The sequence below is a fragment of the Candidatus Micrarchaeia archaeon genome (assembly GCA_041653315.1).
Classification (GTDB): domain Archaea; phylum Micrarchaeota; class Micrarchaeia; order Anstonellales; family JAHKLY01; genus JAHKLY01.
Map to the genome: position 1 here is coordinate 1 of JBAZFO010000004.1, position 54,358 is coordinate 54,358.

Annotated in this window: 70 protein-coding genes and 1 tRNA gene (1 of these 71 cut by a window edge); 4 read left to right on the top strand and 67 right to left on the bottom strand. The window is 53.7% G+C overall.

Annotated features, from left to right (window positions below; translation table 11 throughout):
- Positions 1-64: 64 nt before the first annotated feature.
- The 28 genes from WC356_01440 to WC356_01575 form a co-directional block, all read right to left on the bottom strand.
- Entirely contained in the window at positions 65-487 is a 423-nt protein-coding gene (locus WC356_01440) for a hypothetical protein (protein ID MFA5381798.1), read from the bottom strand.
- An 81-nt stretch (positions 488-568) separates the two neighbouring features.
- Positions 569-1,819 carry a phage major capsid protein gene (locus tag WC356_01445; protein MFA5381799.1) on the bottom strand — a complete coding sequence of 417 codons (1,251 nt, stop codon included), beginning with the start codon at positions 1,817-1,819 and terminating at the stop codon, positions 569-571.
- 8 nt (positions 1,820-1,827) lie between these two features.
- Positions 1,828-2,949, bottom strand: coding sequence for a hypothetical protein (locus WC356_01450; GenBank protein MFA5381800.1), 1,122 nt, complete (start codon positions 2,947-2,949; stop codon positions 1,828-1,830).
- Positions 2,924-3,199 (bottom strand): hypothetical protein, encoded by a 276-nt coding sequence (locus WC356_01455; GenBank protein MFA5381801.1) that lies wholly within the window; start codon positions 3,197-3,199, stop codon positions 2,924-2,926. Before WC356_01455 ends, WC356_01450 begins: the two co-directional genes overlap by 26 nt.
- Entirely contained in the window at positions 3,192-3,434 is a 243-nt protein-coding gene (locus WC356_01460; protein ID MFA5381802.1) for a hypothetical protein, read from the bottom strand. The genes WC356_01455 and WC356_01460 overlap by 8 nt, the downstream gene beginning before the upstream one ends.
- Positions 3,434-6,634, bottom strand: a complete 3,201-nt coding sequence (locus WC356_01465) for a phage portal protein (protein MFA5381803.1) — start codon at positions 6,632-6,634, stop codon at positions 3,434-3,436. The genes WC356_01460 and WC356_01465 overlap by 1 nt, the downstream gene beginning before the upstream one ends.
- 247 nt (positions 6,635-6,881) lie before the next feature.
- Positions 6,882-7,904, bottom strand: coding sequence for a phosphoadenosine phosphosulfate reductase family protein (locus WC356_01470; protein MFA5381804.1), 1,023 nt, complete (start codon positions 7,902-7,904; stop codon positions 6,882-6,884).
- A gap of 1 nt (position 7,905) precedes the next feature.
- Positions 7,906-8,097 (bottom strand): hypothetical protein, encoded by a 192-nt coding sequence (locus WC356_01475; protein MFA5381805.1) that lies wholly within the window; start codon positions 8,095-8,097, stop codon positions 7,906-7,908.
- On the bottom strand, positions 8,087-8,437 hold the full coding sequence (locus tag WC356_01480) for a hypothetical protein (protein ID MFA5381806.1): 351 nt from the start codon (positions 8,435-8,437) through the stop codon (positions 8,087-8,089). The genes WC356_01475 and WC356_01480 overlap by 11 nt, the downstream gene beginning before the upstream one ends.
- A 111-nt stretch (positions 8,438-8,548) precedes the next feature.
- Positions 8,549-8,764, bottom strand: coding sequence for a hypothetical protein (locus WC356_01485; GenBank protein MFA5381807.1), 216 nt, complete (start codon positions 8,762-8,764; stop codon positions 8,549-8,551).
- Positions 8,765-8,821: 57 nt separating this feature from the next.
- On the bottom strand, positions 8,822-9,004 hold the full coding sequence (locus WC356_01490) for a hypothetical protein (protein ID MFA5381808.1): 183 nt from the start codon (positions 9,002-9,004) through the stop codon (positions 8,822-8,824).
- 214 nt (positions 9,005-9,218) lie between these two features.
- Positions 9,219-9,473: a hypothetical protein gene (locus tag WC356_01495; GenBank protein ID MFA5381809.1), complete on the bottom strand. Its 255-nt coding sequence runs from the start codon at positions 9,471-9,473 to the stop codon at positions 9,219-9,221.
- Positions 9,470-11,341, bottom strand: a complete 1,872-nt coding sequence (locus WC356_01500) for an ATP-binding protein (protein ID MFA5381810.1) — start codon at positions 11,339-11,341, stop codon at positions 9,470-9,472. The genes WC356_01495 and WC356_01500 overlap by 4 nt, the downstream gene beginning before the upstream one ends.
- A gap of 171 nt (positions 11,342-11,512) precedes the next feature.
- Positions 11,513-12,010 carry a hypothetical protein gene (locus WC356_01505; protein ID MFA5381811.1) on the bottom strand — a complete coding sequence of 166 codons (498 nt, stop codon included), beginning with the start codon at positions 12,008-12,010 and terminating at the stop codon, positions 11,513-11,515.
- A gap of 81 nt (positions 12,011-12,091) precedes the next feature.
- Positions 12,092-12,655, bottom strand: a complete 564-nt coding sequence (locus tag WC356_01510; GenBank protein MFA5381812.1) for a hypothetical protein — start codon at positions 12,653-12,655, stop codon at positions 12,092-12,094.
- 321 nt (positions 12,656-12,976) lie between these two features.
- A complete protein-coding gene (locus WC356_01515; GenBank protein ID MFA5381813.1) occupies positions 12,977-13,669 on the bottom strand; it encodes a hypothetical protein in 693 nt (230 codons plus the stop codon).
- 73 nt (positions 13,670-13,742) lie between these two features.
- On the bottom strand, positions 13,743-14,900 hold the full coding sequence (locus WC356_01520) for a PD-(D/E)XK nuclease family protein (GenBank protein MFA5381814.1): 1,158 nt from the start codon (positions 14,898-14,900) through the stop codon (positions 13,743-13,745).
- An 11-nt stretch (positions 14,901-14,911) separates the two neighbouring features.
- A complete protein-coding gene (locus WC356_01525) occupies positions 14,912-15,172 on the bottom strand; it encodes a hypothetical protein (GenBank protein MFA5381815.1) in 261 nt (86 codons plus the stop codon).
- A 5-nt stretch (positions 15,173-15,177) separates the two neighbouring features.
- Positions 15,178-15,381 (bottom strand): hypothetical protein, encoded by a 204-nt coding sequence (locus tag WC356_01530; protein MFA5381816.1) that lies wholly within the window; start codon positions 15,379-15,381, stop codon positions 15,178-15,180.
- A 16-nt stretch (positions 15,382-15,397) separates the two neighbouring features.
- A tRNA-Ile gene (locus WC356_01535) sits at positions 15,398-15,472 on the bottom strand.
- A gap of 9 nt (positions 15,473-15,481) precedes the next feature.
- Positions 15,482-16,927: a hypothetical protein gene (locus WC356_01540; GenBank protein ID MFA5381817.1), complete on the bottom strand. Its 1,446-nt coding sequence runs from the start codon at positions 16,925-16,927 to the stop codon at positions 15,482-15,484.
- Positions 16,928-16,930: 3 nt separating this feature from the next.
- A complete protein-coding gene (locus WC356_01545; GenBank protein MFA5381818.1) occupies positions 16,931-17,506 on the bottom strand; it encodes an HNH endonuclease in 576 nt (191 codons plus the stop codon).
- Positions 17,507-17,630: 124 nt separating this feature from the next.
- Positions 17,631-17,807 (bottom strand): FmdB family zinc ribbon protein, encoded by a 177-nt coding sequence (locus tag WC356_01550; GenBank protein ID MFA5381819.1) that lies wholly within the window; start codon positions 17,805-17,807, stop codon positions 17,631-17,633.
- A gap of 9 nt (positions 17,808-17,816) precedes the next feature.
- Complete coding sequence (locus WC356_01555; GenBank protein ID MFA5381820.1) at positions 17,817-18,098, bottom strand: hypothetical protein; 282 nt, start codon at positions 18,096-18,098, stop codon at positions 17,817-17,819.
- Between the two features lie 170 nt (positions 18,099-18,268).
- Complete coding sequence (locus WC356_01560) at positions 18,269-19,312, bottom strand: site-specific DNA-methyltransferase (protein ID MFA5381821.1); 1,044 nt, start codon at positions 19,310-19,312, stop codon at positions 18,269-18,271.
- 54 nt (positions 19,313-19,366) lie between these two features.
- Positions 19,367-20,056, bottom strand: a complete 690-nt coding sequence (locus WC356_01565) for a hypothetical protein (protein ID MFA5381822.1) — start codon at positions 20,054-20,056, stop codon at positions 19,367-19,369.
- Positions 20,040-20,540, bottom strand: coding sequence for a hypothetical protein (locus WC356_01570; protein ID MFA5381823.1), 501 nt, complete (start codon positions 20,538-20,540; stop codon positions 20,040-20,042). The genes WC356_01565 and WC356_01570 overlap by 17 nt, the downstream gene beginning before the upstream one ends.
- Positions 20,537-22,186, bottom strand: a complete 1,650-nt coding sequence (locus tag WC356_01575; GenBank protein MFA5381824.1) for a helicase-related protein — start codon at positions 22,184-22,186, stop codon at positions 20,537-20,539. The genes WC356_01570 and WC356_01575 overlap by 4 nt, the downstream gene beginning before the upstream one ends.
- An 835-nt stretch (positions 22,187-23,021) precedes the next feature.
- Between WC356_01575 and WC356_01580 the strand changes: the two genes are divergently transcribed.
- Positions 23,022-23,417, top strand: a complete 396-nt coding sequence (locus WC356_01580; protein ID MFA5381825.1) for a hypothetical protein — start codon at positions 23,022-23,024, stop codon at positions 23,415-23,417.
- 11 nt (positions 23,418-23,428) lie between these two features.
- On the opposite strand, the gene WC356_01585 is transcribed toward WC356_01580, so the two are convergent.
- The 18 genes from WC356_01585 to WC356_01670 form a co-directional block, all read right to left on the bottom strand.
- Positions 23,429-24,469 carry a hypothetical protein gene (locus WC356_01585; GenBank protein MFA5381826.1) on the bottom strand — a complete coding sequence of 347 codons (1,041 nt, stop codon included), beginning with the start codon at positions 24,467-24,469 and terminating at the stop codon, positions 23,429-23,431.
- Complete coding sequence (locus WC356_01590) at positions 24,462-24,872, bottom strand: DUF5681 domain-containing protein (protein MFA5381827.1); 411 nt, start codon at positions 24,870-24,872, stop codon at positions 24,462-24,464. The genes WC356_01585 and WC356_01590 overlap by 8 nt, the downstream gene beginning before the upstream one ends.
- 18 nt (positions 24,873-24,890) lie before the next feature.
- Positions 24,891-25,430 carry a hypothetical protein gene (locus WC356_01595; GenBank protein ID MFA5381828.1) on the bottom strand — a complete coding sequence of 180 codons (540 nt, stop codon included), beginning with the start codon at positions 25,428-25,430 and terminating at the stop codon, positions 24,891-24,893.
- Between the two features lie 4 nt (positions 25,431-25,434).
- Positions 25,435-25,719, bottom strand: a complete 285-nt coding sequence (locus tag WC356_01600; protein MFA5381829.1) for a hypothetical protein — start codon at positions 25,717-25,719, stop codon at positions 25,435-25,437.
- 18 nt (positions 25,720-25,737) lie between these two features.
- A complete protein-coding gene (locus WC356_01605) occupies positions 25,738-26,124 on the bottom strand; it encodes a hypothetical protein (GenBank protein MFA5381830.1) in 387 nt (128 codons plus the stop codon).
- 208 nt (positions 26,125-26,332) lie between these two features.
- Positions 26,333-26,899, bottom strand: a complete 567-nt coding sequence (locus WC356_01610) for a hypothetical protein (GenBank protein ID MFA5381831.1) — start codon at positions 26,897-26,899, stop codon at positions 26,333-26,335.
- Between the two features lie 242 nt (positions 26,900-27,141).
- On the bottom strand, positions 27,142-27,714 hold the full coding sequence (locus WC356_01615) for a RusA family crossover junction endodeoxyribonuclease (protein ID MFA5381832.1): 573 nt from the start codon (positions 27,712-27,714) through the stop codon (positions 27,142-27,144).
- Positions 27,711-27,878: a hypothetical protein gene (locus tag WC356_01620; protein ID MFA5381833.1), complete on the bottom strand. Its 168-nt coding sequence runs from the start codon at positions 27,876-27,878 to the stop codon at positions 27,711-27,713. Before WC356_01620 ends, WC356_01615 begins: the two co-directional genes overlap by 4 nt.
- A gap of 6 nt (positions 27,879-27,884) precedes the next feature.
- A complete protein-coding gene (locus WC356_01625) occupies positions 27,885-28,100 on the bottom strand; it encodes a cold-shock protein (protein ID MFA5381834.1) in 216 nt (71 codons plus the stop codon).
- Positions 28,091-28,621 carry an NUMOD4 motif-containing HNH endonuclease gene (locus WC356_01630; GenBank protein MFA5381835.1) on the bottom strand — a complete coding sequence of 177 codons (531 nt, stop codon included), beginning with the start codon at positions 28,619-28,621 and terminating at the stop codon, positions 28,091-28,093. Before WC356_01630 ends, WC356_01625 begins: the two co-directional genes overlap by 10 nt.
- Before the next feature lie 230 nt (positions 28,622-28,851).
- Positions 28,852-29,124: an HU family DNA-binding protein gene (locus tag WC356_01635; protein MFA5381836.1), complete on the bottom strand. Its 273-nt coding sequence runs from the start codon at positions 29,122-29,124 to the stop codon at positions 28,852-28,854.
- A 46-nt stretch (positions 29,125-29,170) separates the two neighbouring features.
- Positions 29,171-29,365 carry a hypothetical protein gene (locus tag WC356_01640; protein MFA5381837.1) on the bottom strand — a complete coding sequence of 65 codons (195 nt, stop codon included), beginning with the start codon at positions 29,363-29,365 and terminating at the stop codon, positions 29,171-29,173.
- On the bottom strand, positions 29,362-29,589 hold the full coding sequence (locus tag WC356_01645) for a hypothetical protein (protein ID MFA5381838.1): 228 nt from the start codon (positions 29,587-29,589) through the stop codon (positions 29,362-29,364). The genes WC356_01640 and WC356_01645 overlap by 4 nt, the downstream gene beginning before the upstream one ends.
- The gene (locus tag WC356_01650) at positions 29,586-30,017 is read right to left on the bottom strand and encodes a hypothetical protein (GenBank protein ID MFA5381839.1); all 432 of its coding nucleotides are present in this window, start codon (positions 30,015-30,017) and stop codon (positions 29,586-29,588) included. The genes WC356_01645 and WC356_01650 overlap by 4 nt, the downstream gene beginning before the upstream one ends.
- A complete protein-coding gene (locus tag WC356_01655) occupies positions 29,978-30,784 on the bottom strand; it encodes a hypothetical protein (protein MFA5381840.1) in 807 nt (268 codons plus the stop codon). The genes WC356_01650 and WC356_01655 overlap by 40 nt, the downstream gene beginning before the upstream one ends.
- 5 nt (positions 30,785-30,789) lie before the next feature.
- The gene (locus WC356_01660; GenBank protein ID MFA5381841.1) at positions 30,790-31,335 is read right to left on the bottom strand and encodes an HNH endonuclease; all 546 of its coding nucleotides are present in this window, start codon (positions 31,333-31,335) and stop codon (positions 30,790-30,792) included.
- Positions 31,335-31,886: a phage regulatory CII family protein gene (locus tag WC356_01665; protein MFA5381842.1), complete on the bottom strand. Its 552-nt coding sequence runs from the start codon at positions 31,884-31,886 to the stop codon at positions 31,335-31,337. The genes WC356_01660 and WC356_01665 overlap by 1 nt, the downstream gene beginning before the upstream one ends.
- Before the next feature lie 330 nt (positions 31,887-32,216).
- Positions 32,217-32,663 carry a helix-turn-helix transcriptional regulator gene (locus WC356_01670; GenBank protein ID MFA5381843.1) on the bottom strand — a complete coding sequence of 149 codons (447 nt, stop codon included), beginning with the start codon at positions 32,661-32,663 and terminating at the stop codon, positions 32,217-32,219.
- A 220-nt stretch (positions 32,664-32,883) separates the two neighbouring features.
- Here WC356_01670 and WC356_01675 point away from each other — a divergent pair, with 220 nt between their 5' ends.
- Both WC356_01675 and WC356_01680 read left to right on the top strand, forming a co-directional pair.
- Positions 32,884-33,642: a S24 family peptidase gene (locus WC356_01675; protein MFA5381844.1), complete on the top strand. Its 759-nt coding sequence runs from the start codon at positions 32,884-32,886 to the stop codon at positions 33,640-33,642.
- Positions 33,643-34,067: 425 nt separating this feature from the next.
- On the top strand, positions 34,068-35,120 hold the full coding sequence (locus tag WC356_01680; GenBank protein MFA5381845.1) for a tyrosine-type recombinase/integrase: 1,053 nt from the start codon (positions 34,068-34,070) through the stop codon (positions 35,118-35,120).
- Positions 35,121-35,475: 355 nt separating this feature from the next.
- Here the strand turns inward: WC356_01680 and WC356_01685 are convergent, their stop codons facing one another.
- From WC356_01685 to WC356_01740, 12 genes are all read right to left on the bottom strand, one after another.
- A complete protein-coding gene (locus tag WC356_01685) occupies positions 35,476-35,745 on the bottom strand; it encodes a hypothetical protein (protein MFA5381846.1) in 270 nt (89 codons plus the stop codon).
- 5 nt (positions 35,746-35,750) lie between these two features.
- Positions 35,751-36,029: a hypothetical protein gene (locus tag WC356_01690; protein MFA5381847.1), complete on the bottom strand. Its 279-nt coding sequence runs from the start codon at positions 36,027-36,029 to the stop codon at positions 35,751-35,753.
- Positions 36,026-37,213, bottom strand: coding sequence for a M15 family metallopeptidase (locus WC356_01695; protein ID MFA5381848.1), 1,188 nt, complete (start codon positions 37,211-37,213; stop codon positions 36,026-36,028). Before WC356_01695 ends, WC356_01690 begins: the two co-directional genes overlap by 4 nt.
- 17 nt (positions 37,214-37,230) lie before the next feature.
- Complete coding sequence (locus WC356_01700) at positions 37,231-37,482, bottom strand: hypothetical protein (protein ID MFA5381849.1); 252 nt, start codon at positions 37,480-37,482, stop codon at positions 37,231-37,233.
- 116 nt (positions 37,483-37,598) lie between these two features.
- Complete coding sequence (locus tag WC356_01705; GenBank protein ID MFA5381850.1) at positions 37,599-39,179, bottom strand: LamG-like jellyroll fold domain-containing protein; 1,581 nt, start codon at positions 39,177-39,179, stop codon at positions 37,599-37,601.
- Between the two features lie 13 nt (positions 39,180-39,192).
- Entirely contained in the window at positions 39,193-39,573 is a 381-nt protein-coding gene (locus tag WC356_01710) for a hypothetical protein (GenBank protein MFA5381851.1), read from the bottom strand.
- A gap of 14 nt (positions 39,574-39,587) precedes the next feature.
- Complete coding sequence (locus WC356_01715) at positions 39,588-40,574, bottom strand: hypothetical protein (GenBank protein ID MFA5381852.1); 987 nt, start codon at positions 40,572-40,574, stop codon at positions 39,588-39,590.
- A gap of 1 nt (position 40,575) precedes the next feature.
- Positions 40,576-41,037 (bottom strand): hypothetical protein, encoded by a 462-nt coding sequence (locus WC356_01720; protein MFA5381853.1) that lies wholly within the window; start codon positions 41,035-41,037, stop codon positions 40,576-40,578.
- Positions 41,038-41,066: 29 nt separating this feature from the next.
- On the bottom strand, positions 41,067-42,485 hold the full coding sequence (locus tag WC356_01725) for a hypothetical protein (GenBank protein ID MFA5381854.1): 1,419 nt from the start codon (positions 42,483-42,485) through the stop codon (positions 41,067-41,069).
- Positions 42,486-42,487: 2 nt separating this feature from the next.
- Complete coding sequence (locus WC356_01730; GenBank protein ID MFA5381855.1) at positions 42,488-42,970, bottom strand: hypothetical protein; 483 nt, start codon at positions 42,968-42,970, stop codon at positions 42,488-42,490.
- A 1-nt stretch (position 42,971) separates the two neighbouring features.
- Positions 42,972-46,790 carry a hypothetical protein gene (locus WC356_01735; protein MFA5381856.1) on the bottom strand — a complete coding sequence of 1,273 codons (3,819 nt, stop codon included), beginning with the start codon at positions 46,788-46,790 and terminating at the stop codon, positions 42,972-42,974.
- Between the two features lie 10 nt (positions 46,791-46,800).
- Complete coding sequence (locus WC356_01740) at positions 46,801-47,226, bottom strand: NlpC/P60 family protein (protein ID MFA5381857.1); 426 nt, start codon at positions 47,224-47,226, stop codon at positions 46,801-46,803.
- 57 nt (positions 47,227-47,283) lie between these two features.
- Between WC356_01740 and WC356_01745 the strand changes: the two genes are divergently transcribed.
- On the top strand, positions 47,284-47,673 hold the full coding sequence (locus WC356_01745; GenBank protein ID MFA5381858.1) for a hypothetical protein: 390 nt from the start codon (positions 47,284-47,286) through the stop codon (positions 47,671-47,673).
- Here WC356_01745 and WC356_01750 read toward each other — a convergent pair.
- The 9 genes from WC356_01750 to WC356_01790 all read right to left on the bottom strand — a co-directional run.
- Positions 47,652-48,134, bottom strand: a complete 483-nt coding sequence (locus WC356_01750; protein ID MFA5381859.1) for a DUF1833 family protein — start codon at positions 48,132-48,134, stop codon at positions 47,652-47,654. The two genes, WC356_01745 and WC356_01750, sit on opposite strands and share 22 nt — an antisense overlap.
- Positions 48,131-48,412 carry a hypothetical protein gene (locus tag WC356_01755; GenBank protein MFA5381860.1) on the bottom strand — a complete coding sequence of 94 codons (282 nt, stop codon included), beginning with the start codon at positions 48,410-48,412 and terminating at the stop codon, positions 48,131-48,133. Before WC356_01755 ends, WC356_01750 begins: the two co-directional genes overlap by 4 nt.
- Before the next feature lie 91 nt (positions 48,413-48,503).
- Positions 48,504-51,494: a hypothetical protein gene (locus tag WC356_01760; GenBank protein MFA5381861.1), complete on the bottom strand. Its 2,991-nt coding sequence runs from the start codon at positions 51,492-51,494 to the stop codon at positions 48,504-48,506.
- A gap of 1 nt (position 51,495) precedes the next feature.
- Positions 51,496-51,747 (bottom strand): hypothetical protein, encoded by a 252-nt coding sequence (locus WC356_01765; protein ID MFA5381862.1) that lies wholly within the window; start codon positions 51,745-51,747, stop codon positions 51,496-51,498.
- Positions 51,748-51,830: 83 nt separating this feature from the next.
- Positions 51,831-52,232, bottom strand: a complete 402-nt coding sequence (locus tag WC356_01770) for a hypothetical protein (GenBank protein ID MFA5381863.1) — start codon at positions 52,230-52,232, stop codon at positions 51,831-51,833.
- Positions 52,233-52,247: 15 nt separating this feature from the next.
- Complete coding sequence (locus tag WC356_01775; protein ID MFA5381864.1) at positions 52,248-53,417, bottom strand: hypothetical protein; 1,170 nt, start codon at positions 53,415-53,417, stop codon at positions 52,248-52,250.
- Positions 53,418-53,430: 13 nt separating this feature from the next.
- On the bottom strand, positions 53,431-53,862 hold the full coding sequence (locus WC356_01780) for a hypothetical protein (protein MFA5381865.1): 432 nt from the start codon (positions 53,860-53,862) through the stop codon (positions 53,431-53,433).
- A gap of 28 nt (positions 53,863-53,890) precedes the next feature.
- The gene (locus WC356_01785) at positions 53,891-54,172 is read right to left on the bottom strand and encodes a hypothetical protein (GenBank protein ID MFA5381866.1); all 282 of its coding nucleotides are present in this window, start codon (positions 54,170-54,172) and stop codon (positions 53,891-53,893) included.
- 23 nt (positions 54,173-54,195) lie between these two features.
- Positions 54,196-54,358: the final stretch of a hypothetical protein gene (locus WC356_01790; protein ID MFA5381867.1), read on the bottom strand. It continues 545 nt past the right edge of the window; only the last 163 of its 708 coding nucleotides appear in the window; the start codon falls outside the window, past its right edge; the stop codon is at positions 54,196-54,198.

The following is a 54,358-nucleotide window of genomic DNA, read 5'->3' on the forward strand; positions in this document are numbered from 1 at the left end:
GATTGAGTAGCCCGCCTTGACCCGGTAAACCGCCTGTGTCGCCTGTTGCTGCATTATCGGCCCCTTAAACGCTGAACTCCACGTCGTTAACCTGAGTCACCGGCAGGATGGCGGCGGCCATGAGGATGATGACGGCAGCGCCTTCCATAACCGCCACTCCGCCCGTATCTAGGACCCGGAGATAGCGTTGCCGTTCCCGCAGGTTCACCCGGCCCACGTAGACGGTGTTGTCGTTGCTTGCGGTAATGGCCGTGAAGGCGGCGTCGGTAACGTCGGCGTAGGCGTCAGCGACGGCGTTGTCTCCCGATTCCTGGACCTTAAAGACGTGGGAGCCAGACCCGGTTACTGCGCCGGCGGCAATAACAATCAGGGCCTCATCGAAGCCCCGACAATCCACTCCGGCACCCTCATTGGCCCCGACCTGGAGAGACTGAGGTAAAAGGCTATGAATCGCCTTGATTTCTTCGTGTGCGGTATATTTCGGCATTTGCGTTTCTCCTTATGCTATATGGTAACGGGGACCGGAACCCTCTCTGGCAGCCTGACCCCCTTTCAGGGTTTATCGGGGTTAGGCCGCGGCGATCCGGGCGGTGTTGCAGAGACAGAAGCTCTCGGCGTGCCGCAGGGCGATGTCCACCTGAGTGATGATCCGCACCCAGGTCTGATCGAAGGCGAAGGAAGTACCGGCCACGTTGGAGCCCAGGATTTCAAACCCCAGCCACTGGCCGATGAGCATTTCCGCCCAATTGCCGAAGAAAATCTCCGTGCAGTTGGTGGAGCCGCCGGTCACCAGGTTAATGGGGAGTTCCGTGGTGTTGGCAAAGGGATAACCCAGGACCGCCTGCAACTGCGCATCGGTCAAGGGCAGCATGGGGTACTCGCCGCCAGTGTCGCCGGAGAAATACGGGTTACGCAACTTCTTGAGCACCCGCTTGATAGCCGGATGGAAGATGAAACCCAGCTTGCCGCGCAGGGCCTTGTCAACCGACAGTTCATACTCCATGTCGGGCCAGGGATTGACAAAGTCGGGGACTGCCCCGGAGCCGGTGCCCAGGGTCACGGTATTGATCCCCGAAGTATTGGCCACCCCCAGGGGCTGGTTCTCGGAACCGATGCCCCGCAGGCCCGCCGTGTCCACTGCCAGGGCCGCGCCCATCGCCAGGTCCTGGCGCACCATGGATTCAGCGTCCGGGCTGGACATGCGCACCAGTTCATTGCTGATTTGCACCATGCCGGTGAGTTTCTTGGGCACCATCTTGAGCTGGCCGACTTCCAGCATGGAGGCGATGATTTCCTTGTTTTCGCCGGTCCAGTAGAAGCTGGCGCCGCCAGTCTGCTTAGCGAAGACCACCGGGGCGCTCACCAGGCCGGAAATGAGCCGGGCACCCATGCGCACACAGACAGCCTCTTCCCTGAACATCTCGATAAACTCCGGCATGGCTTGCATGGGGACCAGATAGCCGCCTTCGCTGTCGGTCCCGGTGCTCATGGCTTTGGTGGTTTTGAAGACCTCCGCCTCCAGGCCGGCACCGAAAGCGTCCCATTCATCCATGGCCTTGCCGGAGCGGATAGCCCGCAATGCCCGGCAGATGGAGAAAGACTTTTTCTCCAGGTCCAGCCCGGGCACATCGGCCCACTTACGGGTCTTGCCCTGGGTTTCGATTTCCTTGAGGCGGGTTTCCAGTTCCCCGTATTTGGTCTGGAGTTCGGGGAACATTTTGAAGGCGTCGAGAATGGTGAGGGGCTTGTCGTCAACACCCTTTACCGTCTCGGCGAGTTTGGCCTGAATATCTGCGAGGAGTTCCTTGATTTTATCCATATCGGCTCCTATGATTTGCACACCGTAAGGTGCAGGTTTTGGGTTAAAGTGCGCAGTTCTTCTATTTCCGCTCCCGCTTCTGCTTCTTCCGCCTCTCCCGCTTGTCTCTCCCCATGAGGCTGTTCGCCGGGGTTCAACGCGAGAGAGTAAATGCTTTCTTTTCCGGTTTTATTTTCGGGTGACGCGTCCTTGCCTTCTTCCGCTGCCGCCGAATCCAGAACCTGTTGGATCATGGCTTGGGCGTTCTTTAAGGCCGTCTTGTTCTTGGCGGAAAGGACGGCCCCGGCTTTGGAAATAATCGAAATGTCGAGTTGCTTGTCGAATTGCTCATGAAATAATTTCAGGGAATCCTTTCTAATCGCCTCAAGCTGCTTTTCATCTAGAACCAGGGACATTGTGAGGGGGACCTGTGCTTTGGTTTCGGCAAGCTCGGCCCCAAGGTCGGCCACCTTTTTGCGGAGGTCCGCAATAAGGTCTTCCCCGGTCTTTTCGTCAACAGGCGCACAGATATGTACCGTCCCCGCCGGAAATTCGGCCCCGCAGGTCCTGCATTTGCAAGTTCCGTATTCCGACAGATCAAGTGCATTGGCCTGATCTTCCGAAATCACCCCCTTCTGCACCGCATTCATCAGGGCGTAGGGGTTCGCTGGCACCGGCACGGCGGAGAGTTCGTAGAGGTCCTGCTTCGTGTATTTGGTGCCCGTCCGGGGCCGATAGCCCTGTTCATCCGGTTCGCCCAAGATCGGCTCCCATTCCATACCCTGGAACCCGACAGAGGTGGCCCGTAAGAAGCCTCCCAGGTAGAGCTTGTAGACCGTCTCCGGCGTCGGGACATGGGAAGGCCAGCCGGCTACGTTGACTTCTTCATCCTTGGGAAAATAGACTTGGAAGGCCAGTACCCCGTCCGCCTTAGCAACCTTCCGGGTCGTACCCACCGGGGGGACGCTGTAATTGTGAGCCCACAGGAACTGAGGATTTTTCAGGTAGTGCTTCAGGTCCCAGCCTTCCACCTCGATGATATCGCCGTAGCGGTCCACGTCCGCCGTGGAGCCGATGAATTCCAAGATCCGATCTTCCGGGTTGCCGACCTGGCGGACCTGAAAATCAAGTGCCTTGTGGGTTAGCTTCATGGCCATCCTCCTTCTCATAAATCGGCGTTAGCCAGGTGACGGGGGTGGAGACTCTCTCGCCTACCTGGCCGAATATGAAGACAAATTCCTTGGTTTCGGGGTCCTGAAACGCATTAACCAGGTCGAGCCCGGCAGGGACGGCATCCTCAACCAGTCGAATCCTGAAGGTTTCCCCGGAAATCGTGATCCCGGCCTTGAACAGGATAGCCAGGATATGAGGGTTGATCTTGACGCCGCAGCGCTCAGACATCCGCAGCCCCCTTCTGGTAGGACCGCCGCACCGCCGGCGTCATGTTGGCCCAATCTTTCGGATATCTGATCTTCATGGCCGGTTGCCGCCGCGGGGCCGGATTGATGGTCAAGGGCGCCTCGCAGGTATGACAGGGGAAATCAGGAAGACAGAAATCGCTCAACTGATTTTCGAGGCAATGAAAGAAGCTCATTTCCACCCCATAGCCCTTGCATAAAAATCGGTCAGCGCTCATTATTCACCCACCACAGGAATGCCCACGCAACGGCAGTTGTGTGAAACAAAACCTTTGGCGATATAGCTTTCATCTTCTTCTACTGCAAAGTTATAAAGACGGCGCGATTTTTTAAGTCCCCATATCTTGACTTCCGTAATCTCAACCGCTACCTGCTCATAAGTTCCGGCATGGTTGAGGGTAAGTAGGTTAAAATATTCCCATTCAGGACCGCCCGGATTACCGTAAAAAACGTGCGCTATCTGATGATCTGGATATTGGGTCAAAATTTCAAGATCGCGGCGACGGTCTTTCTGCTGGTCAGAATGGAAAGCAGCAGAATCGCATTCAATGAACAGTTTGTCTTCCGGACAATAAAAATCTATCCGGCGACGGCCTATGCAGAATTGTTGCTTAAAAGGGAGCCCCTTCTTTTTAAGAAACCTAGCCATACTTCTTTCCAGGCTTGAGCCTTTCCATGAGGCGCGCCCCATTGCCTTGAAGGCCCCAGCTTTTAACATCTCAAGCCGAGAACCCCATTTTTGCTCAATCCCCCTCAACACTTTTTTATGAAAATCGCTTCCTGGGGTTCGGTCAACCGCGGCAAAAAACCCGCCTGGGCCATATTTGCCAAAGGCAACTTCCCGGGCCTTCTTAGTAATTTCATCCGGTTCCCTGACTCCTGCCGCATATTCTCGATTTAGTTGAGCACTGGTTTTTCGACTTATATTTTCCCGGTGGGCCGGGCTACTCCATTGCCCATCGGTAATCTTCTTGCTCAGACAGGAACGGTTGCAGTAGCCAAGCCAATAAGGAATTGGGGCGCCGCAATATTTACAGAAAGCGGCCATGACCATGATCTTGTTACCAGGCTGAATATCGTGGGCATGTTTCCAGGAACCGTCAGCCATTAAAAAGCGGTGGTTTGGCGTAATGGTTATGCCACGCTTGCTTTTTTCCCGGTCTCCTGTCGGAATTAGCCTAATTACTTCGCCCATGTAAGACAGTTGGGGAGAAAGGCGGGTGACTTTTCTAAAGCGGTTTTGGTGAGTCAAAACCATATCCCCGGGGCGAATCTTGCCAATAGATTTCCATCCACTATCCGTAAAGATTGGAATTTGGTGATCAACAAAGCAGCTAATCACTTCCCCCGCCGTGCCCTCCGGGTCGCAAGGATACCGGCAGCCGTTCGGGAAGGTCTGTCCCCGCTTACGCTGCATCCCGGCCTGCGCTGCATGGGTGTCCCGGACCTCGCCGTCCCCCGCCGTGCCCCACTCGATGTTTTCAACCTTGAGCTTGTCCATGGCCGCATCACGGGCCGCGGCCATGCACTGGCCCGTTTCGGTCCTGGCGATGGTCAGGCTCCGGGATTCAGTGAAATTGAAGACCTCGCGAACGCGCTCCTGCAACTGCCCCGCCGACTCGGTATTTGCCAGCCCCTCAGAGATAGTCTCCCGGAGCTTTTCCCGGGTCAGGTCGTTGATCTGCACGACCTTGATGAGCTTGTCCTGCAATACCTCCAGGGCGGCGCTGTCCTGAATGACGAACTCGCCAGCATCAACGCCCAGCTCGGCGTAAATATCGCTCCCGGCTTCCTGTCCGGCGTTCAGGTAGAGCGGCCAGATTTTAGCCCTGAGCTTGCCGTTTGCCTCTGTCAGGTTAAACAGGAGGTCGTCGGGGTCCATCGGAGTTTCCCGTACAAGGCCCTTGTCGCCCAGCTTGTCGGAGATGAGCTTGAGCTGGAGCTTGCGCTGATCATAGAAATAGCTTTTGATCTTCCCCCGGAATTTCTCTTCTATGGCGGTGCGCAGCTTGTTGTACTTCTGCCAGTAGCTCTTGGCGTCGCGCCGGGCCGGGGCCGGGAGGGCCTTGCGGGGTAAGTCCTGGACTGACAATACCTGTGCTTTCTGAGGTTCGGCGGCCGGGGCCGGGGCCTGAATTGAACCGGCCGGCTGCAAGTTGAAAGGGAGGTAACCAACATTGCCGCCGTCGATCTCCGGGAGGCCCATGTCCAGATGCTCGTTAATCACGTTGGCCGGGTAGCCCATAGCGAACAACTTTTGAGCCTGGCCCAGGAGTATGTCCCGATCTTCCTGTAGGGCCGGGATGGATTTGCGGTCGAACTCCGGCCAGACCCCCCCCGTGATGGTATGGCAAAGCTGGCCCCATAACCCCATTTCAATCAGGGTCATGTACGGGTCGAGGGTTGTCTCCCAAAAGCGTTTCCGGGCCACCTTATCCTTGGCGTAGGACCCGGTATCATCCTCGATGCCAAGCTCGCCTTTGGGGACCTTGTAGATGCCGCCCAATATTTCATCCCGGTTGAGCTTGCGTCCCTCCAGGAAGAGCATGTCAGATTGGGATATACCGGTCTGTTTATAGGTGATCCCGCCTTCCAGGAGGGCTATCTCATGGGCCTTATCGACGCCCTGGTGCCGGTCGTTCCATTGAGCCAGGAGACGGTCGAACTCCTCTTGTATGAGGTTTTCTTTACTCTCCAGGACCCCGCCCGGCTGTGCCCCGTTGACGAAAAAGTTCCGGTTGTATTTGGCGGCGTAGTAATCCTGTTCAAGGCTCAGTCGGGCAACCTCAAGAGGGGAGAGCCCCCGGTAATCATCGTAGGGATTGAACCGCTTGATATGGACAACCTCATGGGGCAGTAGCGGGAGCGGCTTCGTCTTACCACGATAAATCCAGCCCCGGATCAGGCCGCCCTCGCCGGGAACGTGCTGAAAGCGGCCCGGATGAAAGGTCCAGATTTCCTTGGGAACTTGGGTGGCATTTTCCCGGTCCAGGATATAGATAGACTCCCCGGTGATCCCCAGGAAGATCAGGGTAGCTTCGATAAGCTGGTACGTGCTCATCATGGGATTCGGAGTTTCAAAGAGCTTCACCAGGGGGCCGGACTCGACCAGGCGCTTGTCCTTTTTGGTACCGGTGTAGAAGCTCAGGGGCACCCCGGCGATGTTCTGGGAGATGGCATTAACACAGGCATAGACCCAGACGTGTTGGGCGTAGGGGCGCGTGACGCCGCTCAGGAGGTGCGACCATCCGGTGAAGGGAGTGGCGAAGAACATCTGCTCGATGGCGCCGAAGTTGGGGGAGGTGAGGGTGGCGGGGTCGGCCTGGCGCACTACCAGGTCACGGCCTGCCCCAGCGCCCCCGTCTCCGAAACCGCTTAATCTCTGGATGTAGTCGAATCCCCGGCTGATGAGTCCCATATAGGAAAAACTATCGGGGAAAAAATCATATTATGTCACAGGGCATTTGTGATTTTGGGGATTTTTATTGATGTAGGGTAATGGATTGATTATTCAGGCGAACTCATTTTGTGGAGAGGGTATTTTCCGGGCCAGGACGGCCCTTGGGATTTTTTGGCATGATATTTGACGTGGGGGTTTTGAGCAAAAAAAAGAGCCGGAGCCCCGAAGGGCCCCGGCTGAAAGTGTTACGTCATGTGGCGTCATGTTACGTCATGTCGTGACACTGCGCCACACCGAACAACATGGGTTGGGTGTTGTCGGGGATATTGTGAATCTCCCGATCTATCTGCCAATGATTTTTTATAAGCGACTCTTCTGCCGGAGTGATCAGGTCCCAGCCGGTGAGTTGTTCCACCTGCTTTAATTTGGCATAGAGCTTTTTTCTGATCTCCACCAGGAAGGGGCCGCAACCGACCGTGCCGTTTCGTCTGATCCGGGAGCGGTAGGCCTTGGTGTTGGCCGTGTTGACCAGGATTTCCTTGAATTCCTTCAAGGCGTGGTAGCGTTCGGCGTCCTGGGTATGAAAGCCGATCAATTCGAGCTGAGTGGATTTCTGCAGCGGGCAGGCCCAACAGCCATACCGGGCGTTGCCGACACAGACGCCGGCCTTTTCGCCATAGACGCACTCGTCCGAAGAGTATTTATAGACGTTGATCAGGTCGGTATGGTCGCCCCAGGGGCAGGGCTCTGTCATGAGGTATTCCCAGACATCATGAGCGGTCCAGTCCAGGATAGGGGCGTAATGGTTCGGCTTGTAATTCTTGGCCTTGTATATCCTGGCCCGCAGGGCGCTCTCAGAGCTTCTGACCCCGACAAAGACGGTGTACTCCTGGCCAGCGGTAACCTGCTTGATGTAATTTTTGATCGGGTCTATTTTGAGCTTCCCCGTGCACCATCTAAAACCCATGTGAGCGGCCGGGTAACCCATGCCCAGGACGGATACCCAAAAGGAGCCGCTTAATTCAGGGTGGACCGTGACCAGTTTGGCATTGATGCCGACCTGATCGATATAAGCCTGGATGCGCCCTTTGGTATGCTCGACATATTCCTGGAAATAGGGAATTTCCATGAGGGTGTCCGACGTGACTATATGCAGCGCCTTGCCGGTCCCCGCAATGGCCGTAATGGCCCCTTGCAGAACAACCGAGCTGTCTTTCCCGCCAGAAAATGAGACGATGTTGACCTCCCGCAGTTGCTGGCGAATTTCATTGATCATTGTACCGCTCATTTCACTGCACCGCCCTTGCCGCCTCTAAAAACGCCTCAGCAGCTTGCGAGTCCACGACTTCAAAGACAATCTCATCTCCGGAGCCGTCTTCAAACTTGGCTATGCGACGGCCCAGGTCATCCGTCCAGGCGCAGATAAAACGCCAATTTTGGTCAAAGGTGATCGTGATGATTTGCTGCCCATTATTTCCCATTCTTAATCTCCGGTTCCTTCATAGGGCACCTAAACCGCGGACAGGCACAAATCTCGCATACACACTCCCCGGTTCCGGTACAGACTTCACGGTAATTAGGGCAATCTGATTGCTTCGTGATGCTGTCCTTGAAAAACTTTGCATCGGCCAACCAATACCGGATGGCATAGCCGATAGCGTCTTGCATTTCATGACACACATCGAACAGGGATTCTTCTTCTTTGAGGTTGTTGTTAATGGCATGGTAAATTTCTTTATCGCAAACGGAGGGGAACCGATGCGCCTCAATCGTATCCGCCGCCAGTAGCAGTAGATATTTAAGTCGGGGACGGTCAATCATTGGTTTATTACCTCCACGGCCTGATTGCCAGGGACAACGCCGTCCCGATGAGCCAGACAAAGACAAGGACGAATCCCAGGAGGGCGCAACAGGCTACTATACCCATGATGTTCATGATTTGGGTGCGCATGGGCGCTCCTTCCCTGCCCTGAGTCCTTCCATAATAGCCCTGCTTATCGCCTCCTGCGCCTCATTAAGGCACACCGCACACAGAGCTATTATCCCATCAATATCAACCGTAGTGGCCAACTTGCCGCAGCGATCGCAAGAAAACTCGGTTTCGAACTTCTCGCCGTCCCATTTGTTGGGCAGGACTTGCAATGTCATAAGACCTCCTTAAACCCGGCCTCTATCGACCGGGCTTGTTTTGAACTGTGGTTATGTTCATGCCTTCCTCATATCGGATAGTGCCCGGCTGAGGTCAAGAGATGCCCGTCGCAGGGCTCCGCTTTCCTTGCAGCCGTCATAGGCGTACTTATCGTCTTTGGCCCGGGCTTCCAGGGCGTCATAAGCCAGAATGAGCCGTTTGACTTCGGCCATGGCCTTGAAAACCTTTTTTGGTTTCATGCCGCTTCCCTTGCCCCGGCCTTTTTGAGAGCTTGAAGCAGATTCATCCCCGATGCTCAAATAGCATGGTTATCAGGAACCGCTATGCAATTTGCCGTTAGATTAACCGCCACAAAGAGGTCCTGAGTGCAGGCACTCGGTTGATATCTGACAATAAGCAGCTGGTCACCATTACTACCCCGTAGGGTGGTGCCAGGTATAGTTTCTGAATTTTTCACGCCGCCCTCCTTACCATCAGATATTCCACGCCAGCCGCAGCAATCACGGCCCTCCCTTCCTCCGGGGCGCTTATTAATCCCCGTTCAAACAAGACGCGCATGGTGTTGATTTCGGCAAATTCCAGGGCCGGGAGAATCCAGCCGGGGCCGTATTTGTGGTGGCTTTTGTTGCGGACTTCCCGGAAATAGGCCACGGCCCCGGGGTGATTTAAGGCTTTTAGGACCCTGAGTTGGGCGGGGGATAGGGTCATGCCGCCTCCTTGGCCCCCGCCTTAACCTCCCCGTCCTCAAATACAAATCCCTCATTCAGGGGCTGCACCTGGCCGTCCATGAGCACCCATACCTGAAGGTACGGAGTGGGCGAGGGCCTGGCGTGGTCGGTGGTGGCGAAGATTAACACGGCGTCAAAATCCTGTCTTATGGCCATAATGAAATCAAGCAAAAAGGCTCTGTTCAAGGGGGAAAGGATGTCCGCCTCATCAATGAGCATGAGGCGCGCACCGGCCAGGTTTGCAAGGGCATACTGGAATGCAATCCCTACCCGATACCTGGCGGATTTCGAGAGTAAAACATAGGGCGTCGTGCCCCGGTAAACTTCAAGGTCTTGGGTAAGGTGGACCGGCTCATGTTCATCGCAGTCCGGGAACAGATATCCGGAGGCATACGACAGCTTCTCATTTACCGGTCCCAGGGCCTCAGACACGAGCTGTGAGGGGATACCTTCCGGGGCCAGGGCTTTAGCCAGGGCATCATAAAGGGCCACCTCCTTGTCAGCCTGAGACAGTTTCACCGCCACTGCATCTGCCGCGTCTTTCTTCCGCCAGAAGTCCCGTACCGCGTCCAGGAGGTCGAGCCCGATTTGCAGCCGGGCGTCCAGGGCGGCGATCTGTTTATCGATGCCGGCCGTGTCCTGGGCCTTGGTTTGGGTTTCCTTGGCCTTGACGATCTTGGCTTCCAGGACCTGCTTTTGCTTGCCGTAGTCGTCATAGACGGCCTGGGCGAGTTGGGTTTCCTTGAGGTCGGCTTCGATGGATGCCACGTTCTTTTGCAGTTCGGCCAGGTCGGTCTGGGCCTTTTTTAGGACCGCAGGGTCTACGTCCTTGGGCTTGGTTCCGGGGACCGCCTCTTTACCGGCGCTCGGGCACCCGATTTTATGGACAGGACAGAGGGCCGGGAAGCTCTTAGGGTCGGACCCCGCGGTCATGGCCGTGATCTTGGCTTGCAGGTCCGCCACCAGCCCCTTATTAATTTCCAGGGCCTTTGTGCTGCGCTCAACCTCCCCTTCTTCCGGGGGTTCGGGGGCACCGGCTTCCATGGACTGCAACTCCGCCTCCAGGTCCGGAAGTCTGTCGGCCTTGGCTTCAGCTTTGCCGCGCTGCTTTAAGAGTTTATCGCGTTCGGCCCTGAGGGTGGATAGTCCTGATTCCACGTCGACCTGCTGGATATCGGGGAGGATGTGGATGGTGTCCCCGATGGTGAGTTGGGTTTCCGGTTCCTGGACTTGGGCGTCGTCGCGGGTGCGCTTGGCGATGCGGCGGCGGGTTACGGCTTCGGTTTCGGCTGCTTTAAAACCCTGGGCAGCGGCAATGTCGGACAAATCGGGTACGCACTTTAACCAGCGGCCCTCTGAGGCGGCTTCGGGCTCAACAAGGGCCGAAAGCCTTTTTGAAATTTCCGCGGCCGAAGGATTCAATCCCGGCAACATCCGAAACAGCACCCCCCGCCGCTCCTTGTCCGCCATGGACAAAAACGTGAGAGGGTCACAAAGGATCGCCGCCATGACCTGATCATCGGGGATCGGGCCGACTACGCTTGCCGCAGTCTTGGGAGTCTTCTTGCGGATGATTTGGGGCGGCTTGTCCGGGTGCCTGTCGGGCATGGACTCAAGGGTGATAACCACCTCTGCGGCCTTAGCGCCTTCTTTGATGAGGGATGCCTGTTGCTCATGGGTCTTAAGTCCGCGAGCCTGGCCGGTGAGACCGTAAGCGATAGCGTCCCGGATTGACGACTTACCAGCTTCATTTTCGCCCACGATAAGGTGGAGGGGTGCCCCGGAAAGGTCCATCTCCAAGTCTGTGATAGCCAAAAAATTATGGATCGAAATCTTGTCAATCTTCAAAATACCCTCCTTTCAAAAAGTAGGGGCCGGGTTGCCCCAGCCCCTGTTGTTGCCCGTGCCTTGCCTTGTCGTGCCCCACCAAGCCAAGCCGCGCCGCGCCGCGCCTTGCCGTGCCCCACCATGCCGCGCACGGCCTTACCCGATCGTGCCTTGCCTCGACAAGACATATCCCTATTTCTTCTCAAAAAATTCCAGCGTCTGTGAAAAGGTTAATTTCTCCATTTTTTCGGAGATGACCCCTTCAATAGCTGCAACTGTCTTGGGTTTGGTTATCCGATTAACCATCGCCAATAGTGTAGCTACAGTATTATGTTTTATTTTTAGATGGTCAGGCAGACCGGCATAATTATTTAGGCAGATTAAGGTCTTAAACCCATTTCTGGCCCTACCTCTTGCCCTATCAAGGGCCTTATGCCCGGCTCCTACGATTTCATCATCTTCCAAACACTTTAGGCCGACGTTTGGCATGACCCCAAAAGCCTTTCTGTTAATGCTCCGGGCCTTATTTCGAGCCGTGAACAGGCTTGCATAGGCGTCTGTCTGTACGTCCCGGCCAATTAGCTCGTTTAATTCCTCATAGGTGATTATTTCCCCAGGGTTCACCTGAATTATCCGATCATAAAGCACCTGGGCATCAATGCCGATTTTGAATAGCTTTTTGTCTTGCATAAAAACTCCCTTGCCTTGCGTTGCCTGGCCCGGCCGAGCCCTGACGTGTCGAGCCCAGCGCCGCTCCGCCAAGAAAAACGTTTAATCTTCTTCTTCGAGTTCTACGGTTTCCACTACCTTGAACCTGCCATAAAAGCCATTATTTGCGGGCCGAAAGCGACCCAAACCGATGAACTTCCCCATGGCATCCAAATGTTTATCAAAGACCGCCTTGGTAATGATATTGTCCAGGACATAGACGACCAGGTCCCCACCCCATTCAGGAATAACCGGAAAGAATTTCCATACCCGCTTACCGCCACCCCGCTTGCCATCGGACGGTACAAAAAGGCGCTCTCCCTGCACCTCGCTTTTCAGAACCGGCAAGACCATGGGGTCCATCACCATGATCCCGCTTTCAAAGTGTTTCGTGTAGGTTTTTTGGCCTTCATATTTGATGCTCAAGAATTTGGCGATAGCTGCCAACCCGTTCTTGAAGGCCGTGGGCGGAATAATAATGTGCCCGGTCTCGTCAACGTGCGTCTTTTCCCGCCAAGTCCGGGTTTCATAAGCATCGGGCAATTCCCTTTCCAGCTTCGGGGTTTCGTGGTGCTTAGACTGTGAATAGGCAGAAATTCCTTTGATTGTTGCAATGATACGCCTCATAGTAATGTTCTCCTTGCCGCGCTATTGCGCAGGATTAAAGTTTGAAACCTTGCCTTGCCACGCGTTGCCTTGCCCCACCGCGCCATGTCTTGCCACGCCCTGCCATGGCCATTAAAAGGTTTGTGCGGAAAAATCCCGCCCAAAAATCATATTGGAATAATTCATACCGGGGCCACACCCCTGTTGCCGGAATTACCGCCAGATATTATGACTGTAGTGCGATTGCCCTCGACGGCTTAACCTGTGAGTGAAATCAAAACAGGCATCCCAGCGTGTACCGCCTCAGCGTGCAGCGTGAAGGGTAGAGGGCGTTGCGGAAAATTATTCGATGGGACGAAAGGTACCGAGCAGGAGGTTATCGGGAAGCGTTTTAGCGATAACTACGGCATATTCTGCCTTATTGGAAATGCGGATAGAGATACCTGCATAGATACCAAAATCCTCACCGGCCTCGATGCCCTCACCGGCCTCGATGCCCCAACCGGCCTCGATGCCCGAACCGGCCTTGATGCCCTCACCGGCCTCGATGCCCCAACCGGCCTTGATGCCCTCACCGGCCTCGATGCCCTCACCGGCCTCGATGCCCTCACCGGCCTCGATGCCCGAACCGGCCTCGATGCCCCAACCGGCCTCGATGCCCCAACCGGCCTTGATGCCCCAACCGGCCTTGATGCCCTCACCGGCCTCGATGCCCTCACCGGCCTTGATGCCCTCACCGGCCTTGATGCCCGAACCGGAAACAAGCCTTTTGGCAATTTTGATAAATCCAGCCACCTTAATGCAGCCTGCAAAAAAGAGGCTTCCTTTAATTTCCAGGTTGCCCTTTACTTCAAGAATTGCCTTGGTAGGTCCGGCTTTTTCTAAGAGCCATGATGCCCAATCGTCTCGGCCATCAGAAGCTAATTTATCCAAGACGCCTTGGTATTCCCCACCATCGGGAAAATTCTGCAAGAACCAGTTCCGGCCACAGCGACACGCTGATTTTTCTTCGAGCCATTCTTTAGTGATTTGCATCTACGCCTCCTATAATATTTCGAGTGGACCGGCCTTTACCTTGCGGAGGGTGGCCGGGACCGGTTGGGGGGAATCACACCTCCTTGGCCTTGTGGAATTTCACCGTCTCCGTCTCTTTCTGTTCGGCCCCCGCCAGGATCCGTTCAATCAGGGCCTTGCGCTCCTTGGACCGCTTGCCGGTGAGCCCCATCAATTTCAGGCCTGAGTCCAGGGAGGTCTTGCCGATCTTGAGCACTTTCCAGACGTCATCTGCCGGGAAGTTCATCTCCAGGAGTTGTTCAGTTACGGTCTTTGGGTCCAGGTCGTAATCGACGCCGGGCACCGGGCCATAGATGAGGTCGCCCACCGGGACCGGACCGAATTGCTGGACGTATTCCTTGAGCCGGGCGGTAAGGGCCTTTTCCATTTCCTTAATGGCCAGGAGGATGCCAGCCGCCTTGACCGCGTCCGCCTGACAGGCCGGGGCCATTACTTCCACGGGCACCAGGGCATTCGCCATATAGCTGCAATGACTCTGGACGCCGCACATAGAACAGTAGTGCCCGGGGCGCGGGTCGAAATGCTTCTCCGCTTCGATGATGGCGATCTTTTCTTCGAGTTCCGCCGGCACGGTGGCCAGGTCCTGGGGGGTTAGGAGGGTTTCCCGCTCTGCACCGTAACGCATGAAATGCAGCCGCAGTAAGACCTCCTGAGCGGCGGGGTAAAGGGCTTGCTTCACCGCCCACCCGTAGATTTTTAGCTGCAAGGGGATGTGCTCCGGGTCGATGTTGATGATTGCCCTGTTGGTCTTAAAATCAATGACCACTGCCAGGGTGCCCTGCAGAAAGGTAAAGTCAGTAATCGCCCGAAAAAAGGCGTCTTTGGCGAACCATTCCACCGGCTGCCATGCCCGGTTAAAGGCCAGCTTCTTTTCGATGCCGGGGGCCTCCAGGGGCGGGAGAACGAAGTTTTCATAGAACCGGGTGAATATCTCGGTCACGTCCGGATGGGTTGAGGTCGTGAGCAGGCCCGTAGCCCAATCCCAGTCCGTCTGTTGCTCAGTGTTCACCAGCCGGGAGATGTAGTCACCGGCCAGCTTATGAGCGTCCCTGCCGATGATCAGGGGTTCTGAATCTGCTCTCGGTATCTTTTCGATACGGATTTTTTTAAAGGCATGAGGGCATCCCCCATGCACCTCTCCGCCAAAAAACATCTCCAAGGCGGACCAGGAATATGCTGCTGGCTTTGCCATAAATCCTCCTCCTACCCATCCAGCCGGTGCTCTTGCTTCGCGCCGTCCGCCAGGTCGGTTATCAGCCGGGCCGTGCCCTCTTTTAACTGCTTCCCCAAAGCCAGCCCTTGCAGGTAGGCCGCGCCGAAATTGACACACAGAGATTCGATTGCCGCGTCGCTCAGTTTTGCCTGGCCGCCCATGTTAAGGGCCTGCATAGATTCCCGGGCCGATTTGATCATGAACGCCCGGGAGCGGCGGTTGTTGCGGAGTTTGCGGAAGTAGTTGAACATAGCCTCTACCTCATCCCTTGTTTCCTGGCCTGATTCACCAGGGCAAAAAGGTATTGGGCCTTTTCCTGGAAGGCTTCCTCAGGATAGGCCTGAACTTCGCCACGACGTTCCCGGTCTGAGTTTGCCGCCTTCATGGCCTCAATTTCTGCCTGGACCGCCATGGCCTCGATATATGTCGCCAGCAATAAACTTGCCTCGAATGCCTCCATGAACATCTCCTATTTTTGGTAGTCCTGCCTGGACTCGAACCAGGGTCTGACCCTTATAAGGGGTCGGCTCTAACCATTGAGCTACAGGACCGGTGGTTGACTAAAACAATGACCGGCGCGCCTCTTTCCCATTCCCCTTATCCTTGGGAATCGCCGCCGAGGACTGGCCGCCATGAATTGCCGCCGCAGTAGCTTCTTTGCCCATAGCCAGAGCATCTTCCGGGGAAGTAATGCCTCCCGCAATCCGCTCCTGCCCCTCCTGCTCCGCCATGGCCACATGAATCGCCAGATTAATCCCCGCCTCCTTGAAGGACTTTGCAATCATGTCCGCGGTCAAACCGTTGCTCACCTGGGGGAGGTTGGGCACCAGTTCGATGGTGATCATCATCTCTTCCCGGATATTGAGCCCCCACTCGAGCCAGCGCCCGATATGGACACCCTTTGAAGTTTGCAGGGGGACGGGGAGGTCCACACAGGCGTTGTCCTTTTTTGCCAGGTCCATGAGCTCGGGAAGGGTGAGAGCCGCGGGCTTGAGGGTCGTCGATTGATCGGTCGATTTGGCTTCCTGGCCACCGCCGTTTCTGGGCTCCTGGGCTTGCGACTCCGCCTCAGTTTGAGGCACCGGGTTGGACGTGGTGGGTTGGGTAGCCTGCGCCTTTTTCTTGCCGTTACGGGGCTCCTGTGCGGCCGGTTTCTTGCCCTCTTCGACTTCTGCGGGGTCCGGGTAGAACTCCGCCGCGGTCGCTTCCTGTTCCTCCGCCGACTCCTGATGGGGGGCGACAAGGAGCTTCCTGGCCTCTACCTCGATAGTGTCCATTCTGATCTGGTGCTCAACCCGGCGCCGGGCGATTTCGTAACCGAGTTCGGCCAGCTTTTCTTCCGGCCCCCGGTATTCCAGGGAGACGATATAGGCGACCATGCTCTTGCCGTCCGGGGTGGATACCGTCTTAGGAGCAAGCACCATCCTCAAGGGAATGCCGGAGAGGGGGCCGCCCGTGATCGCCTTGATGAGCGCCATGCTGGAAAGAATGGCGTTCACAGTATTCCACGATGTGGTCTTGAAGGACCAAATGCCCCCGACGCTATCGACACCCTCTACCAGGCAGCGCAGACTTCCCCAGGGTTTACACTTGGGCTGTCCGGTGTAACCCGCTTCCAGGTGTTCGCAGGGGCATGGAATAGAGGAAAACTTGCCGTCCTGGCCAATCCGTTCCGCTTCCACGCCGTCCCCGGAACACCAGATACTCTTCCCGCCATAGGCCGCATACCGGGTAAAAAAGTTCAAATCGGGATCGTCAAAAAGGAGCCGGATTGGGATTTCCAAGAGCTTCTGGGCACCCTGAGCCTGCATGAGGCGGTCCATTAGGGCCGTGTCCTTGATAAACCGGCCGGCTGCATCCCGCTGCGTGGTCACTATCTCGAAATGATCGTACTTGACCGGGAGCATGTAGGTTCCCTGGCCGTCCCGCTTTTTCCGTTCTTCTCCCAACCCCCCGATCTTGATCTTGCCTTTTTCGGCGGGGCGAGGTGTTAAGTTGCGAATCATGGTTCAATCCTCCTTTAAATTTGTCCTCTTACCCTTATGTCGAAACAGTCGTTTTCGATTGTATTCTACTGCACAATGGACATGGTATTTGCTACGGCCATTAGGACTTATATACAATTTATTAGGAGCGTCATATTTTTTGCAAAACTGACACTTTCTCCAGCTTGCATGGCCGCAGGCTTTATGCGCCCTTATTCTTTGATGTATTAACATATGGTAAGAGACACTTTCGCATATTACCAAATTACAGTGGCTATTATTAATCTTATTCCCATCATTATGGTGTATTATTGCCTTATCGGGAAGATATTTACCCAAAACTCTTTCAGCAATTAGCCTTGCTTCATTCATTGAAGAACGGTGTTTCTTGGGGTGATCAGAACAATAAACCCTAACATATCCAAAAGTATCTATGTGCCGACCACCATTCCAACTTGGGTTGCCCTTTCCCTTAGAATTATGTCCATTAATAAATCTAATTGGACAACCTGCAATATGCCCATGGCGCTTATCATTCTTTTTAGCAGTTTTAGTCTTTTGTCCACATCCACATTGACAAAGACCTGCCTGATTATTCATCCTCCCACCCCCAGTAGCATCAAGGCCATTATCCCGATAACCTGCAACGGCTTCCACGGCCAGAGCCAGAATGTCAAGAGGCTGGCCGAAAAGAACACGATGGCGCCGAATAAGAACCGCGCGATCATGGCCCCGCCTCCCCCAGCCTCAACTGTTCCTCCCAAAGCGGCGCCCAGATATCCTCATCCGTTCTGAGCATGATCCCGCCACACTCGGTGCAGAGGGCCGTATAATCGTCGATCCCGGCCACCCGTTGTTCACTTTCGCCACAGTCTACACAGAGATATTCGTAAAGTGGCATAAAGACCTCCTATTCGTTATCCCTCAGAACCCTCTCCAATACCGATTTGGCGTACTGCATGGCCGCGAGATGATCCTCAAGTTCACTTAACGCTTCCTGCAGGAGTTCCGCGGTGGTGGAGCTGTCGAATTCCTGGCCGTCCACCAGGGTCAGGGGGCCGCAGCAGAGTTTGGAAGACTGGCCGTCGGTATCCAGGGCGAAACAATAAGTCATGCCAGGGGCCGTCTCCCAAATCGTCTCTTCATTGCTCACCCGGTTCAGTTCCTTGATTAACTCGAAAATCTTGTGCATTATGCGAACCCCTCCTTAAAAAAGAATTGCCCCGATCTTCAACCCGGGATTGTTACGCCGCTATCTTTCGGCATGTCCGCAGGCGTCCGGATTTACTTGTCTCGACCTCGAGGCGACAGCCGCCTTATTTGCCCGCGGTTTCCCGGCCCGCTGAATAGCTAAGGCCGAAATCAGAAGAGCATGGGGGTGGAGGTGGGCTTGTCCGGTTGCTCGAATTTCTGTCGGGCCATATTGACGTTGTTCAGGGCGAAGCGATGATAAGACTCCTTGAGTTCAAAGCCTACGCAGTTGCGGCCCTGCTCCACGGCCACATATTGAGTGCTGCCTATTCCAGCAAAAGGATCTAAAATCGTATCGCCCGGTGCGGAGTAGAGCTTGATGCAGCGGCGGATTACCTCAAGCTGTAAGGGGCATACGTGGCGCTCTTCCTGGTTCTCCTTGCACTTCTTGTAGCCTTCCAGGGTGTCGATTTCCTGGATATCTGTCCAGCACCCGTGCGCCCACCGTATCCAGTCGAGCTTGGTAAACCAGCCGTCCGGGTTGATATGCTTGCCGCCGATCACGGTCTTGACCTGAGTCCCCTTATTTTCTTCCCAGGTTTCGATCTCATAGGGGATGGTCTGGTAGTCGGGTCGCACCCGCTTGACCGCGTGGCCATTAAAGCCGGTGTCATGTAGGTATTCCAGGATCGGAGAGGGCTCCACCAATTTCAATTCCCGGTTGGCTTCGATAAGGCCATGCAGGGGCACCCCCTCGCCGGGCTTTTTGAAGAACAGGACGTAATCATTCATGGCCGGGGCCAGGGCTCGACAATCCCGGTAGGCCGTGGCGAACATGAGGGAGTGGAGGTTGAGGCGCCGGGCTACCGCCTGGGGATTTTTGACGATGGCGACTTCTCCATGAGGTTGAAAGCCGTGGTTTTCAAATAATGCAATAACGGAACCGCGGAAATCCCTTAGTCCTTGGAAACCATGTTGCACTTTGTATCTAAGAAGTTGTTGCACATGGATTGCTGCTATAGAGCCTGGCTTTAACACTCGAAAGGCCTGTTCAATGAAAAATCTCATGTGGAGAGCAAACTGCCCTTCATGCATCTGTACTCCGTCAATATTATTCCCGATATCTTCTCCCTTGTGACTATATGAGAAAAGACTTCCGAAAGGGATGGACGTAACAAGGTGATCTATGCTTTCATCCTTAAGATACTGTTGCATTCCAGGGATACAATCACCTTGATAAATATTAATATCTACTATCACAATAACCTCTCATAGTTGTAGCATTGGTTGAAATGGTTTTTCGATTTTGTTGTTTTTTCTTAGGTTATCTAAGGCCCATAGAGGTCTAAGGTTTTTTAGAGACCAACATCTCTTGAAGTCGAGATGCGATGGATCAGAAAAGTTAAATTTAGAGACTGGAATTATGTGATCTATATGCCAATCTCCATAATTATCCCATGACATACCAGGGATAAATAGTTTTTCAAGATGCTTTTTAAGGTCAGATAATGAATATCCAACGAGTTTTTCCCAATGAGTATTTGATTTATTACTACCAGACCGCTTTAATGATTGCCAGATAGAGCAGCTGACGTTCATTCTTAAGCGATATTTATGATCAATAGCGCGTTTTTTCCTCCTTTGCTTATTTCGGTTCTCGATAACTTTGGGATTAGAAAAATACTTTTCTCTTGAAGCCTTTATTTCTGGCTTCTCGTAATAGCCGCCGCCCCTTCTGGTTTTCTCATATTCTTTCCTTTTTGATTTGATCTTTGGTGAGTTGTTTCTAAGCCTTTTCTTTTCTACTGCTATGGGAGTTTTTGCATAATCCAATGACCTTTTATTAGTGCATTTTTTACAGCTTGAATAACGGCCATCGGATGCCCTTTTATCAACATAAAACTCTGATAATGGCATACTGGTTTTGCATGAAGCGCAAACTTTACTTTCGGCCACCATTGAGTCTCTCCAGATAAAAGCTATGGGTTGATTTGAAGTGTCCGCCTTGAATACTCTCCCTGACCTGAGCCTTAAAACTCATTACCGCATCCATACGAGTTACACAATTGACGGCCAGTTTCGGCTCAAAAATCGTATTGAGCCAGAGCCACCATTTGGGGGCCAAGTGCCAGGATAATTTATCAGCAAAGTAGAGTTTGCTTTTTGCTTGACCGCTATGCGTACAATGTCCCGCCAAAAGGTCATATGCCCATTCCCCAAATAATTTTCCCCCAATCCTGGCTCCGGCCCGCCAATGAGTTTTCTTCTCTTCATAGGAGTTCAGGTAGTTGAGTCCGAAGTGGCCCACATCATGCAGAAATATACAGATCGTTTCTCTCCATGAAGGGAGCTTGCCGTAAAGCCGCTGCCAAGCTCGAATCACCATGAGGCTGTGCACTGGAGAATGGCAACCGCAGATAATTGAAATGGTGCCCTGTGTCATGACACCCCCTTAAGCGCCTGAATGTAATTCTCTTCCATCGTCCAAACCTCCTCCGCGGTCCGGCGCCGCTTCTGATTGATGTTGTCATAAACCACCCCTTCAAGCTCAGGGATAAACGGATAGTGCATCTTGACGGCCTTGGTTTGGCCGTAGCGGTAGGACCGGCGCTCAAGCTGATAACGCTGCTCTTCCGAATCATTGAACCCGGAAATGATATTCGAGCCGCAGGCCTGGAAATTTAGGCCGTAGCCCAGGAGTTGCGCTTTGGTGATGAGGCAATCACTCTCGCCCTTGCGGAACCGTTCGATGATAGGCAACCGGGCCTTTTTCGGGAGGCTCCCGGTAATCATCTCCACCAGGTAGCCATGATCCTTGAGCAGGTCGAAGAGTATCCGGCTTTCCTCATCGAAGACGGTCCAGATTAGGACCTTGAGGCCGTCTTTCATATCCTTAAGGGCTAAATCAGCGCAGAACTGAGGCTTATGGGAAGCTACCGGAATGATCTTGCGGCCCGGGCCTGCCTCCCCCTCATAAAGAAAACCCTTGGCCATTTCGGAGTATTTGATGCGCTGCACCATCTCCAACTTTTCCCAACCGCCAAATAATGTCGCCTGGCCGGAAGCGTCAGGTAGCCGGTGAATGAGGTCTAACTGCTCCTGGGTAATCTTGAGGCGATATTCTGTGGTGACAGGATCCGGCAGGTCCTTGAGATGATCCTGGAAGCCGTACCGGGCCGGGTTGCGCATGTAGATGGACCAGCCGGAGAGAAAACGGTAGAAGGCGCTCTTGGCGTTATCCTTCACCTTCCATTCGCCGTCTTTTGTGCGACAGAAGAACGTCCAGATGATTTCGCCCTCGTTGCGCAGCTTTTCCAGGAAAGACCCCTGAGAGGCGTACTCCATTGTCTCATTGGGCGCCGGCGTGGCGGTGAAGGTGTATTTGTATTCGATGCCCCGGCAACTCTTGATAAGCGCCCACTTGATGGTGCCCCCGCCCGACTTGAGAAGGGAGGCCTCATCCAGCAAGGCCCCGGCTAGCCATTGACATTCCGAGATGGTTTCCGCCTCACCCTTCCGGGGGATAAACTTTTCGGGGTTGATGATGGCGATTCCGGGTCCTGGGCCGGTACACCAGGTTCTGAGGGCTTGCTGTGATTCCAATTGGGTAATTTCCGGATACTCAGGAGGAAAATAATACGGGTTCTGTAAATCAGTAACCCCGTAAAATTTTATGGTTTCGTCTATGGTTTGCTGAATCAGGTTTAGGGGAACGATCAGAAGTACCCGACCCTGCGTCTTGTGCATCACTTGGCGGGCCAATTCCAGCATCATAAGCGCCTTGCCCAATCCCGTGTCACACCACACAGCAAATCTCTTCGCAGGCAGTGAAAGTGCCCGGACAATCCATTCCTGATAATCAAAAAGGTTGGGGTTGAAGGGAAGCCACCCTCTTTCTTGGTAAACATCCTCCAGGCCGAAGATATGGGCGAACCGGGAAGGGGTTTTTAGCTGATAACTGTCGGTCTCCCAGGCATAGGACAGGTTGCACTCCGGGAGCTGCTTCGATTTGAGAAAGACTTGGTAATCCTCCAGGCTGAACGGTGCCTTGAAATCTACCTGTATCGTGTCGCCTTCTACGCTTATCACTGCATCCTCCTTACCCCCGGTGCTGTTGCCTTACGCAATCCAGTTACCAGGGGCTATATGTGAGCATTGGCGCTCATCAAAAGGGGTAGTCTCCGCCAGAAGTCCTACCCCCAAAAATCAGAGCCATACTTGTTAAGGTTCTCGCCACTGTCGCCCTTCCCGGCTGCCCTCCCGTCCTTGACGCTTTCGGTACTCCGCCGGCCTTCCCTTCACCCCTGGGGTTAATAAGCTGGCCATGCCTGGGCTTTCCCTACGTCGCGCCGCCTACGGGTCGCCTCATTTCCGGGTCTTGACTTCAACACGCTTAACGGGGCCGTGCTCCCCTAAATTGTCTCGGTTGTTCAGGTTCATCGCCTTGGCGTCCGCCGCCAGATCACTTTCGGTTGTGTCTCCTACCTGGAGAGGCAGATTCGATCTACCCACCAGGAGGGGCCTCGATTCGGCTGGCGAACTCTGCGCCCCATTTGCAATTTCTTGGGCTCGCTACGCCCCAGGGTTGCTATCCCCTCTCACCCCGCCTTTGAGCCATATTTCAGGCTTCGGTTTTCGTGGGGTTAGGCTGGCCTGGTTCGGCTGTTCCGGGTTTTTTCGCTGGTGGCCCATTCCCTGCCACCGCCCGCCCTGTATTTTTCGGTTTTTTGTGGGTGTTTGGTAACCTCCTGGTATGTTTGATTAGCTTTATATGGTCATAACCTTACCATGCGGTAAGATCGTGTCAAGCAAAAAATAACCTTGCGGTAAGAAAAAATCTGATTTTTTTGTTTTTCCGGGGATTGCAGAAATTCGATAGAGATTAAAGCGTGTTACGAATCAAAAAATAAATGGAAAAGACAGAATGATTTTTTTAAAGATAAATAGGAGATATTCCGAATATATGGGCGGGTCTTATATCAAGGCATCGAGGGAGGATTTGGTCATGAAATTATCGGAGAAGCTGATTGCCCCTTTGATCTATGTCTTTTTGGGCTTTTTAATGGTGCCTGGCCAACAATCGGTAATAATCTATAAATCACCGCAGGCATTCCGGGAGGCCGTAGCTATTTATGATGCAAACAATAAGCGGGTGACACCTGCATACATAGCCAGGACAGCCGCTTTAGTACCAGGAAATACAGAAGCCGATTTACTTGAATGTTCCTGGAGCTATGGCTTAGATAAAGTCATGATCACTAAGGGTAAATTTGAGGGTGTAATTGGGTGGGTGCCCATAGAGTGGTATCATTCAAAATAAGATGAGGCGAGCTACAGCCCCGCCGCCCCCTCGCCGCCCCCGCCTTCCGGGTCCTCATCATCCCGTTTGGGCGGGTCCTGGACGTGCAAAAGCCAGTCGAACTCTCCGTAGATCAAGCCCTCCTGGCTCGGCTTGTTGCACAACATCTCACTATTCCAGGTATCCACTGAGACCTGGCGGCGTTTGGTGATAGCGTCCTCGATTCCGTAGAAGCCGTCTGCGGCCCGCGCCTTGCCCTGGCAATCCGGCCAAAGTTCGCACAAGGCGCACTCCCGATCCGGGGTACACCGTTCGATCACGTCAAAAATACACCACTTGTAAACCCGGTAGCCCCTTTCATCGGCTTCGGTGATTACCTGGTTCATGAGCCCGTAAGCCTTGTGCATGGTGGAGAAGATTTGCAGACTGGACTTGATGCCCCGTTTCGTTTGGGGGACCAGGAGGGCGGCCTGGTAGATCGACGGGTCCATTTCGTCAACCTCGTCGAGCTTCATTTTCTGAGGGTGCGCGCCCCGGACGCTCCGGGATGAGGCGGTGAGGATTTGGATGTTGGACTGATTGTTGAGCTTGGAGCCCTGGGCTAGCATTTCCCCGTTAAGCAGGTATTGAAAGTCCTCCGTAACCAGCCCCCAGCCGTCCCCCTCGCCGGTCAGGTGCTCATAGACCCTTTTGCTTTGCTCCTGTGAGCCCCCTAAGATTTTCGTGGAGCAGCCGCCCTTGAAGGCGCTGTCAAGCCAGGTGCACAGTCCGGCCAGGAGGGTTTTGCCGCCGCCCCGGTTCGACCAACAGATGGAGTTCTGGACGCGCTCAAAGAAGGTGTCGCAGATGTAGTCGGCGGGGGAGTTATGGTGCTCACAGACGTGAGCCCGGGGGATGGTGAGGGGGTTGCCGGATTTATCGGGGTAGGCCCGGGCGATGAAGCCTAAGAGGTCTTTGTCGTCTCGGAAGCCATGCTCCCGGTAATATTCGATTTCCTTTTGGAGTTCGCTCTCTTCCTGCCCCAGCAGATTGTTGCTCTCGGCCTTTTGAATGCGGCCCCGTAGATTAGCCACACTGGAGCTTTTCTTCTATGGCGGCCATGCGAGCCTCAAGCTCGGTAAGCTCTAGTCCCTTCCGGTAAAGCTCCATCATGCTCGACAGCGCCTGCCCCTCGCCGGGGGTGATCCGCCCCCTGGATACTGCGGAGAGAATTGCGGCCATAGCCTTGGGGATGTCCGCCACCGTTTCGACCTTGGGGAGCTTTATCGACAGGGGGAGTTCCCTCCGCAGCGGGATGATCCGTTCAAGACAGAGCTTGAGGGCTACGGGGTCCCCTTTCTTGGCCTTGTTTATGGCCTTGCGGGTCAGGGCCTCAGCTTCCCCGTCCAGAAGAACCATCGCCGCCTTGGTAGTCTTACTGAGGGTGCCTTTCGGCTTGCCGCTGGGGTTGCCTGACTGTCCTTTTTTAAAGGCCATTGTTTTTTCCTTGATTAATCAATACGATGCGTTTAGCCCCACCCACCACGTTAGAAAATACCGCAGTCCGTCAAGCCCGTGGTGGGGTCCCGTGCCCGGCACATGTTCCCGGTACAGGTTGAACTCCCCCAGAAATCGCCGGTAGCAATACTCACCGCAAGCGCACTTCCCGACCTTGGCGAAGGTGAGCCCGGACTCCCCTTTGGTTATGGCCGCCGCCTTGAGCCACTGCTTGACGAGTTCATGGCCTGGCTCAACCCGTCCCGACTGCCCGACTATATCCACCCCGAAGACTTGGGAGTAGGTGCGCAACGCTTCCGGCTTGGAGGGATCGCCTGCGCCGCCGGTTAGCTGGCCATAGCCCCGGCCCTGGTGAATCTTGAGCAAAATCTTCCCATTTTCTTCGTTCGTGCGGTATGCCTGGTAGTGGGCATACAGGACCTGGACCTTTTCGTGGTCGGCGGAGGGTTGAAGCCAGAGTGCACAATTATTTTTCCAACCGAAGTCCACGCCCAGGTAAATCGGATTGTCCGGGCTGTAGTAGGGGTCTATCAGCATTCCCTCATCCCCACAGCACAACTCCCCTGTTATTTTCAATGCTGGCCTGAACTGCCGGGGCACCCTTTGCCGATTCTCCTACCGCCTGCCCTTCCCTGTCTGTCACCCCCTGGCCGTCGCTTACAAAGGCTCTCATGCTGTCGTTCATCTCAAGGGCGGTGCTCAGGGTTCGGATGACCCCGCAGGCCGCCTGCTTGAGCCACCGCTTTTCTGTTTCGGTGAGGGTACGGCCCAGAATCAAGATATGCTCCGGGCCGCCGTCGATGGACAGGTGGATGGTGGTGTTCATGATCCGCCCGACCTCCCGTTAATGCGCCGCCTCAGCTTCCGGCACGGGCTGATAGTTAACCGGCTGCAAGGGCCGCACCTTCTGCACCCGCACCCCCATGCCCTCGTTAATGGCCGTGGCCAGGGACTTGATTTGCAGCTTGAGCAGGTCGATAGCCTCCTTGAAGGCCGCCATGCTCGCCTTTTTGTCTTCCTCCACCTCGTTGAGTTGGGCCACTAAGCTGGCCAGTTCAATCGCCTTCGGTTCGAGTTCTGCGGTAAGAAAAAGTTGCCTCATCGGTTTTGTTCTCCCATGGATTTCGTGAAACATCGGGGTTAAGAGTTCTTCAACCGCTGCCTTGTTTTCCAGGTCGACGGATTTGCCTTGGTAGGTTATGGTGCTTTTGATTTTGTCGGTGGTGGTCATGGGGTGTGCTCCTTGGATTTACCCTTCTCCATCTGCCGCACCCGCCGCGCCATTTCCCGGGTCTGCTTGGGCGGGTCAGCGGGTTGGCCGAAAGTCCTTTGACATTTGGGGCAGGTCACACTCACGTCCCCCAGATGCGCTTTGCCGTGATAGCCGCATTGACAGCGGTAAGGTCTGATCGTTTCGTCTTGGCGGGGAATTCGGATCATCAGATCCACCTCACTCGCGGTGTAACCTCAGTCGCAATCCCCAGCAAAATATAATGCAGGGCGCTCAGGGCGAAGTTGTCCATCTCAAGCGGTGCGTCCTTGACCGGACGGTTCAGCTTCTGTTCACGTCCCCGGAACCGCCCGAACTCGGCCATCAGATTAGGGCAGGCAAAAGCCCCGGCGCCATCCCGCCGTCCCGGTATCGTGTCGAAATAGAGGCTCACGGGTGCCCCCAGCTTGAAATTCGCCAGCCGTTTCTTCACCAGGTTGATCGCCAAGCTGACCTCCTTCGCCTCTACCGGGACCGCACAGAGCCGTTGTTTTCTCATGATCTTGATAAAGGCCGGCTGAGTCGGGTCGCAGTAGAACTTTCGGACCCCAAGCTCACGTTGCCATTCTTTGGCTATCCCCACGGCGGTTTCCAATAACATGCCCTCCTGGAAGACCTCCCGGATCACCTGCACGTGGTCATGTGGCGCCGGGTCATGCCGGGCCGCAAGCAAGACGGTTGGACCCTGGAGCCCCCATTTGATGCCGACATAGACCCTGGGTTTTAATTTCTCCACATCAACCCAGGAGAGAATTATAATAATCCACGTTCACCAGCACCCAGACTCCGGCCTCATCGCGCTTGACCGGGATTTTACCCAAATGGATCAGCTTCCTCACGGTGCGCTCATGGACACAGAGAAATTGAGCGATAGCGGGGACTCCACGATAGAACTCGACCGGAATGATGACGGGCTGTATGGTACCCTTGCTCTCCCCCTGTGTCATGCTTGAGCCCCCTTTAGAAAACTGTTGTCTCTTAAAAAAGCCTACCGGCCTCGACCCCGTTAAATTCTGCATGGGACGCCGCGTCCGCATAATAATGGCCTATATCTTGGGCTTCCAACATAAGGCGACGATACCGCTCCGCCAGCCCCGCCCGGTATTCCTCCAGGGTAATGAGTTCTATTTCCCACCTGGCCGGGTCGCCATAATACTTGCCGGTTTCCGGAGCATATTTCACCACCAGGGCATCGTCGGTCCAGAAGACCCCTTTAAAAACGTCCTTCAGGTGCTTGATGATATTGTCCAGGTCCGGCTTTTTGGTGGGGCAGATAGCACCGGTCAAGGCCTCTGCTTTAAATTTCTCACCCTTCTTGCCCTTAAGATCTGATTTGGTCATGGGCAGGAAAGCCTTGACACCTAAAACCAAGGCGCCGGTCAGGGGGGTCTGGGGGCGGTATTTATAAAGCAAAGCCAGTAGCTTTTCCTCTTCCGTCTGCTGCTTCGGGTCCTTTCGGGGCTTGCCGGCGATAGCCTTGCCGCCTGCCAGAAAAGCCCGGCCCCGCGCCCGCATTTGGCCTTTAGGCTCAAGGATGATGGTGAATTTCATATCGTTGGTTTCTCCCGCTCCCGTGCCAGCCGAATCACGTTAATGAGGTAGCCTATCCAGCCCTTGGCCCAGTCCCACCCGCCCAGGACCGCCAGGCCGGTAAGCACTGCAGCCACCAATCCCAGGCCGTATGCGTATCCGAGTTTCATGGCTTCAAGCATCATCGCGCCTCACTTGGCCTCGACGTTGAGCGCAATCGGGCCTTTCGGACCGCGGCCCACCTCGAATTCGACGTGCTGGCCTTCATGGAGGGTCCGCCGCCCCTTGCCGGTTTGTTTGATGTCCGAGTAGTGGACAAAAAGGTCGTCAAGCTCTTCACGTTCGATGAAGCCAAAGCCACGTGTATCGTTAAACCATTTCACAACGCCCTGTTCTTTTAAAGCCATTTCCAAGTTCTCCTATGATAGATATTTTCAATCGTTTGCCGATTTAATCCTAATTCTTTCGCTATATTTGTCATATCGCCCTTCTTTTTGTTTTGGAGACGTGCTCTTATATCAATTACTTCTTTTTCGCTTAATTTTCTATGGGGAGCCCATTCTATACCCTGCCTAACTTTATCTTGGGTATTTTCTTCATGTGTAGCCCACCTCAGGTTGCTGGCTCGATTGTTTAATTTATTTCCATCCCAATGTGCTGCTTCATGTCTTTCAGATGGACGTGGGCCATAGAAAACTTCACAAACCAAAACATGAACATGGACTCTGCGTCTGCCATTACTATAATAAAGACTTACTTCGCGATACCCCTGAAAAGTGACACTTCCATTAATAATTCTCGAGTGTCTCGCTCCATGCCCCCATGGCCTTCTGCTTAAAATTCTGCCAAAACTTGAAACTTGATAATCAGGAAAATCAGGAATTGGTTTCCAAACTTCTTCTGTAGTGTTAAAATTTCGGGCAGTCATGAGACCGCACCTCCTGTTAAGGTGGGTTTTGTGATTAGGGCCGGGATGGTGCTCCAACACTGTCTCGGCCTGATTATTTATACCACTTACCATCTGTATTTGCAAGGTAACTTCCTTATTTCTTAACTGTTTTTTGGAAATCTTGTTCTAAAATTAACCTGAGGTAATCCCCCGGCTCGGGGCAACCCCTGCAGCCGGGGGTCCTGCTACCAAGGCACGTCTTAAAACTTTTAAGCGATAGCCTCTCGAAGATTTTTGTGGCATTTGAAGCTAACCTTCTTCCCCGCCGGAATGTCTATGGCCGCTCCGGTTGCCGGGTTGCGTCCCTGCCTGGCCGCGGTGGCCTTGACCTTGAAGGTGCCCAGACCCGGGATCGTCGCATCCTCGCCGTCAATCAGGGCCGCGCCTACGCAGCGCACCAAACCGTCCAGCGCCGCTTCCGCGTCCTTTTGGGTGATACCGGCTTCCTTCGCCATGCCTTTTACGAGTTCAGCTTTCGTCATAAAAACCTCTTTCCTGTGGATTAAACCGCTCGACGCTGAGCGGGGGTTACGCTTTTAGATGAACTGCCTCCATCAACCACGCCGCAATCCCGGCCACCCTGCCCAGCCGTTTCCGTTCATCCGGGGTCAGGTCCGCCACCGACTCAGGGGGCCGGCACTTCTCACAGACTCCGGTGATCCGGTCGTTCCGATAATCGACCTGGCGTTCCTGGCCACAGAGGATGCAGGTAAACGTGCTCATTTGAACACCCCTACCTGGCGCAACAAATGCTGGAAGCAAACACCCGAAGCACCGTATTGCCGTTTCAGGCATCCCGGGACGGTACATGTCTTGTCGATAACCGGGCTCCATTTGGCCTCGAAGGCGGCTTGCTCAGGGTCGGGGGTGAGTTGAGGTTTCGGTTCCTGGCTTTCCCGGTAGTAGGCGACGTCGTTTTTCATGAAGGTTTCTCCCATGATGATCATCCACCGGACTCCCATTTCTCTGTGCATGAGCAAAGCACCGGGGGGTTAATCCGCTTGGTTATCAAATCGCCCTCCTCTGTCTTACCCATAGGCCAGTCCATCGCTGTCCTAACCACTCCACTACCCTTACACTTCGGACATTCTGGGTTGGCCCACTTGTCCGGGTGAAAGCGGCGGTCGTGAATCTCATTGGCCTTGCTATCGCCGTTCTTCTCGCCAATTTCCATCGACTTCGCCCACATAAAGGCCGGCAGGTTCCGGGGCCAGGATTCCAGTTTTTTAACTTCGGCCAAGAGGTCTTTGATGTGATTCTCTGGAATATCCCGGACCTCTTCACACCATTGGGTAATAGTTTCATCCCGTGGAGGCTTGCGCTCAAAGTAGAGGCTCAGCTCATAGATTGCGCTTTTAAATGTTCCTGGACCCATTGCGGTTGACCCCCTTCGGGTTGTGCTACATCAAAATCAAATGGCTCCCTTTCCCATTCAGCCGCCTTAAGCCAGCGCTCAAAATGCTTAAATTCAGGGTAGAAGATGCCTAACGAATCGGCTTTTTGTTTTTCGGCAATTTGGCGCTCAATTATCGAGATGACGTCTTTGGGGATGGTGGGCTTAGCCTTCTTGAACTGGGCAAAAGCGTTTTTTTTACTACCATGCTGGTTTTTGGGGTAGGCCAAATAGATTGCTTCGAAATCTTGAGGGTATGCTCCGTTCCCTCCGGTGGGAGGGGACATATCTTTTTTATTATCTTGATTTAAACTTAACTTAAACTTAAGGCCGGAGTCCTCCTGGACTTCTCCATCATTACTCCGGGAGTCCTCCGGGAGTCCTCCGGGAGTTTCACAGAGTTTATCTGGAGGCGATGGGAGTTTTGAAGGTGATTCCCTGTCTACCCTAAGTCTTTGATTATCCTTAAATTTTGGATATTGGATAAACCACTCTTTCCCTATTTGATAGCGTAAAATCAGTTCTTTGGATTCGGCATCTTTGAAGAATTTTGCTACTTTTTCGGCGGTGATATGCTCAAGAAGAGGCACCACGATTGCCCTAAAAACTTTAGGGCTTCCGCTAATCCTCCCCTCGATATCAAGGTGCGATATGGCCCAGGTAAAAAGGAGGCGGTGAGTATCATTCTCAAGGCTCGCCACGGCCTCATTAAGGCTAATTTTCTTATGGAGCATCCTACCGTCGGCCATATTATTTACTCGTTTGGATAAAGGTTAGTGCCTCTAATTTTACGCCAACAAATTCCACAGAAATAAGGGATAACCCGATTAGAATCATCCGGGATTCTTGAACAGGCGTAAGCCATAGATTCTTGGATGACATGAACCGGGAGAAGACTAAGAAATCTTTTTAAACTTACTGAGCGGAATTTTTGAGTGAATTGTCGATCAGGATAAGTTTCTTGAAACACGTCCTCGATAGTATCCATGTCGTTTTTAAGTCTGGATTCTACTTTTTTTACAAACTTTCGATACTCCTTTAACTGCTCTTCTTTTAATTTAAGAACTTCTAAATTTTCAGATAACTTAGATGGGGCCTTATCGAGAGGAATATCCCTTTTCCCACGGTTACAATCGAAACAGGCAGTCAAAAGATTCTCTATAGAATCCTTGCCACCCTTAGATTTTGGGTCGATATGGTCAATTTCAAGGACTACTTCAGGAGGGGTCTTGCCACAATAACAACACTGAAAACCGTCACGCTTAAAAACTTCAAATCTTATTTTCTTAGAAATACTCATCACTTCGCCGCTCGCCCCGTAACCCTGGCCACCAACCGCACGGGCCAGGATGAGTGCTGTTGCGATTTCCGCCGGGCCGCCTCTTCTAATGCTGCAAGCTGCTGGTGGGCCTTGCGGATTTCCTCCTGAACCGCCTTAAACTCTTCACGGGTAATCTCCGCCCCGCCTGGCGAGCCGGAATCCGCCGATTCGATTATGGTCTGACAGGCCAATGAGGTCTCCCGAAAAACCTGGGTAATGTGCCGGCTAATCTCTTCGAATGACTCCAGGGGTTGCGGTATAGTGAAGGCGACGCGCCCGAACAGGCCGTCCAGAAAATCCAGGACCCTCAGATCCCGGCGATGGTGCATGATGTTGATGAGTTCAGGGCGGATCAGGTTATATTTCTCATTTTCCCCGTCCCGCATCTTGTAGAGCGTATAGGCCTCAATGTGGACAGCATGAGCGGTTTCTTTGACTTCGCCCTCTGGCACTGTCTTAAAGAGCTGCTCTTTCAGTTGGCGCCGCTGCGTTTCTATCGGGAGACTCAGGAACTCTTCGATTTCCGACATAACCCCTTCCCATGGCTAATAAATTGTAAATTTTCACACTACCTTGGTTTGGTTTTAGGTATTACACTGCCAACATGGTCAATCATCCTCATATTCGTGGTATCCTGTTCTCAAAAATCCCCCGGGGCCGGTCGCGCATCCCCGCATTGAAAAACCGTCTCCGGGGAGGTGGGGGCCGTGGTCAATGTCCCCTCATAAATCTCTTTTGGAGCCTTATGAAAATCTCTCTCATGATCCCGCCGTGCGTCCGTTGCCTCCAGGTCTGCCCAAACTGCCAACACCTGCCGATAGACAAGCGCCGTCGCCAGGCGGAGGCGGCCTTGATGTTGCTCAAGGAGAAGTTTCCGGGGCTGGTTCCGGATTGGCCAGGGGAGCCGGATGGGCCGGAGAAAGAGCGGTAATCAAGTCAACCAGGTCGGGGCCAAAATCCCTCAAGGAAAACCCTCCCCCGGTAGCCTCAATTATTTTTTTGGCCAGCTTCGGAGTGATTGGGCGCTCCCCCCGGTTGATCTTACGGATGTAGTCTTCGGATACCCCGATATCTTTGGCGATTTTGGGAGGAATTCTTTTTTCAAGAACGGCGGCTGCACGCACCTGACCATGACAAGCAGGGCATAGCCACTCGACCTCAAGGGGTTTGGAGTAATCGCTGTGGTGGCCGTGGAGAATTATGTCTTCAAGGCCACACTTTTCACATGCGGAGGGCTTGATTAAGTGGCCATGATCAACAGCATACTTTACTTTGACCTGGGCCAACTTAGAGGGGCTCGTTTTCATAATGCGGTAGATCCCAGATCATCCGGATTAACTTTACCGTCCGTCGCCCGCTGTATTTTAAGGGCCGTCTTGAGAGAGAGACCCCTCTCTCCTTTGAGAAAGCGAGTAATAACCGGCAAAGGGAACCGATGCTTTTTGGCCCAGCCACAGGGGGTCTCGCCGATTTCTTTTAAGTAGGTGTCTAATTTCATATGATCATGCTAACCGTAAGGTAAGTTTAATGTCAAGAGAAAAATGTACCGTGCAGTTAGATTTTTTCGATTACCATGCGGTTATGAGCGTGGATGACGAAATTGATCAGATATTAGTCTTTATTCGGGACAACCTGAATTATTTTAAGACTAATAATCGAGGCGAACTTACCAGGATTGCGAAAGAATTTAGCCTTAGTCAAAAAAATATGGCGGACTTCTCTAATTCGTATGGACCCGGCTCTAACCCGCAGTTCAGGACTACTTATAAAATTCTGAAAAGACTTTTAGGGAGGCGTCCGGTAGATTTGGAGGGGATTATTCCGGTCATAACTGTTGTGGGGGGTGTTCCAGAAATCCCAAAAGGGCTTAGGCCTGAAGATTATTATGCCGTACCTATGGTTGAGGATAAAATCGCTGCTGGCCTTGGACGTATAGTGGCAGACAAGATCACTGACTTGGTATGGGTTTATAAACCTGAGATTGGTAGTCGCCGAAATTTGGTGGCCGTTAAGCTGGCCCCCGATGCGAAATCAATGGAGCCCGCCCTACACCCTGGAGATATTGTAGTAATAGACCGGGACGATAAAGCTATTACATCGAAGGCAATCTATGCAGTAAGAACCTCTCAGGAACCGTGTGCTATAAAAAGAATCTCGATTTCGAAAGAAAGATTCTGGCTTGTTTCTGATAACCCAGAATGGCCACCCCAGATTTCCGAATTTAATAACTCAGAAGATTTAATTATTGGGAGGGTCGTTTGGTCCTGGACTAGTTGGGTGAGGTGAGCAATGAGTAACTTAGAAGCGGATGGGCCGCCAAAATGTCCGAATTGTGGTTCGAAGCATTTGACTACAATTCAAAAAGGCGACCCACCCAAAAAAACTAAATGGCTAATGGTATTCTTAACAGACGGCCTGTTTGGGTTAGGGGATTATGGAAGCCAAAGGGTTGAATTGGTATGCCTTAAGTGCGGGCACAACTGGCACCCTGGAGATCAATAAAAAATACCCTGTGGTAATTTTTGTAATTGACAACTAAAATACCGCATGGTAATTTTATTCCATGCTTACCCCTGCCCCGCTGCTCACCCCCCAGGAAGTCGCCGACCTCTTGCACGTTTCCATAAGGACGGTATATGAGAATAAACAGAGGTTCGGCGCGGTCTACCCAGCCGGCCTAAGATGCTTGAGATTTAAGGCGGAGGCGGTCTATGCCGCAATGGGAATACAGGAAAGGCCGGTGGCGGTACGAGTTCGAGTACCTGGGGGAGAGATACGGGAAAGCCGGGTTCAAGACCATGCGCGAGGCCCGGGCCGCAGAAGAAAGACATCGCAAGAGACTATCGACTCCGGAGAAGAAGGCCGAAATCGTCATGGTCTTTTCAGATGCGTCAAATGAATACCTGGACTTCGCTAAACTTCGCTATGTCAATAAGACCTACAAAGAAAAGGTTTTCGTCCACCGCTCCTTCATAGAGCATGCAGGCGACCTCCCCCTAAAAGAGATCACGGCCCTGGTGATCGAATCTTACCTCAAGAAGCGCCCCAGCAAACCCAACTGGAACAAACACCGCAAGAACCTCTGCGCCTTCTTCCAATGGTGCTTCAACCGGCGGCTGATGGAGGTCAACCCGTGCCTCTATATCGACAAGATGCCCCTGGACCTCTCCCATAAGAAGATCTATACCCAAGAAGAAATGGTAAAGCTGGTCCTGGCAAGCGGGGACCTCCGGCCGTTTTTCATAGCCATTTTCTCCCTGGCCGCCAGGGTAAACGAGATCAACCGGATTCGCTGGGAAGACGTGAATTTCCAAAATCGGATTGTGACCCTCTGGACAAGGAAGGGCAGGACCGGGGAATGGCGGGAGCAGAAGAAAGGAATGAATGATGAACTTTATGTCGAACTGGACCGGCTCTATACCAAAAATTCGGGGGAGTGGGTTTTCCCTAACCCGGAAACCGGCAAGCCGTTTGTGGACCGTAGGAAGCAGCTTAAGCGGATTTGTTTAGAGGCCGGGGTCCCTTACCTGGGATTTCATGCCATCCGCCACCATGTCGCCAGTGTGCTTCTGGATGTCCATAAAGTAAAACTAAAAACCGTTCAGAGGATGTTAGGGCACACTCGTTTGTCCACCACGGAGGGTTATATTCAGGAATTGTCCGATGGTGTCAGAGAGGCCGGAGAACTGCTAAAAACTACCACTGCAGAAGAAAACCCCGCACAGATTCCCGCACAAGAAAAAAAAGAGGGTCAGCCCGATTGAGCTAACCCGTTGATTTCATTTGGCGGGGACGACGAGACTCGAACTCGCGACCTCCGGCGTGACAGGACTCCGGTCTAACCTGAACCACCCCATAAACCGCACGGTTGACGCAGGCTTTGTGTACTCAGTACCGTGATCTACGATGGTTTGCCGAGAAAACCCCGCACAGAGCCCCGCACAATTTATCGCCCCCTACTTCCAGGACCCCCTCACATTGTTGACGTGTCCGAAAAATCCCCCCAGGCCCTCCGCGTCTCCCCGGTTCATCCAATACCCCTTTTCCCCGGTCCGATCATTCTTGTCAGGGACAATGCTCGTCAATTCGGGCGGTGCCTGTAGGGGGGGCGGCACAAACTCAACGGTCTTTGCGCACCCCGCCGCGACGAAGGAAATCAGCAAGAGCACCATCATCCATCTGGTGAACCTGTTCCTTAACTTTCTGGTCTTCACGTTCCACCTCCAGGATTTTTTCTGCAATCTTGGCCCTAACTTCAGCCTTATGTGTGATGCACCCCTTGACCTGGCAACCGGCAAAGAGAATGCCGGAGAGTAGGGTGGCGCCCAAAGCTGTGCCTATGATCCGGCCTACGGCTGTTTTAAGTAACCATGCAAGGATGATGTCCATCTATATTACTCCGCTTTAACTGCCCGTTTAGGTTCGGGGTCCATAGGGATAAACTTGGCATCGGTAAATCTGCGTCCCCCATAAAGAGCCAAGCATGACCCCAAAAAAGCCCCCATAAGGGCGGCATCTACGTTGCCGAAATTTACTGAGACATGCTCATAAAGTTTTATGGTGGCCCCGGAGAATAAAAATTTGAATCCAGCAAACCAAAAAGCCGCCAGGGCTATAAATGCGCTCCGGGATTTTCGGCCGGCAGCGCCATCCTGAATTGCAAACCAGCTCACCCTAACACCTCCTGAAACCCTTTGGCCCGGGTTAAAACGTCCCGCGAGTAGTTTCCCCCGGTAGTGTTAGCGTCCACCACGTCGCCCATTTCCAAAGCCTTCCGGACGTTGCCCGGGCCACAGTTGTAAGCGGCGATGCTGGCCCGGAACAGGGCGGCGTAGTCTCCCCCCAAGGCATTGAAGCAACAGTCGCCCAGGTAGTTAAAGGACGACACGATCACGTTTTTATGGACGTACTCCAGGGAGGCCGCCAGGTCCTTCCAATCATCCCCGGCACAGAAAGCCGGGTGGCTCCGGTCGTCAATCTGCATGATGCTATGGCCATGGCCGCCGTCGCCTAACCCCTCTGCATCCAAGAGCAGCCCAAAGCGGCTTTCCCGGCTGGCGATACCGCAGAGCACCCAAACCATCCAGTTGGGGCCCAGGGCCTGCTGCATGACCGCTACAAGCTCCGGTGGCCAGGTGTAAGCGTCCGCCGCGGCCTGGATGATAGGAAGGTATTTTCGGGCCAAGGCCAGCTCGTCGGGTTTGAACTGTCCGGTTTTTCCGGATGGTTCGAACTGTTCGGAATTTCCTAATAGTTCGGATTCACCAGACGGCCCAGGCTGCACGATAGGAGCCGAGGCAATAGTAGGGGCCGGGGTGCTTCCTTCTATAGGAGCCTCTGCCACGTCCTCGCCCCAGGCAGTCGGGAAAAGTGGGCTGTCATGGCCCCGGTCCCGAATCCAAGGTAATTGAAAGTGCATGCCATCTCTCAAACTATCCGGCTGCCAAAGTCCGCCCCACTCGAAGCCGGATTCAGCAAAGCACTGGACGAATTTAGTTGAGAGGGTTGGCATCCCGCCAAACGGATTGCTCCCGGCGTTCAGGTCCATCGCCAGGCCCCAAGAATGAACCGAATAGCTCGAGCCCCCTTTCATCTGCCGGATATTGAAACAGCCGTCAAACGTCCGCAACTCCCCGGCCAAGCCGCGCCCGCAGAGCTTTTGAAACGCCGCCCGTAGGGGCCCGGCCAACAGCTCATGGCCGTATATCCGCAGGGACCATGGATTACCCTCAAAGTCCCGGACGTGCCCCAGATATTCGGCAAATTCCTTAAGGCTAATCGTGGTCAGATAGGAAGCCGGATCCCGCGGAGCTCCGAATAGGTTTAATAATTGGTTCTGCATGATCGGGAATTTCATCTTGAGTCCTCCGTCCCTCAATAATGCGCCTTAAGTAATGCCGCCAGTATTGCCCCTACGATAGACCCGATGAAGGCACTCGCCCCGGCCCCGGTATAAACGATAACCTTGAGCCGATTAATGTCGTTCCATTGCGATTGATCGGACTGTTCCAGATGAATAATCCGGCGCTCATGGTCCTGACACTTGCGGCCACCTTGGGCTTCCTCAACCTTTTCAACTCTGCCGCAAACCGTATCGTGTAGTGGGCAAAAATCTTGATTTGCCATCCATTGAATCCCCCAGAGTTAAAGGTTCGCCTCCTGTCGCCTTACTCCCCCGGCATCTGCTCAACCGGCACATCCTCGATATCTATGGCCCGGGTATCGGCATCATCTTCAGCCGCCTAAAAAACCAAAAACATTCCAGCCTTAAATGGGCTGTATTCTACCTGGGCAATAATTTGCCCCACCTTAAGCAACGGTGGGTCTTCCCATTCAATTTGGGTTCCTACCTGGGAGACCTTGATTAGCGGTGGGTCTTCCCATTCAATTTGGGTTCCTACCTGGGAAACCTTAAGCAACGGTGGAACTGGAAAGGTAGCTGTCCGGATCGCATCTATTTCAGTATCAGAAAGAAGGCGATTAAAAACGACAACTTCATCGGTCAGGCCATCAAAAGTAGTGCCAGCGCTATTGAAACTTCCTATCTTAAAATCGGTTGCACCTGGAGTCAGGACTGTCCAGTCATTCTTCGCATAAGTAAGAACCTGACTATCACTTGACCTAAATATCCTGAGATTTGAATATCCTGCATTGCCATCCATCCTGACCGCAACGTGATACCAAACATTAATGGCAACTGGAAGACTAGTGCTCTGCCAGCTATTATTCCAATCCAAATGAAAGATACCATTATACTGGTATACCCCACATGAGCCAACAACCCGAAGTTTACCGATAAGACCTTGATCACCAGCTGTAGAAGAAAACTTGAACCAGCCAAGATAAGTTCCTTGTCTATTTGCTCCTCCACTTTTAAATGGAAAGTCTGCTGGTAGGCTGGCATCAGGAATAGTGTAACATTGGCCGCTCGCCCTTACCAAATGAGTAGAGCCAAGTCCTTCTTTAAAATCTATGAGTTCAGACGTAGGAGCATTTACTGCCGTAAGAGTATTTTCACCCTGGGAATCAACGGTCAACGCCCCAGATTCAAACCGCCAGAGGGCTTTGCAACTTGGATCGTTGGAGAAGGCGGTAATTTCATTGGCATGAAATGATTCAGATGTGGAAGTTGAAGCAGTTTCAGTGATCCCAATGGGTAAGACAGGCGGTGAATTAATAAAATCATAATGGGAATCAATCGTAGATTTAGCTAATGCAGCATTATAAAAAGCAACTTTTGCCAGAATCCCCCGGTAATAACCAGTTGTAAGGAAGCGGCCAATCTGAATAGTAGAAGGAGCCGTTAATGACACACCGGCTCTTTGTACTTGCGTTCCTTGTGAAACCTTGTCAACAAAGAGTTCGAATACCCCGCTTGTTTTAATGCGGGTCATTACCACATGGTGCCAGTTTCCATCATTATAGTCGGCTGCACTTATTACAAAAGGTGAATCATATACCCCAGCAAGGATGTTGCCCCCAGAAACTAAATTGATACCAAAATCATTGGTGTAACCGCCTACTTCTGCTCCAGTTAACCCCCAGCCAGACCAAAAATTGGTACCGACAGGGGCTGAGTTGGCAGTCTTCAACCAAAATTCAATAGTAAAGTCGTCCTGGATTTGCCGAGCTATGGAAATTGCCCCACCATTAAGATTCAGAGCTTTACCATCAAAATCATCTACCTGGGAGAGGCTGGCTGCATTAACTACGGTCCCTGTATTAGTCCCTTTAGAGTCTGCTCCCAAATTAGCAGCATCAAGGAAGCTGTAAAAATTGACCAAACTCGATTCGGCCAGAATTATGTTGTCATAAGTGGGCATCTGTTACCTTTACTTACACCACGGCCGGAGCGTTGATTTCCCAAACATCTTTGCTGGCCAAAGTAAAGCCCACCCCTGCCACTACGGCGAAATCTGTCATGGTATCCACGAACTTCAAAGCCGAAGTGCTGGACAACCCGAAGGCCACATGATTAGCCGTACCATCAGCCGCTCCAGTACCGGTCTTTTCGGCCAAGGTCAGTTTGCGCCCGGAGACATCGCCAGCAGCTTTACTCCAATCGCTAGCTGGGGTCAATTCGATGGTGGCCAGATTGTAAGTCGTAGCAGCTTCTTCATAGGTAGCTGGTTCTTGCGAACAGAGAAAGGCTCGATCACTCAGGGCTACTTCATCCAAATTCTTATCCATTACTGCATCAGGAACCATGATTGCCATATCGTTTCTCCTTTCTATGCCACCGCTTTGACGCCAATTTCAAGAGCATTAACCTCAGCTTCGGCCCAGGCCGCCTCCGTGTCCGGGTTGGTTTCCCAGATGTTATAAAGCTGTACGGAAGAAGATGGGACTGGCTTGTCATCACTGACATAATCCGTACTGTTGGTGCGAACCGCGAGTTGAAGGTTGGTTGGAGTAGGGGAACCTTCAAACCTGGTTAACGCCTGGACTTGGACACAGTTAATAGCCCCCACATCCCCGGCTAAGTCGCCCGCGGCATACAAGTCCAAATGGTCAGCCGTGTTGGTGAAGATATAGTCGGTCTCGCTGCCAGGGATTTCATCGACACATTCATCATTAGCCCCGGCCGATGGGGTCCATTGAGTCGAGTTTCCGGCCCCGATGGGCACAAGTGCCTGAATTTTGGTATTGCCAGGCCAAGCGGCATTATCCACTATGATATTATCCACATAGCAAGAGGCGTAGCCATTGCCTACACCATGATCGCCCAGCTTGAATGAGGTAATTGGTAAAGTTACACCAGAAGTATTGCCACTAAAATCAATCACCAATATGCCATTTATTTTTAATTGGAAAACCCCACTGACATTATGAGATTTAAACCGTACTTCTATAAAATAAGTAGTAGCATCAGGAAAACTATTTGCAGTAGTTCCCAGAAGAACATTGTCCGAACCTCTGTAGGCACTCAAATTGTAAACAAGGTAACTACTCCCAGTACGGTTTATGTATCCTAATTTTGTTGCTCCATTTAAAAAACATATTAAAGGGATACAAGGACCTATTGGCCTCCACCGAAAAGACACATAATATTCAGACGCACTTGGTAGTACCTTCTGAATAGAATCTCTTGCGTGAATTAACTCGCAACAATAGACACCATCCATTCCAGTTTGAGCGTTTACTACAGTAGCTCCAATCTGAGCATCCCACAAATTCAAATCCCCAGCTTCAAAACCATCAATAAATACTCTGGCCATTTTAATAACCCCTTGATAGGCTAACGAAATGATATAATTCGGATATGTCATTATAGAAAAAACCAAGATAATCGGTTTTATTAGGACTCGCAGAAAGCGATACTGGTAGGATTACATCAGAACCCGCAGCGACCTCTACCCCAAAAGTCACCGCCCGGCCCCCCACTGCATCTTGCAGAAGCTCCAATACACATCTCTGACTGTCATAGCCCCCAGACATATTGATGACCGTGGTGGATCTGTTTAGAACGATTCTGACATGATTACCCAACGACCAGTCGACGTCGATCGTGTCAGCGCTCGTCGGTGACTGGACTGTCCTGGCAGACTTCACCAAATAGTCCAGACTGGTAGCAACCGCAGAGTCGTCCACCCCCACCTTGGCTTCCAGGTTGTTAATATGGGCGGCCAGAACATCGGTTATGCCGTCAACAACGTTGGTTAGATTTGCTGGAAAGGCCATAGACTACCTCCTTAATATAGTTATGTTATCTATAATGGTAGAATATACCCAGAGACATACATTTTATTCATAGTCACGGCTGTAGCTAAAGACATAGTTACAGTACATATATCGTATAATGGGAATGTTCCATAACTACCATTAACTAATATCACGCTTAGATAATTTGTCCCATCAAAATTATTTGTTGTCAACCCAGCAGCTACAATATTATTTAATGGGTCCTTTGGTCCAACTGGATATGGCCCACCTGAATCTTCACTATTGCCACCACCAATAAAATAAAATAAAGCGTTAAAACTGGTTGCCATCGGAGAACACATCGGCACATTTTCGCCAGCAGTATAATTAGTAGCAGTATATTTAAATTCGTTATCATCCTGTGTAATTGAACGAATATTAGATGAACCATCATTCCAAACGTCGCCCAGGTATCTAAAATTTGTATTAGGCAAAATGATAAACCAGTCGCCCGCCGCCACAGTTAAAGCCGTGCCGGAATAAGTAACCGTGCCACCGGTGGCATCGTTGTTATTATTGGCGGTAATAGTGCGTAAAAGCCCCTTGCTGGCCCCTGAAATAAAATAGATTGAGGCCCCCACCAGTTCATCCGTGGTCAGGCCGTAGCCGATACCTGTAGCCGGAGTGAGCAGAGTACCCAGACTGATTACCTGTCCGGCCTGGGACTTGACTCTCATCCAGGGCATCGCCTTCAGGGTGAAGGTGGTGTCGGCGTTACCCGCCAGGGCAAAGAGCGCATACCATTGGGAGACTTTCTCGGTGCCATAATTGCCACCACTGCCAAATTGGGCGCTGACATCCGACGAATTGATTCTGGATATACCGTCAGAATTGACCGCCAGGAGTTGGCCTGAGTTAAGAACATTCGGGAACCCAGACATATTTGCCACCGCCGGACTATTGGCAGTAGCGGCGACTGTCACCGTTGAGGCATCAGCCCAGGTAATAGCTGGAGCTGCGGTCACGGGCGCCGGCGGATCCGGGATGGTCAAACCAAGCAGGCCCAGAGTGCGTTCATCGGTGATTAAATCATTAGTGATCGCCGTGGTGCTGGTGGCCAGGAGGATTTGGCAAACCGGCAGTTTATCCGCCGGGATCGCCGGAGCGGTTGGCGCAGCAGCCTCGGTCCCGGCCACGACCAAGATCACCCCGGTATATCTATCCACTACCACCCGGTCAATCCGGGGGTTAGTAGATGGGGCCGTGATGGCGGTAGAGTTCTGGCCGACCTTTTCCGTGAGGGTGGTGCCATCAAAAATATGGCCTACATCGACCCGGACCGTCATATCGGGGGGGTCCTGCTCATGCGGGGCGAAGGCCAGAGCTGTACGCCTAGCCGCCATAATCGACCCCTCAATGGCCTGCGAATAAAGGGTAGGATTGCCGCCCATGGTCTCGAAATTGGGTTGTATCGGGGTGCCTGCCATACTCATTCTCCTTTCACCAGCAACCGTAAGGATGCGCCGGGGTCGCTCGGAGCGAACTGACTAAAGTTCGGATCGACATAGACGCCGCCGTTGGCCTCGATTTGATCTATAACGTCATAAAAATGGCTTAAAATCCCTTGCACCCATTGCCAGGCAGGCAGGATCAACATAATCAAGCGAACCAACTGCGCTTGGGCTACGGCTCTGTCTGACTCAGGAGTTTCGGGGTTGAGAATTATGGCCAAAACCGCAGCTACCGCCGCCGCCAAACTTATCTGGGTGCCCAGATCATAATGGGAAAAGATGAAAGTATGCAGTTCATCTTTCAGTAGATTGATAGCGTCAATCTTTTCTCTTACGGATACAGCCTGGGTAAGCGCCTTAGGATGGATTAAGTCTGCTCTGTCAGGAGTAACCCCTGATTGCATCTCCAACGCCAATACTCGCCGTTCTAATTTCAGAAATTGTTCCGCCGGAGTTGCCATTTTATGCCGCCTGATCGATCACGGGCTGGAACCCGGTGATGCGGCGCAGACCGTCCGCCGCCTGGTGGGCGATTTTGGATTTGACGTATCGGGCCTGCAGGTAGCCGATGGACCAGTCCTCGAAGCCGTCATAGGCCCCGGCAGTCAACTTATAATCCACCGACAACTGAGGAGGCTTATTGCCGGTTTCGCCCGGCCCCAGGTTGCTTTGTATTCGCGCCCAGAGCCGGGCCGTCTCATCACTCCCTAAGTCAATCTCCGGGGTCTCATAGCTGTATTCCTCATAGGGATTATGGCAGTAGCCAAAGAGACAATCGAAATAATCATCAATAGTGGCCGGCTGCATGGACGGGTTGATGTTACCGGTCTGGGGGTTGCGGACACAGTTGATCAGGGTCCCGGCCCACAAGGGGGCCTGTTGTGTCTGACTAATGATTGTATAGAACTGGTAGACCTGGAGAGTTACCCGGGCCGCGGTCGCTGAATAGTTGCCAGAGGTATCAATGGCCTTAATGAGAAAATCCCAGGTGCCAAAGGGGACTTTTGTGGTGTTAAAAGTGCTCCCAGAGTATTTGCCATTCACTACCGCTGCATAATCCCAATCAATTCCAACCTCGCCATATCTAATTTCATAGGTAGGTACGTCTTTATCTGGAACTAAAGTCCACTCGGCTTCAATTTGGTTCTCCATCTGCATAACTATAAAACCGGTCACATCGGAGGGATCGGCAGTCTTGCCCTCTACCACATGCGTTTCCGTTGTGCACCACGGACCCCGGGAGCCGTCTTTTTTGACGTAGCGCAGGCGGAAATCGTAGCTCTGGCCGTCCGTTACCGGGAGGATTGACACCTCGCCCACATCCAGAGAGACCACGGGGAGAGTAAGGGCCGCTTCTCCGCTGCCCGTAACCCAGAATTGCCCCTCAACGCCGGTGATTTGGTGGTCCAGGCCGGAGGGCCGTACCAGAGTGACCAGAATGCGGGATTGCCAGCCACCGCCGGGGATCGGGAAAAGGACTGAACCGTCGGAACGGATATCGCCGATAAGCGGGGCTGACCAGGCGGCCGGGATAGATATTTTCGGGTCATGATTGGGAATAGCGCCCACGTCCGCCAGGTAGATATTTTCATCGTAGGGCACCGTGACCACGGTGGCGGAAAGATCACTGTTCGGCTGAATGGATTTGATGAGCAGGTCGTTGGCTTCCAGGCCGGCTTCGCCGAAGAGGAAAAGGTCACCGGGCAGGAGGTTGAATTCCGCCGGATCAACCGGGGTTACGAAGGTGACGGTCTTGACCTCGCCGGCGTCGGTCACTATGGGGCAAAGCAGGCTGGTATTGTCGCTCAACCGGAAGCGCAGCACATAGTCTTTCCCCGCTTCCATGGGCAGGATCTCGTCAACCGTCACGCCGCCAACAGGGCCGGAGTAAATTGGCTTTGTCAGGTCGGGCTCCCCGTATTTTGCCCCGGAACCGTACTTGATGCCGCCGCCATATTTGTTTTTTATTTCATAGCCGATGATCTCCATGACTACTGATTTCACCCGGCCCCAACTCAAACCCGACAACATCACATCATGTCCGACTTTGGTCCGGTCTCCCCGGGTGGCCACCAGCCATTCGATATCCGTGCCGAACTGGACCGACTCAAAGCCGCGCAGTCGGGCCACAGCGTCATGATAGCGGGTATGGCGGAAGATCAATTCGGGGTCGGTAACGCCAGGGAGGTCAAGCTGCTCGAAGATCGCGGCCTCGGCATAATTTTGCGTGGGGGAGAACGGCTCCCCCACAACCTGAGTAACACCCCAAGTATCTTTGCCGTTAATCAGATAGCCGTCCGATGGGATGATCCGTTCGTCTTGTTGATACTGCATGCCCTCATTGATAAACGGGCACCGGAAGGCATGGGGGCGCTCCACGATGGTCACGGTGGATTGGAAAGAATCCTTGAGGATATTCCGGGGCGTGAAGGCCGGGCCGGTGACAAAAGGTTTGGGCTCATCGATGATCACCCCCACCTTGGAATCGATGCGGGTGTAAGCCGACCGGGCCGCGGCGGCGATTTCCTTGATCAGCTCTTCAACCGTGCAGTTGTAGTCGATGTATTTGTGATATTTCCAGCCCTGGGTTTCGCAGTATTCGTGCCAGTATTGCAAATTCAACAGGTCAATCCTGGAGTCCGCCAAGGGCTTCTGGTTCTGAGGACCTTGGAGAACCAGCCGCTTAAGGCTGGCCGGATTCTGGGTAGGCCGGGTGATCCAGGTCTCGGTCTCGGCGTCCCAATCCGGACAAATGGAAGTAAGGGTGCCCTTAAACTCTTCTACCGTGCCGTTTAGCCGCCCCGTGGCCTGGATACGCATGGCGGTCTTAGCCAGGGGGTGTGGGAAGCCAATGGGGTCTTCGTTCGTGATGGTGCGCAGGGCCACCCAATAACTGACTGAAGAGGTCCAGATAGTGTCTGGGGCCGTGGTGCGCACCACTTTGATATCGTATTGGCCGCGGGCCGGAACCTTCCAGCGCAGGTTACCGCGCACCTGGGATTTGGTGTTGCCGGTCATGGCGATGGCGGTAGCCGCGTTGCCGTCCCCGTCCGTGCCATTCGGGGTAAGCCAGCCCCCGGAGGTTCCGGTTTCCCGGTAGGCCACGGTGAAAATGACGGTGAAATTATAAGTGCCGCCGCCGGCGGTCAGACCCATAAGGCTGTTGCAGGCTATGTCGATGGAGAGTTCGTCGGCGTCCAGGTCAGAGGTGTCGATGTTTTCGACGTTTTGTTCAAGCTCAATGCTGAGGGCCTTTTCCTGGATATCCACGGCATAGAGGGTCAGAGGATCATCACCCCAGGTGATCGAGGCCGTCTGCGCCCCGTTCCCGGCTTCCGTGGTGGTGGCCGTGCCGGTGCTGTAGGTCAGGACCAGTTCGGTGACGTTGGTTGTCAGGTAGCCGGTATCGTTCGCCGCGGTGGTACAGCCGCCCAAGGTCACGGTGTCCCCGGCCTTGATGCCGTCCACCAGCCAGTTACCCTCAGTCCGGGTTAGAGTCCGGGCACTCACGTTAATGGCTATGGTTTGGTTGGATACGAGCAGGGTCAGGTTGCGGTGCTCAACCTCGATGCCTGGATAATTTTCCAGGGCGGTATCCAGGATGCGCAGATCTTCCACCTGCACCGGGGCAAAGCCCCAGATGACCAGGATGCGCAGCCATTGCTTGCCCCCGGCGCTCTCGGTATAGGTCCTGGCGCCATAGAACGGCGCCACCCGGAACTTGCCCAGGATAAAGGGTACCGGCCCCCAGAGATTCGCCTTATTCTGCGCCCCGGTGATGGACAGGGTGGGGGAGGATTGGCCGTAGTCCACCCCGGTCAAGCCGGGCATGGCGGAAAGTGCAGTGAGAGTGCCCGCGCCGCCCGGCTGGACCGGCGGGAATAGGGCGTTCAGGGCCAGGTTACCGACGACGCCGACGATGCCGCCCGCCAATGATCCCATCATTGGAGCCAAAATAGGATAAGCCGCTGGGCCGATCATCCAAGTTACCAGGGCAGCGACCGCAATCACCGCTATCGCCAGAAAGACAGTCCCGACAATCCGCCCGACCCCGCCGCCGGAGGGCACCACCCGGATAGCGATTTCTGACCCGGGCGCGGGATAGGTGTTGTCCCAGAGTTCCGGGGCCATATATTTGTCGTTTACCCAAACATGCGCCCGGCGGCGCAGGAGGGCGTCTGGCTGAACTTCTGCCAGAATTTGCGTTAGGGATAGGGCGGGAGATAAGGAAAACTCCTGATTCGCCAGCTTGAACGGGTGGGTGCAAGCCACCACGTGCAACGGCTGCGGCTCAATTATGGCGGGCAAGTTCGATATGACGGTATCTCCCGATAACCCTTGTTTTCCATAGCCCGGAATTGTAAGGGGCAACACAGGTGTCTATATCCAAATCACAGTGCAGCATGGACCCTGGTTTAATGATTAATCCCACATGGCAAGGCCAGTGGCCATGTCTGAGTAAGATCACGTCACCGGGGCGTTCCTGGCCTTCCAGAATAGGCTCCCAGGACCGGGCATGTTCCTGAAAAAGTTCCCCGGCCTCTTGGGAACTGAGGGCCGAGATATGCTCATACCCAGGTAAAGCAATCTCAAAGCAATCGCGATAAGCCTTCACCACCAGGCCCCAGCAATCCCAGCCGGTGAAATCCCGGCCCTGATCCTTGAAGGGGACGCCCGTGGGTTCAGTTGCTCGCCTGATAAAGTCAATCAATTTCATTTTTTAGCCCTTGATATTTTGGGCGAACGCTTATATTTAATGGTCAGGAGGTTTGCCATGAAATCTCTTCGTCTACTTTTTCTATGCCTTATATTGATAATGATCGGGTGTGCTTCTTTTGCTGATATTCGCCAGTCAGAACCGATCAAAACCTTGTCCATTGATGGCCAAGCCCCGCGGAATATCGCCAACTGCTCGCTTTATGAGTTAAAGACGGAAAATGGCCTATCCCCCATTTTTGTTGAAAAAGATGGTTCATGTTTCATTATGCTCAAAGGCGATCCGGATTTCGGCTATGCTTATAATTTTGGCGAACTATCATTTAAGCCTCAAGGCAAGGGGACGTTGATTGAATTACGCACATCTACGCCTGGATCTTGGGCCAAAGATCAAATTTGGAGTTCCGTAATCAAGTGCGCCGCCCCTCAAAACAGCCCCGGAAAATAGCTCGGGCAAAATGAATACCCGCACGCCGGTTCCTGGAATAACCCCTCCAGGGTCAAATCCGCCTCGATGGTCAGGGCGTTATAGGTAATCTCCCGCATCTCGAAATCCGTACAGGCCACTTCCACCAGGTCGGGGTCGGATGCCTTCACCAGTTCCAGATCGACTACCGGCGCCGTGCCCGCCGCCCCCGCCTCCCGGATCGCAGCCACCACCAGCCGGTCGATGTTGTCCATGACCAGCTTTGGCTGGGGCAGACGCTCATCCGAGTCCTCTCCCAGGGTTACCTGTAAGGGGCAGGCCAGGAAAATATGGCCACGGCTCACGACGTTGGCCCCGGAGGTGTTCAGGTAGATCGGGTTTGGCAGGCTGGCTTCCCGGATGGTCACCAGGACAATAAAGGCCTCGGCGGTCTCCTGGGCGTTTACTGCGGCGATAAAGGCAAGGGATACGTCCCGGCTCATGGCAGTTGCTCCATGGTCATGGCTACCCGGAAGACCCCGGCGCCCAAGTGCTCATAGTCCACCAATTTATCTTCCGACTTCGGAACCAGCCTCACGGTGATAGTGGTGCCCCATTTGCGGGGGTGTGGCCAGACAAAAGACAGGGCCCCGTCGCTAATATCGTTCTCCAAAAAGTCTTCCCAGATAGCCATTTCATCTGGAGGAAACTCATACTCGACTTCAAACGGCCTGACCCCTGCGGTAAACCGTTTCCTGCTCTTGGCCGGACCCGCGTCCATTTTTGACCTAATAAGGAGGTTCGGCGGAGACTCCGTTAGGGTGTCGCTATTCGGTTCAGCCGGTAAGGTTGCGGGCCAGGTTGGCAAGGTGTTACCTCTTTGTGGCGCCGCCGCCACGGTTGATCGCTTTGTAAAGTGCGCCGCGGCGGTTGTAGGCTTTGGCGGCCATCTGGTCCACGGTCACGATGACATCGCCGTTCGGTTGCGTCTCGGCACCGGCCTGGGTATTGGGGGCGTTATTGTTCACGATGACATTCGTCGGGGACTGGCCGGCACTAAGGAAATTTTTCAAGTCACTCAAAGGTGACACCACTTCGGGCTCCCCGGCCTCGGCGATCATGGCCAGGGTGGGCTCATAGGCAATCCCGCCCGCCGCCATCTCCTGAAAGCTGAAGTTGGCGGCGCTGAAGGCATTGGAGACACCTACCAGCGACTCTCCGCCCCCGCCCGCCGCGGCTGGCGTAGCACCGCCGCCGAACAGGTTCCCGCCCCCCATGGCCCCGCTAAGGCTGTTGAGCAGCCACTTGACGGCGCTGGTCAAGGCGGTCCCCAGGGCGTCGAACCCCGGCTTCAGGGCGCTCATCATGATGCTGTTGAACATCTCAATCAGGGTGTTACCGATATCTACGGTGCCCTGGCGGATGCCGTTGATGATGTTGGACACCCCGGAGGAAAACTCGCCAGCAATGCTGTTCATGGTCTGGCCGTACTTCACGTCGAACTGCTTGGCGCCCAGGTTGGCGTCCAGGGCCGTCAACTCTTCCGGGGTGGCGCCCCGCCTCATGGCCTCCTGCTTGGCCCGCTGCCATTCCAGCACCAGACGTTGCAGCTTCGCTTCCTGGTCCGTGATCTGCCCTAAGAGTTGTGAAGTCTCGAGGTTCAGATCCTCGGTTTTCTGTATGGATTGTTGCCGGGCTTCCACCTGGCGCTTCAGTTCATCGGTGACCCGCTTTTCGCCTTCCAACCGGGCCTGGGCCGCTTCCGTGTCCAACTTGGCCAGGGTCTTCTTGTTCTCGGCCGCCAGCTTCTGCCGGGCGATCTCCTGGGCCGCGGGGCTCAACTTCTCATCGGCCTCCAGTTCAGTCAGGGCCTCTTGATACGCCTTCTCCTGAGCACTCTTTTTCTGGGCGATCATGGCCAGGGCCGCGGTGGTTTCTGCTTGCTGCAACTCCTGGAGGCGCAGGTAATAGGTCTGGCCGTCGATCAGGTCATCGGACAGGCTCTTGTCAATCTCACTCCGCTTCTTATCATTGGTGGACTTAAGCAGGTCTAAAGAGTTCTGGGCGTCGGCCAGTTCGGCCTCCCGCTTGACCTTGAGCATGGCGAGCATGGGAGCCAGGAGGTTGTCGGTGGCTTCCTTGGCACCCTTTTTATCCTTATCTCCCCCTCCGGCATATTTCTTGGCATCATCCAAGGCCTTCTGGTGAGCTGCCTTGGCTTCGGCCAGGGCGGTATCGGGAGTTGTGGCCCAGGCGGCTAAATAATCCTGTACCTGGCCGGTTTTACCCGATTCCTTCAAGTCCTCCATCGTCATCCGTCCCCGGAGGTTTGCCGGGACATCAGAAACTTCTTGCTGATTTTCTATCAAAGCTGCTTGCTGATTGTGGAGCCACTCAGCATAATTATTAGCTTGCTCAATACTTTTAAATTTTCCTAAAAATTGGCCAGTATTATGATAATAATCAATGGCTTCTTGGTCATTCATTATTCGTGCATCATTACTGACGGTAGGAATCAGAACTTCCAGGTCTTCTTCATTAAATGACATTGAACGGACGGTGCTGATAGAACCATCTGGATTTTTTACTTGCGGTCTGTGATAAATGTCTATATTCCCTGGTACTTCACTCGGAGGAGAAGAAGTAGCTTGTGAAGCCGTCGGCACTTGCCAGGGCCACATGAAACCGGGGCGCTCAGTACCCGGAAGGGTAGCCCGCTTTTGAATATCGCTTATAGCGTCATAAGCTGCCTTGAGTCCAAATAGGGTTACTATGATGGCAATGGTCCAGGGGTTGGCCGTAAGGCCGAGGAGCCAGGTCTGAAGGCCACTGGCTGTCGTCGCCGCCGCGGTCATGGCTACCGAGGCGCCCTTCAGGGCAGTAGTCAGGGCTATGATCCAACCCGCCGCCTTATTGGCTATATAAATTTCCGCCAAGGTTTTGAGCAGGTTCTTATTTTCAGCAATAAAGGCCCCAATATCGCGGATGCCTGTGGCCAACCACTTCACCCATTCGGCCCCGGCCTTCCCCCATTCTGCCAGCCGCTCCTTGTTGGCTTTGGCCCAGGCTTCGAGGTCTTTATAGCCCCGGGTCATTTCTTGAACGAAACCCATCATGGCCGGTTGGAAAATCGGCCAGAGGGCGTCCTTAGCTTCTTCGGCATAGCGGGCCATCGAATTCAACTGCTTGCCCACCGTCTCCATCTCCGCTTTATAAGCCCCCGCTGAGCGCTGCCCCGCATCCAGGGAGGCATTAAGCACCTTCATGGAACGGGTTAGCGGATCAAGGCTGTCCGCTGATTTACCCAGGACTGTTGACAAGAGGCCGATATTAAGCAGATATTTGCGGAGAATTTCCGGTTGCTGTGTAACGATGCCGGTCAGGATGTCGTTAAAGGCTTCGGAGGTATTCTTGCCTACCAGGGCCGCTTGGTTGCGGGCCACATCCGCCAACTGCTCAATTTTCTCCAATGGCATGCCGGAAACCACGAAGCGAGTGACAGCATTCATGGCCTCCTGAGTAGTAATGCCGAGCTTTTTGAGTTGTCCCACATAGTAATCCAGAGACCCCTTGGACATTCCGGCATTTTTACCGACAAGTTCCATGCCCACGGCCAGGGTCTCGGTCCTGGCCCCCACCATGGCGGCGTCCTTAGCGAAATCCCGGAGGGCGGTGACCACCTCATAGATACCGACCGCCACTCCAGCGAATGCAAAGGCCTTCTTGACCGACTCGCCCACGCCCTGGGCCATGGTTTTGAAGCTCTGCATTTCAGAGCGGCCCTGGGCCAGATCCCTTTTCAGGTCGGACAGGTCCAGGACGATCTTGCTGAGCAACAGAGCGAGTTCGGTTTGATCGGCCATCTTATTTCCCCTTCACGGGCATCCCGCTAAGAAAGGCTATGGCATCGGGAGAGAGGGTGGATTGCCGACCAGTTTTTTTTGCCGTCCCGACTGCCGGCTTCCCGTCCAGTGCCATGAGCCAGTTTTCCAATATCTTCCCCTCACCTTTCCCCAGGGCCAAGTCCAGGGCGTTCATGACGGCAACTGAGAAACCCAGGACCTGTACCTTAAGTTCTTCCTTTTGGTTCTTCAAAACCGCCCGGTAATACTGCAACACCAAATCTATCGGGTACTCGTGGAGCAAGGCCTGGTGGTCATGGCCATGGTCGACCAGGACCGCCAGCGCCCGGGTGAACTCTAAGCCGCCCTGACCATCGCTTTGAACTGGCCCATGATCAGGGGCAAGGAGTTTTTTATTCGTTCGATGTTCTGGACGATGATGGTGAGACCGATTGTCGCGGCCTGGTCGAACGCCATATCGTCAACTTCTGTTTCCGGAATATCCAGGGTGGCCGCAATCAAACCGGACATGACCGGCAAGATGCCTTCAATGATTTCCGCCCCCTTGTCCAGCAAGACCTCCTGGGCGTTCTCCGGAGTCATATCCAGGCTTTTGAGGACCGGAATAAGCCCGATCAGAGCCGGATAGACCTTCTTGAAGCGCCCGAACGACCAAGGCTTGATCTGGTAAGGGCCGATCTCCACTTCCGGCAACAGGGTCGCCACTTCATCCTTAACTTTTCCCTTTTCAGGCTGCATACATTCTCCCTATGTTTACGACTCGCTCAGGGCTTCCCAATAGCCGAAGGGCTCCGTGGGATTGTTCGCATAGTCGTCCAGGACCTCCAGGGTCATACCAAGCTGCATCTCCTTTTTGGGGTCAAAGGAGAGGGTGCCGTCCGGCTTGAGCTGGCACTTGGAAATATGGTACTTGCCAGTCAGGCCCGTGGAGGGGGCGAAATCCAACCGGGCCGACCCTTCCTGGAATTCGGCGGTGGCCATCGGGAACCGCAGGCTTTCCCAGGTGGTTTTGGTATAGCTCACCTTCACCTCTTCCCCGTCGGCCAGGAAGCCCGCCGCCAGCCGTCCGATACGGCCCTGTAGCAACCCGCCCGCCACCTGCCCCGGGTCCTGGATGTAGTCGGTATTGCGCACCGCGTTCTGCCGGATAGCGTTGACGGTCGCCACCGTGGTCCAAGGAGTCGTGGCGCTGATCTGGATAAAGTACCCGGTATAGCCGTTGACAAGGGCAGTGGCCCAGTCCGCCGGCAGATCGAAATTCATCTTGCCGTCCGCCGCCAGAGCCGCACCCGCCCCGGCCAGATTGCTCACCGCCGCCCAGGCGCTCCCGTTCCAATACTTCACCACCACGGCGCCGTATTCCCCGGGCACAGCAAAGTCGAAATAGACTTCGGTGAACGGAGTGGCCTTGCCCAGATAGAGCAGATCTCCGGCCTCTTCCAGGGTGTCAAAGGGTGTCCCGGCCAGCGAGTCGGCTTCGACGCTATGGTCCACGAACGCCTCGGCGCTGTCGTCGTAGAGAAACACCTTGTCCAGGAACTGACGCACGGTAACAGAAGAGACCCCGTAACCGAGCAGGGAACTGGGCAATTCGCCGTTCAGAGTGACCGCCTCATCAACCACGGCCTCAGTGCTTTCCCCTACTACGGTGACAGCCCCGCCCTTGAAAAAGGGCCGCAGGTTGTCGGTATTGGGCTCAATCAGCTTGAACTTCATCACGATCTCTTCATCGATCGCGAAGGTTTTCAGCGTGCGCAATTTGCCGGAACGCTGGGACTTCACCTTCAGTTCCTCAGTTTTGGGTTCGATGGAGAGGCTGTCGGGCACAATCTCCCCCAGGTCCCGCATCCCGGAGCCCTCGTCAAAATTGAGGACGATCCCTCCAGGGATGGTGATATTGTCTAAGCTGGGAGCGGTAGACATGGCTTATATCCTCCTACGTTAAAGTGGTGGTAAAGGGGTTATTCAAGGCGTGACCGTAGGTGACCCGGTAACGCAGGACCAACTCGCCGAATGCTTCATTCCCTATCGCGGGGCGCTTCGATTCCTCTTCAACCCGAATGACCGGACTCACCAGAACCGAAGAGCCGTTCATCACCATGTAAACTTGGGCGGCGACCTCATCCGCCTGATCGTAAAAGGTTTGATAGCCATGGTCCTTGTCGGCCTTGAGGCGGATAAAAGCCACCATCTCCAGACGGATAATTCCCTCAGCGTGCCGGTTGCCCCGTTCCCGGTCGTGATCGTCTTCATAGAAAAAGAGTTCCGCTTGTTTGATCTTATCCAGGTCCGTTCCTATCGGGTCCCGGCGGTGTATCTTGTCAACTCCGGCGACGTCGGCTGATAAGGCCGTCTCCAGGGCTTTCATGATCGTAGTTTTGACAGTATCCGCCATGCTAAATTTTCGGTCTGATTGACAGGTTCACAAATTGATAAGAACCCGCCTTTGTATCATAATTCTCAAAACCCATATGACCGTTTGCATTGACAACGACCTCTTGCTCCGGGTCAAAGGTTGACAGGCACTGGGAAATCGCCCCCTGAATACGCCGAACTGTTTCCTTTTCCCTCTCATCATCAAGGCCCGCCGGGGCGTCAGCAAGGGGGAAGGTCAACTGCTTATCCATTTCGTCTTTTACTTCTGCGGGTTTACCAGTTGCATTTACACTCCAACTCATTTGATTCTCCTTTTATTTTTTCTTTACCCGACCTTAAAGAGCCCGGCCTTCTTTATTTCTTCAATCAAAACCGGCTTGGCCCACTGGATCATATCCACCTTGGGGTCGATACGGCGCTTGACGACTACGGAGCCCTTCAGGATAAACAGCGGGATAATGTCGGCCTTTTTGAAGGACTGCCCCGCC

Excerpts from the sequence above, each read along its gene's own strand:
- WC356_01440 (MFA5381798.1), bottom strand. The coding sequence starts at position 487 with ATGCCGAAATATACCGCACACGAAGAAATCAAGGCGATTCATAGCCTT.
- WC356_01445 (MFA5381799.1), bottom strand. The coding sequence starts at position 1,819 with ATGGATAAAATCAAGGAACTCCTCGCAGATATTCAGGCCAAACTCGCC.
- WC356_01450 (MFA5381800.1), bottom strand. The coding sequence starts at position 2,949 with ATGAAGCTAACCCACAAGGCACTTGATTTTCAGGTCCGCCAGGTCGGC.
- WC356_01455 (MFA5381801.1), bottom strand. The coding sequence starts at position 3,199 with ATGTCTGAGCGCTGCGGCGTCAAGATCAACCCTCATATCCTGGCTATC.
- WC356_01460 (MFA5381802.1), bottom strand. The coding sequence starts at position 3,434 with ATGAGCGCTGACCGATTTTTATGCAAGGGCTATGGGGTGGAAATGAGC.
- WC356_01465 (MFA5381803.1), bottom strand. The coding sequence starts at position 6,634 with ATGGGACTCATCAGCCGGGGATTCGACTACATCCAGAGATTAAGCGGT.
- WC356_01470 (MFA5381804.1), bottom strand. The coding sequence starts at position 7,904 with ATGAGCGGTACAATGATCAATGAAATTCGCCAGCAACTGCGGGAGGTC.
- WC356_01475 (MFA5381805.1), bottom strand. The coding sequence starts at position 8,097 with ATGGGAAATAATGGGCAGCAAATCATCACGATCACCTTTGACCAAAAT.
- WC356_01480 (MFA5381806.1), bottom strand. The coding sequence starts at position 8,437 with ATGATTGACCGTCCCCGACTTAAATATCTACTGCTACTGGCGGCGGAT.
- WC356_01485 (MFA5381807.1), bottom strand. The coding sequence starts at position 8,764 with ATGACATTGCAAGTCCTGCCCAACAAATGGGACGGCGAGAAGTTCGAA.
- WC356_01490 (MFA5381808.1), bottom strand. The coding sequence starts at position 9,004 with ATGAAACCAAAAAAGGTTTTCAAGGCCATGGCCGAAGTCAAACGGCTC.
- WC356_01495 (MFA5381809.1), bottom strand. The coding sequence starts at position 9,473 with ATGACCCTATCCCCCGCCCAACTCAGGGTCCTAAAAGCCTTAAATCAC.
- WC356_01505 (MFA5381811.1), bottom strand. The coding sequence starts at position 12,010 with ATGCAAGACAAAAAGCTATTCAAAATCGGCATTGATGCCCAGGTGCTT.
- WC356_01510 (MFA5381812.1), bottom strand. The coding sequence starts at position 12,655 with ATGAGGCGTATCATTGCAACAATCAAAGGAATTTCTGCCTATTCACAG.
- WC356_01515 (MFA5381813.1), bottom strand. The coding sequence starts at position 13,669 with ATGCAAATCACTAAAGAATGGCTCGAAGAAAAATCAGCGTGTCGCTGT.
- WC356_01520 (MFA5381814.1), bottom strand. The coding sequence starts at position 14,900 with ATGGCAAAGCCAGCAGCATATTCCTGGTCCGCCTTGGAGATGTTTTTT.
- WC356_01525 (MFA5381815.1), bottom strand. The coding sequence starts at position 15,172 with ATGTTCAACTACTTCCGCAAACTCCGCAACAACCGCCGCTCCCGGGCG.
- WC356_01530 (MFA5381816.1), bottom strand. The coding sequence starts at position 15,381 with ATGGAGGCATTCGAGGCAAGTTTATTGCTGGCGACATATATCGAGGCC.
- WC356_01540 (MFA5381817.1), bottom strand. The coding sequence starts at position 16,927 with ATGATTCGCAACTTAACACCTCGCCCCGCCGAAAAAGGCAAGATCAAG.
- WC356_01545 (MFA5381818.1), bottom strand. The coding sequence starts at position 17,506 with ATGAATAATCAGGCAGGTCTTTGTCAATGTGGATGTGGACAAAAGACT.
- WC356_01550 (MFA5381819.1), bottom strand. The coding sequence starts at position 17,807 with ATGCCACTTTACGAATATCTCTGTGTAGACTGTGGCGAAAGTGAACAA.
- WC356_01555 (MFA5381820.1), bottom strand. The coding sequence starts at position 18,098 with ATGCACAAGATTTTCGAGTTAATCAAGGAACTGAACCGGGTGAGCAAT.
- WC356_01560 (MFA5381821.1), bottom strand. The coding sequence starts at position 19,312 with ATGCAACAGTATCTTAAGGATGAAAGCATAGATCACCTTGTTACGTCC.
- WC356_01565 (MFA5381822.1), bottom strand. The coding sequence starts at position 20,056 with ATGGTGGCCGAAAGTAAAGTTTGCGCTTCATGCAAAACCAGTATGCCA.
- WC356_01570 (MFA5381823.1), bottom strand. The coding sequence starts at position 20,540 with ATGACACAGGGCACCATTTCAATTATCTGCGGTTGCCATTCTCCAGTG.
- WC356_01580 (MFA5381825.1), top strand. The coding sequence starts at position 23,022 with ATGATTTTTTTAAAGATAAATAGGAGATATTCCGAATATATGGGCGGG.
- WC356_01590 (MFA5381827.1), bottom strand. The coding sequence starts at position 24,872 with ATGGCCTTTAAAAAAGGACAGTCAGGCAACCCCAGCGGCAAGCCGAAA.
- WC356_01595 (MFA5381828.1), bottom strand. The coding sequence starts at position 25,430 with ATGCTGATAGACCCCTACTACAGCCCGGACAATCCGATTTACCTGGGC.
- WC356_01600 (MFA5381829.1), bottom strand. The coding sequence starts at position 25,719 with ATGAACACCACCATCCACCTGTCCATCGACGGCGGCCCGGAGCATATC.
- WC356_01605 (MFA5381830.1), bottom strand. The coding sequence starts at position 26,124 with ATGACCACCACCGACAAAATCAAAAGCACCATAACCTACCAAGGCAAA.
- WC356_01615 (MFA5381832.1), bottom strand. The coding sequence starts at position 27,714 with ATGAAATTCACCATCATCCTTGAGCCTAAAGGCCAAATGCGGGCGCGG.
- WC356_01620 (MFA5381833.1), bottom strand. The coding sequence starts at position 27,878 with ATGATGCTTGAAGCCATGAAACTCGGATACGCATACGGCCTGGGATTG.
- WC356_01625 (MFA5381834.1), bottom strand. The coding sequence starts at position 28,100 with ATGGCTTTAAAAGAACAGGGCGTTGTGAAATGGTTTAACGATACACGT.
- WC356_01630 (MFA5381835.1), bottom strand. The coding sequence starts at position 28,621 with ATGACTGCCCGAAATTTTAACACTACAGAAGAAGTTTGGAAACCAATT.
- WC356_01635 (MFA5381836.1), bottom strand. The coding sequence starts at position 29,124 with ATGACGAAAGCTGAACTCGTAAAAGGCATGGCGAAGGAAGCCGGTATC.
- WC356_01640 (MFA5381837.1), bottom strand. The coding sequence starts at position 29,365 with ATGAGCACGTTTACCTGCATCCTCTGTGGCCAGGAACGCCAGGTCGAT.
- WC356_01645 (MFA5381838.1), bottom strand. The coding sequence starts at position 29,589 with ATGATCATCATGGGAGAAACCTTCATGAAAAACGACGTCGCCTACTAC.
- WC356_01650 (MFA5381839.1), bottom strand. The coding sequence starts at position 30,017 with ATGGGTCCAGGAACATTTAAAAGCGCAATCTATGAGCTGAGCCTCTAC.
- WC356_01655 (MFA5381840.1), bottom strand. The coding sequence starts at position 30,784 with ATGGCCGACGGTAGGATGCTCCATAAGAAAATTAGCCTTAATGAGGCC.
- WC356_01660 (MFA5381841.1), bottom strand. The coding sequence starts at position 31,335 with ATGAGTATTTCTAAGAAAATAAGATTTGAAGTTTTTAAGCGTGACGGT.
- WC356_01665 (MFA5381842.1), bottom strand. The coding sequence starts at position 31,886 with ATGTCGGAAATCGAAGAGTTCCTGAGTCTCCCGATAGAAACGCAGCGG.
- WC356_01670 (MFA5381843.1), bottom strand. The coding sequence starts at position 32,663 with ATGAAAACGAGCCCCTCTAAGTTGGCCCAGGTCAAAGTAAAGTATGCT.
- WC356_01675 (MFA5381844.1), top strand. The coding sequence starts at position 32,884 with ATGTCAAGAGAAAAATGTACCGTGCAGTTAGATTTTTTCGATTACCAT.
- WC356_01680 (MFA5381845.1), top strand. The coding sequence starts at position 34,068 with ATGCCGCAATGGGAATACAGGAAAGGCCGGTGGCGGTACGAGTTCGAG.
- WC356_01685 (MFA5381846.1), bottom strand. The coding sequence starts at position 35,745 with ATGGACATCATCCTTGCATGGTTACTTAAAACAGCCGTAGGCCGGATC.
- WC356_01695 (MFA5381848.1), bottom strand. The coding sequence starts at position 37,213 with ATGAAATTCCCGATCATGCAGAACCAATTATTAAACCTATTCGGAGCT.
- WC356_01700 (MFA5381849.1), bottom strand. The coding sequence starts at position 37,482 with ATGGCAAATCAAGATTTTTGCCCACTACACGATACGGTTTGCGGCAGA.
- WC356_01705 (MFA5381850.1), bottom strand. The coding sequence starts at position 39,179 with ATGCCCACTTATGACAACATAATTCTGGCCGAATCGAGTTTGGTCAAT.
- WC356_01710 (MFA5381851.1), bottom strand. The coding sequence starts at position 39,573 with ATGGCAATCATGGTTCCTGATGCAGTAATGGATAAGAATTTGGATGAA.
- WC356_01715 (MFA5381852.1), bottom strand. The coding sequence starts at position 40,574 with ATGGCCAGAGTATTTATTGATGGTTTTGAAGCTGGGGATTTGAATTTG.
- WC356_01720 (MFA5381853.1), bottom strand. The coding sequence starts at position 41,037 with ATGGCCTTTCCAGCAAATCTAACCAACGTTGTTGACGGCATAACCGAT.
- WC356_01725 (MFA5381854.1), bottom strand. The coding sequence starts at position 42,485 with ATGGCAGGCACCCCGATACAACCCAATTTCGAGACCATGGGCGGCAAT.
- WC356_01730 (MFA5381855.1), bottom strand. The coding sequence starts at position 42,970 with ATGGCAACTCCGGCGGAACAATTTCTGAAATTAGAACGGCGAGTATTG.
- WC356_01740 (MFA5381857.1), bottom strand. The coding sequence starts at position 47,226 with ATGAAATTGATTGACTTTATCAGGCGAGCAACTGAACCCACGGGCGTC.
- WC356_01745 (MFA5381858.1), top strand. The coding sequence starts at position 47,284 with ATGAAATCTCTTCGTCTACTTTTTCTATGCCTTATATTGATAATGATC.
- WC356_01750 (MFA5381859.1), bottom strand. The coding sequence starts at position 48,134 with ATGAGCCGGGACGTATCCCTTGCCTTTATCGCCGCAGTAAACGCCCAG.
- WC356_01755 (MFA5381860.1), bottom strand. The coding sequence starts at position 48,412 with ATGGACGCGGGTCCGGCCAAGAGCAGGAAACGGTTTACCGCAGGGGTC.
- WC356_01760 (MFA5381861.1), bottom strand. The coding sequence starts at position 51,494 with ATGGCCGATCAAACCGAACTCGCTCTGTTGCTCAGCAAGATCGTCCTG.
- WC356_01770 (MFA5381863.1), bottom strand. The coding sequence starts at position 52,232 with ATGCAGCCTGAAAAGGGAAAAGTTAAGGATGAAGTGGCGACCCTGTTG.
- WC356_01775 (MFA5381864.1), bottom strand. The coding sequence starts at position 53,417 with ATGTCTACCGCTCCCAGCTTAGACAATATCACCATCCCTGGAGGGATC.
- WC356_01780 (MFA5381865.1), bottom strand. The coding sequence starts at position 53,862 with ATGAAAGCCCTGGAGACGGCCTTATCAGCCGACGTCGCCGGAGTTGAC.
- WC356_01785 (MFA5381866.1), bottom strand. The coding sequence starts at position 54,172 with ATGAGTTGGAGTGTAAATGCAACTGGTAAACCCGCAGAAGTAAAAGAC.